Here is a 57,671-nt window from a genome sequence, read left to right as displayed (position 1 = left end):
CCATCGATATGGGGAATAAATATCCGGGGTTCATTTCCACACTGGGTCAGACAAACTGGGCAACAATATATACGGTTATGCTGATTGGAGCAGGTATTGGATTGTTTGTTTATGAAGAAAAGCCTCTTTTCAGATATATTATTCTGGTCTTGAATTGTGTGGTTATAGCCGGAGCATGGATGGCGGGAAGTGATACCTTTTTACCGGCAATGTTCTTCGAACTTTTTATTATGTTTGGAATTTGCTTGAAGAAAAGAGACCTGATGAAGAGGTTTTCCGAGTTTCTCCTGGCATTTGGTATAGCTACAGAGTTTGTATACGTTTTTGTATTTGTTCTATTTCATGATAGATTTGTATTTGTTGATGAACAGGATGCAGTCAACACACTTTTGAAAATGCATATAGGCCTGATTATTATTGTAGGTTCATTGATAATTTTAGGCATTATGCAGTTAACTAAGAATAAAGAGTGGAATAAGAAACTTCTTGAGATAGCCTTTCGAGTACTGGTTTGCCTAATGCTTATTGCTTTGGCAGTAACTGTAGTCCTTATGGTAGTAGTAACAACTACACCTGAAAAAGCAGGCGCTTTTGCAAACATTCGAATGCTTAACTTTGATGATGACTGGGGAACTCACAGAGGCCTGAACTGGAAGTGCTCCATAGCCGGATTCATTAGGATGTCGCCTATTCGTAAAGTGATCGGAATGGGACAGGGATATTTTAATCCTCTTATGCAGTCCTTTCCTGATTTACAGGCGCGGTTAGAGGCGATGTATGAGGGCTTTGCACTGATGGTTGCTCACAACGAGTACCTTAACATGCTTATAGAGAACGGCATCCTCGGCTGTCTTACATACATCGGAGTGCTGGTTTCATCCTTTGCACTTCTTTGGAAAAGAGCGGATAAGCATAGACTTTCACTTATGGCATTGCTTTCACTTTCGGGCTATATTGCTTGCAGTTTCTTCTTTTTCCAGCATGTGTATGCGACATCTTTTATGTACATTTTCATTGCGATAGCGCTGTCAGAGATAAGAGGAGAGAAAGCATAAGCAGTCACGTTGACAATAATCGTTTCAAAAGGCATACTAGATAGTGGCTTTTTGGCAAAATGAGAATGGTTTTATTTTTCATAAAAAGTACTAATGACCGGTAGGAGTAGAAAGGTCGACAATAAGATATGTATAAAAAAATGGACAGAAACGATCCGTGCTGGTGCGGAAGCGGCAAGAAGTACAAGGCTTGCCATGAGAGCTTTGATGACAAGATAATCGCTCTCGAGAGAGCGGGAAAGATTGTTCCGAAACGCTCACTTTTGAAGACAGAGGCTGACATAGAGGGCATTAAGGCAAGTGCGAAGATAAATATGGCCTGCCTTGATGAGGTCGCTGATAAGATTAAGGCCGGTATGTCGACTCAGGATATTGATGATATCGTAGCTGATGTTACAAGGAAAATGGGCGGCATTGCAGCTCCTCTTAATTACGAGGGATTTCCCAAGAGCGTGTGCACTTCGATTAACGATATGGTGTGCCACGGAATTCCTTCTCCTGACGATATTTTACAGGATGGAGATATAATTAATGTAGACTGCTCAACGATTCTGAATGGCTACTTCTCAGATTCTTCACGAATGTTCTGTATTGGAGATGTGGATCCGGAGTGGAAGAAGTTGGTAGATGTAACCAAGGAAGCGGTTGAGATCGGTGTTAAGAATGTTATTCCATGGACTCCGCTCGGAGATATGGGAAATGCAGTTCATCAGCACGCTTTGAAGAACGGATATACAGTGGTTCGCGAGATTGGTGGTCACGGCTGCGGCAACGAATTCCATGAGGAACCGTTCGTTAGCTTTGTAAGTAAACCCGGCACAGAAATGATCATGGTTCCGGGCATGGTATTCACGATTGAGCCTATGATAAATATGGGAGGCGATAAGATCTTTGTGGATGCAGATAATGACTGGACTGTTTACACAGAGGACGGCTCACCTTCAGCACAGTGGGAAGTCGAGATTGTGGTGACAGAGACAGGCTGCGACATACTTTGCTGGTGACCCCTCATCCGGCGCTTCGCGCCACCTTCCCCCAAAGGGGGAAGGCAATAAAACAAGGAGATTTTGGTAAATGCAGAACAAAGGAAAATATTACATTACAACAGCGATTGCTTACACATCAGGTAAACCGCACATCGGTAACAGCTACGAGATAGTACTTGCCGATGCTATAGCAAGATATAAGAGGAAGGATGGCTATGACGTTCACTTCCAGACAGGCTCGGATGAGCACGGCCAGAAGATTGAGACCAGAGCTATCGAGGCAGGCTGCAGCAGCCCCAAGGAATTTGTTGACGGTGTTGCTGGTACAATCAAGAGCCTCTGGGATATGATGGACACTTCCTATGACCGTTTCATCAGAACAACCGATGAAGATCACGTGGAGCAGGTTCAGAAGATTTTCAAGAAATTCTATGACCAGGGAGATATCTACAAGGGATCCTACAAGGGAATGTACTGTACAGAGTGTGAGGCTTTTTACACTGAGTCTCAGCTTGTGGACGGCAAGTGCCCTGAGTGCGGATCAGATGTTCATCCCGCTGAAGAGGAAGCATACTTCTTCAAGATGAGTAAGTATGCGCAGCAGCTCATTGACCATATCAACAGCCATCCTGAGTTTATTCAGCCGGTTTCACGTAAGAATGAGATGATGAACAACTTCCTTCTTCCGGGACTTCAGGACCTGTGCGTTTCAAGAACCTCCTTCAAGTGGGGTATTCCTGTAAGCTTTGATGAGAAGCACGTTGTATATGTATGGCTTGATGCGCTCACAAACTATATCACCGGTATCGGCTATGATGTTGACGGCAGCAGTGAGCAGTATAAAAAATGGTGGCCTGCGGACCTCCATCTTATAGGAAAGGATATCATCAGATTCCATACTATTTACTGGCCGATTTTCCTTCTTGCACTTGGTGAGCCCCTTCCGAAGCAGGTATTCGGACATCCCTGGCTCCTTCAGGGCGGCGAGAAAATGAGTAAATCCAAGGGTAACGTTATCTATGCTGATGACCTTGTAAGCCTTTTCGGAGTTGATCCTGTTAAGTACTTTGTTCTTCACGAGATGCCCTATGATAATGATGGTGTTATCACTTGGGAGCTCATGGTTGAGCGTTACAACTCAGATCTTGCAAATACACTCGGTAACCTTGTAAACCGTACAATCGCTATGTCCAACAAGTACTTCGACGGCGTTGTGGCAGATAAGGGTGTAGAGGGAGGCATTGATGCTGACCTTAAAGCAGTTGTTACAGGTGCCTATGATAAGGTTGAGAAAAAGATGGATGAGCTTCGCGTAGCTGATGCTCTTACAGAGATTTTCACAGTTTTCAAGCGCTGCAATAAATATATAGATGAGACTGAGCCGTGGGCACTTGCAAAGGATGAGGCTCAGGCAGACAGACTTTCAACCGTTCTCTATAACCTTGTTGAAGGTATTACAATCGGAACAAGCCTTCTTGAGCCCTTCATGCCAAGAACAGCTGAGAAGATTTTCGGAATGCTTAACACTAAGAGCCGTGATTTTGATACACTTGATACCTTTGGAATGTATGAGAGCGGCACCAAGGTAACGGATGCTCCCGAGCAGACCTTTGCCAGAAAGGACCTTAATGAAGTCCTTGCAGAAGCAGCAAAGATAACAGAGAAGCAGAAAGCTGACTTCATTGAAAGCCAGAAAAAGGCTAAGGAAAACCTTACTAAAGCAGGAATGCTCAAGGAAGCTAACGCCATTGTTATAGGTGGTGCTGAAGAGAGCTCTGAGGAAGCGGCAGCAGACGGCGGAATCGATATTCCCGCAAAGGATGAGATCACTTTTGATGACTTTATGAAGCTTCAGTTCCAGGTTGGTGAGATCATCGCCTGCGAGGCTGTTCCGAAGTCCAAGAAGCTCCTTTGCTCACAGGTTAAGATCGGAAGCCAGACCAAGCAGATCGTATCAGGTATCAGCAAGTACTATTCTCCTGAGGAGATGGTTGGTAAGAAGGTAATGGTTCTTGTAAACCTTAAGCCTGCTAAGCTTGCGGGAGTACTGTCCGAGGGAATGCTCCTTTGTGCAGAGGATGCGGAGGGTAACCTTGCACTCATGACTCCCGAGAAGGCAATGCCTTCAGGCGCAGAGATATGCTGATATCCTTTATTAAATGAAGTTAATATGATAATTATGGAAGGCCTGTTTCAAAATAGAGACAGGCTTTCATTTTTTTATAAAAAATTATCAATTTAACGAATTTTTAAGAATACGGATTTACGATATTGTGGTAAAATATCCCTAGAAGGTATATTCTGTATGCATATAAGGGGGTTTTTATGGCACGCAAAGAGGAACTTACTTACAAATCTAGAGACCGCGAGACTACAATTCATGCTATTAGATGGATTCCTGATGAGAAACCCATAGCGATATTACAGATCATCCATGGTATGCAGGAATACATTGATCGTTACGACGAATTCGCTAATTACATGGCAAATAACGGAGTCATGGTTATCGGTAATGATCACCTTGGACATGGAGATTCCGTTTCAACTAAAGTGCCCTACGGATATTTTTGTAAAAACGATCCTGCGACGGTTATCCTTCGTGATGCGCACAGACTTAAGAAGATGACACAGGAAGAGTATCCGGGACTTCCGGTAATCCTTCTGGGACACAGTTTTGGTTCCTTTGTGGCAAGAGAGTATCTTACCAGATACGGCACAGGTATCCAGGGTGCGATTATTCAGGGCACAGGCTGGCAGTCACCCGGAACAATTAAATCAGGAAAATCGTTATGTGCGATCCTCGGCGCTTTCTTTGGAGAGAAGCACCGCTCGAACTTCCTTAACAACATGGCATTTAAGGCTTACAACAGCAGAATTTCAAGCCCCAAGACTAAGTTTGACTGGCTTTCACATAATGAGGAGAGCGTTAAGAAGTACGAAAATGATCCCAAGGACAATTTCGTATTCACAGTGAACGGATTTGAGACACTGTTCGAGGTTCTCTCAAGAGTTCAGGATCTTGGCAAGATGGATGATATTCCGAAGAAGCTGCCGATCCTTCTCACAGCAGGTAAGGAAGATCCGGTTGGAGAGTACGGCAAGAGTGTTGAACACCTCTACGGAATCTGGAAGGATCAGATAGGGCTTCAGAATCTCGAAATCAAGCTTTATGACGGAATGAGACATGAGCTGCAACAGGAGATCGGAAGAGAAAAGGTATTTTCAGATCAGCTCGAATGGATTAAGAAAACAATAAAATAATATACAATTTTCGCCCAGGCATGTTATAGTAGTGCTTGGGCGTTTTTGTATTTTAAAGGAGTAGTTTTATGGGAAAGATATTTGATTTAGACAGTCCTGTTATGAGAGTCTTGAATGTAGTAGCGGATCTCATGATTTTGAATTTTGCGGTTTTGCTGTTTGTGCTTGTCCCCTTTACGGGCGGCGCAGCCCTTACGGCTATGCATTATGTCCTTCTGAAAATAGTAAGAAATGAAGAGACTTATGTACTTAAAGGGTTTTGGAAATCCTTCAAACTGAATTTCAAACAGGCAGCAATTATTTGGATAATTATCGTTGTGATTTCAGCGATTATTGGTATGGATTTTTGGTGGATATATAATAATGCAGGTGCCATTCCTCCGGTTTATGCATATATAATGTTTGGAATCACCGTTATTCTGTATATGGTTTCACTGTATATATTCCCACTGCTTGCAAGATTCGATAACCCTATCAGGGGAACACTGAAAAATGCAGTAATGTTTGCAATCCTGGGACTTCCCAGAACAGTTGCAATGGCAATTATTTCACTTATTCCGCTGTTACTTTTGTACTTCTTTGAACTTAGAATTATACCGATTCTGATGATGTTCGGATTTACAGGACCGGGGTTCCTTATGGCGGTTCTTTACAATGGATTGTTTCTTAAATTTGAGCCCAAGGTTGAGGCTCCGAAGGATGATGAGATGCATCTTGACGATGAGGACGACGAGGAGCTTCAGGCAGCAATCAAGAGATTGCAGGAGGCAAGGGACAAGAAGTGATCCCTCATCCGTCGCTACGCGACACCTTCCCCCAAAGGGGGAAGGCGTTTTTAGTATATGGCCTTCCCCTTGGGGGGAAGGTGGTCCGAAGGACCGGATGAGAGGCAAGTTGCACATAAGATTTTACTTTCTTTGTGCAAATAGTCATAACCAATTTATAAAAAAATTATAAATAAGCATTTTTTACAACGATTAAGGAAATCTTTGTATAATAGTTGCATAGCCAAAGCAAAACGCTTTGGCTATACTTGTTTTTGTTAGGAGCGAGACGCTCTTTTTATTTGCACAGAGGAGGAAAAGGAAAATGGCAAGTTTAACACTTGAAAATGTATGCAAAGTTTATCCTAACGGGTTCGAAGCTGTTAAGAATTTCAATCTTGATATCCAGGACAAGGAATTCATCATCTTCGTTGGGCCTTCAGGATGTGGTAAGTCAACAACTCTTCGTATGATCGCAGGTCTTGAAGATATTTCTTCAGGTACACTTAAGATCGGTGATCGCGTAGTTAACGATGTAGAGCCTAAGGACAGAGATATCGCAATGGTATTCCAGAACTACGCTCTTTATCCTCATATGACAGTATATGATAACATGGCATTCGGCCTTAAGCTTCGTAAGGTTCCGAAGGCTGAGATCGACAAGATGGTTAAGGATGCAGCTAAGATCCTTGATCTTACAAACCTTCTTGATCGTAAGCCGAAGGCTCTTTCCGGTGGTCAGAGACAGCGTGTTGCTATGGGTCGTGCTATCGTTCGTAATCCTAAGGTATTCCTTATGGATGAGCCTCTTTCAAACCTTGATGCTAAGCTCCGTGTTCAGATGAGAACTGAGATCGCTAAGCTTCACCAGAGACTTGGTACCACAATCATCTACGTTACACACGATCAGACCGAGGCTATGACACTTGGTACCAGAATCGTTGTTATGAAGGACGGTGTTGTTCAGCAGGTTGATACACCTCAGAACCTCTATGACAAGCCTACAAACCTTTTCGTTGCAGGATTCATGGGTTCACCTCAGATGAACTTCCTTGATGCAGAGGTTGAGGTTTCAGGCGACAAGGCTAGCCTTAAGATCGCTGGTCAGTCAATCGAGCTTCCTCCGGCTAAGGCTAAGAAGGTTATCGATGGCGGCTACGCTGGAAAGACAGTTACATTCGGTATCCGTCCTGAGGATGTTGATGATTCCGAGATGGTTGTTAGCACATCTAAGGCTGTATTTGAGTCTACAATCAACGTATACGAGCTTCTTGGTGCAGAAGTTTATCTGTACTTTGATCTTGCAGGCTTCCCTGTAACAGCACGAGTTGATTCTCGCACAACAGCTCGTCCCGGCGACAAGGTTAAGTTCGCATTCGACGTTGAGAAGATTCACGTATTCGACAAAGAGACAGAGAAGGTTATCACAAACTAATCTGTTTATTGAAGAAAAATGTAAGCGCGGCTCGAAAGAGCCGCGTTATTTTTATATTGAAGGAGGGTTAGTATGAAAGACTTTAGAAAACTTGATGAACTGATAAGGTCATTTGTTGATAGGGGAACAAATCCCGGATGTGCAGTTGCAATCATGCAGGGTGATGAACTGCTCTATCATGGGGAAGCCGGATATGCGGATATCGAATCGAAAAGGGAAGTGAATGTCCACAGTATGTTCAGCCAGGCATCAACTACAAAACTGTTCACCTATGCTATTTTGGGAATGATATTCGAAGAAGGTAAATTCCTTTTCAGTGATCCGCTTTATTATTATTTGCCGGAATGGAAGAACACAAAAAAATATGTAGTACGTCCAAATGGCGATATTGATACTGAACCGCTGGATAAACCAATCACTATCAGAGATGCGGTAGCAATGATGTGCGGACTACCCTACTGTATGATGCCGGATGTTAATCCCTCAACACCTACACTGGCAGCGATGAGTAAAAAGATGGAGGAACTTCTGAAAAAGGGACCAACAACCATAGCAGAAGAAGTGCGCGCCATGGCTGATGTACCTGTTATGTTTGAGCCCGGATCTCATTGGCTTTATGGATTCGGCTCTGAGATCACCGGTGTTCTTGTTGAGACATTCGAAGAAAAGCCTCTGCGAGAAGTGTTTAAGGAAAGACTGATAGAGCCTTTGGGATTTAAAGATGCAGATACCTTTGTACGTCCGTCAAATAAAGACAGGGTTGTAGTAAATTATGCGAAGAAGGGACCGGGAGACTTTGAAAAGACAGGAGACTTTTTATCCCTGGATCCTGATAGTGTTCCGGCAGGTGCCCGTCCGAATCTGTTTATAAGTGCTGCCGACTTTGCAGTATTTATGCAGATGCTTGCAAATGGAGGCACATACAAAGGAAGAAAGTATCTTGGCAGTGGTACAGTTGCCATGCTCCATGAAAACCAGCTGGGACCTCAGCAGCTGGCAGATTTTGAGAATGATTACCTTGCAGGATACGGCTATGGACTTGGGTTCCGTACTCTTCTTACCCAGAAGTATGGACATAATGGACATGTGGGCAACTTTGGATGGACTGGCGGCTCAGGAATATGGGTTGAAGCTGATCCTGTTGAAAAATTCTCTGTAGCATATATGCACAATATGAGACCCAATGAGGAATTGTATCATCATCATAGAGTAAGAGCTGTAGTAAATGGAATAATGCTATAAAAAGTGAATAAAATATGTTAAATAATATAAAAAGGCGCCCAAAAAGGCGCCTTTTTTGTGACATTTTTGTACAAAAATTTGGTGTAAAAAGTTTTACTATAAGAAATGTACAAAAAAAACGAACAATAGTGCATATCATCCGTTCACTATTTATTGTATAAATAAATACAACGAAATGGCAAAAAATGGAACATCATTTGTTCATTTTGCCGATTCAAAACCGTAACAAAAAAATTTTAGTAGGAGGATGTAACAAAATGAAAAAAAAGAGATTGGTAGCCTTACTATCTGCTCTGACGATGGTCCTTAGCCTTACCGCTTGTGGCGGAAGCAGCGCAGGAACAGCCGGCGGCAGCGAAGCATCAAGTTCTGATCAGGCCAGCGGGGACAGTGCCGGATCAGGCGAATATGTCAAGCTCGTAGTTTGGGGAAATGGTAATGCTGACACAGAGGATTGCAATGAAGTTGCTGAAGCAATCAGCAAGATCACACGTGAAAAGATCGGTTGTGAGATTGATCTTGTTCGTGGACAGGATGCAGAACAGATTAACCTTGCTCTGACCTCCGGTGAAGCTATTGATCTTATGTGCTACAACAACATAAGTGGTCAGTTTAACACTGTAGTTAATAATAATTGGGCATATCCCCTTGATGATCTTTTAGAGAAATATGGACAGGGAGCAAAGGGAGTAATTAACGAATATGACCTTGAAGCCTGCAAAAAGGATGGTGTGCTCTATGCACTTCCGAACCAGAAAGATACATCACGTGCAGCCGGATTTGCTATGCGCAAGGACATCTGTGACGAACTTGGTATCACAGTTCCTGAGTACGGCACTTATGATGATATGCACGAAATCCTTGTAAAGGTTCACGAAGCTCATCCTGAGATGGATGCTCTTGTTCCCACATGGGCACAGGGTGGTATGCAGACAACTATTCCCGCTGATCCGCTTGGAGATTCTCTTGGTATCCTTGAGGATTGCCGCGAAGACAGCACAACAGTTGTTGACGAAGCAGAGACAAAGAGCTTCCAGGATTTCTGCAAGATGATGTGGCAGTGGAATCAGGAAGGTTTGGTCATGCCTGATGCTACAACAACTACAGAGAACGCTCTTCTTTCAAACAATGGATTTGCAATGTATGAGAACTGGAAGCCCGGCAAGGAACTTGAGGTTTACAAGGGCAACGGCAAAGAAGTTTACTTCATGAAGATTCATGGACCTATCAAGCATACAGCAATTCCTAATGGTAACTCATGGATGATTCCTTACAGCTCAAAGCATCCTGAAGAAGCTATGAAGCTTTGGAACCTTATGTATACAGATCCTGAAATTTCCAACCTGTTCATCAACGGTATCGAAGGTAAGCACTGGGTATACACTGATGACACCAAGAAGATGATCACATCTCCTGAAGGTGTTGATCCGAACGCTTCCGGTTATTCTTCAATGGATTGGGCATGGCCTAATCAGCAGATTACACCAGTTTGGGAAGGCGCTGAGGATCCCGATCTTTGGACAAAGCTTAACGAGTTTAACAACAGTGGCGAGCCTAGCCCTGCTATGGGATTCATTTGGGACAGCTCACCTGTTATGAACCAGGTAACAGCTTGCAACAACGTTGTATCTTCTTACAGGACCGCTCTTCTTTGGGGCGCTATCGATCCTGAAGAAAACCTTCCTAAGTATATTGACGAACTTAAGGCAGCCGGCATCGATGAGATCATCGCCGAGAAGCAGAAACAGCTTGATGCATTTCTTGCAAGCAAATAATTCTGCCAATAATAATTAACACAAAAAATGCAGGTGTCAAATATCATTTTGGCACCTGCATGATAATATTACTTGAAGGAGGATGGGGTTAGGTTGAAAAAGACAAAGAAAACATTAAAACGCTTCTGGCCGATGTATTTAATGTTCATACCCGGGGTAGTATATCTTTTTATAAATTCATATATTCCGATGTTTGGAATACAGATAGCCTTCAGGCAGTATAATGCTGCGCAAGGTGTATATGGAAGTCCCTGGTGCGGATTTAAAAATTTCGAATTCCTCACCAGAACCAAAGACGCATGGATAATGATCAGAAACACAGTACTTTATAATGTCGTATTTATTGTACTTGGAACTATTCTGGCTGTAGCAACAGCGATCATTCTTAATGAGATCCGCAACAAAACAGCGAAGCAGGCATATCAGACGATTATTCTGATTCCTTTCCTGATTTCAATGGTCATAGTAAGTTATCTTGCTTACGCTTTCCTGAGCACCAGTGATGGCTTCATCAACAACTCACTAGTCAAACTGCTTGGAAAAGAGCCCATTGACTGGTATAACACTGCAAAATATTGGCCCGTTATTCTGGTTCTTATCAATATCTGGAAGGGCCTTGGATACAATATGATCCTCTATTATGCTACCATCTGCGGTATTGACGGCACACTTTATGAAGCTGCTGTTGTGGATGGAGCTAATCGTTGGCAGAAAATTGTTCATGTTACATTGCCCGGTTTGAAATCTACAATTATCATACTGACACTTATGGCTCTTGGCGGAATTTTCCGTTCTGATTTCGGTCTTTTCTATCAGGTTCCGCTCAACTCCGGTCCGCTTATCAATGTAACGCAGACAATTGATACCTACGTATACCGCGGACTTATCCAGAATAACAATGTAGGAATGTCCTCAGCAGCAGGCCTTTATCAGTCCGTTGTTGGATTTGTTCTGGTAGTAACGGCTAACGCTATAGTCAGAAGAATAGACAACGAAAGTTCGCTGTTTTAATAGGAGGATTTTAGAAACATGGTACAAAAAGACAGAGTATTTCAGACCTTGGCAAATGCGCTGATGATCATTCTGGCTATCTGTGCACTTGCTCCTTTCTTTCTTATGCTCATGTCATCACTCACAGATGAACAAACTTTGTTAGCAAACGGATATAGTTTTTTTCCGGAAAAATTTAGTACATATGCTTATAAATATCTGTTTGTTCAATCCGGATCTGTGGCACGTGGTTATGTGATTTCAATATCAGTTACAGTTGTAGGAACTCTATCCAACCTGTTTGTTACTTTGCTATATGCTTATCCGCTTTCAAGAAAAGAGCTTCCCGGAAGACAAATTTTTGCATTCTATCTATTCTTTACAATGCTCTTCTCAGGAGGACTGGTTCCTGCATATTTGATGTGGACACAGACATTCCATATTCGAAATACAGTTATTGCGCTGCTTGTTCCGGGCTTACTTATGAGCCCTTTTAACGTCATTATGATGCGTACATACTTCACCACCAATATTCCTGATGAAGTTATTGATGCAGCAAGAGTTGACGGAGCAGGTGAATTTGGAATCCTTTTCAAGGTGGTATTCCCTATGGCGTTGCCGATAACCGCTACAATCGGGCTCCTGGTTGGACTTGCATACTGGAATGACTGGATGAATGGTCTGTATTATATCAATGATGACAAACTCTACAGTATTCAGGTACTGCTTATGAAGATTCAGCGTAATCTGGATCAGCTCAGGCAGCAGGCTCAGAACGGTAGTGGAAATGTTAACATGGCTGATCTGCCTTCAACTTCTGTAAGAATGGCATTGACGGTTATGGGTATCCTTCCCATTATGATCATATATCCTTTCCTGCAGAGATACTTCGTAAAAGGTATCACAATCGGAGCAGTAAAAGGGTAAGCTGTAAAATACCTGCTATTTGCGGTATTGTTGGGGAGTTTGACCTGTTGTTTTCTTGAACTGCCTGTAAAAATATGAGGTATTGGGGATTCCAACCTGTTCTGCGATATCCGAAATGCTCATAGTCGTGTTTTTTAGTAGGTATTTGGCTTGATCCATTCGTTTTGAATTGATATAAGCTGTAAGCGTTGTTTCAAATTCCTTATGAAAACAAAATGACAGATAATCGGGATTTAGGTGTATGGCATCAGCAATCTTGACACGGTTTAAATCTGCGTCCGACAGATGGTCGCGGATATATCTTCGTACTGTGTGGACAAAACTGCTGTCGTTGATTTTGATGCCGTTACCTGCTTCGCTTTCAGGATTTACCTGTTTCGGGCGCAAAAATGCCATGGCGCGGGATAATTCCTGGTTCAGGTTCTGTTTTCCAATGGGTTTAAGCAGATAATTGAAGCAGTGATAATGCATGGCTTCCTGGGCATAGTCAAAACGCTGATGTCCGGATAATATTATTGTTGTTGGCTGAAGCCCTTCAACATTAAGTTGTTCAAGTAGTTCAAGACCGGTTTCCTTGGGCATCTCGATATCCAGCAGCATCAGATCAACCTGTTCTTTTTTTAGGATAGTCATCCCTTGCTGCGCACTATAGGCTGTGAAGATATGGTCAAATCCAAGTTCTTCTTTATTTATCATACCTACAAGACCTTGAACAATATAGTATTCGTCATCTATTATCAGAAGATTCATGTAAACTCTCCTTTTCCGAGTATTTCTTGTAAGGGAAGCGTATTGTAACACATAATCCCATGCCTTCCGCGTTTGCAAAGCTAAGCATTGCCTCTGATCCAAGAATGAGCCTAAGTCGCATAGCGGTATTATAGAGCCCTATACCGGTTCCCTTCTCCGTAACTTCAGGATGTTCCAGTATATGGTTGTACTTTTCAAGTTTTTCTTCTGACAGACCGCTTCCGGAATCAGTATGCTCAAGGTACACAAAGGTTTCGTTATTTTCAATCCTTTTTGTCGCCTTGACTCGGATAAGAAAAGGCTCGCCCATAATAAGTCCCGTCTTAATGGAATTCTCGGTAAGAGTGAGGAGAATCATCGGGAACACCTCTGCATTCAGTAGATCAAGGTCAATTTCCTTTTCATATTGCAACGTCTCGGGAAATCTGTACTGAGTCAGCAGTATGTAATTTTCGAGATATTCAAGTTCCTCAGACAGCGGAACAATATTCCTGTCAGAAAGCGTATACCGCAGATGAGAGGATAGTGTGGAGATTATCTGATTTGTCACTTCAAGATTTGACTGATCCTGTGCTGACATAAACACAGTGTTCAGACAGTTGATCAGGAAATGAGGAGCAACCTGGTTTTTCAGAGATTTCAATTCAAACTCGCGAGCCTGGAGCTGTTCTTCATAGACACTGATCCTTAGATTACCTATCTCGGATAGTAGTTTATTAAAGGCATCTGTAATCTGGACTGTCTCTTCATAGTTATTTGAAGGAGTGATTCTGGTGTCCAGATTTCCGGATCGGATGTTCCTGGTTACTGCCATAAGAGATTTGGTCGGGATCTCAATGATCATCCGTCCCATGCGGCTATAGGATATAAAAAAGCAAACAGCCCATAAGATAATAAGTGCCAAAAGATAATAAAGAGATCGGAAAGCCTGTAAAAACTGCTTTTGAGGAAGCAGCACGGTAAAGCAGTAATCTGAAAAGCTTTGTCTAAAGGAGATAATGATCCTTTTTCCGATGCCCGGGATACTTACAGTAACAGGACCGGAGAGAGATTTCTCAACAGGGAGATTTGGTTCTTTCCCGGAATCATTCGCATTGCCATTTTCTGCAAAGGTATTACCGGAAAACAGCACTTGTCCGGAGCTGTCTGTAATCAGTAGGATGGCATCATTTCCGAAAAACTCTTCAAATCCTGGAAGGTTGTTTAGATCAATCCATGCGCCACCGTATATTCCGCCTACTCTAAATGTCCTGATAAGGCAGTTCTGATCTTCAATAAAATACCAGTTTTGAGGAAGATCAGCGCCGGATCCGTCGTCTTTCAGGTGCGCTTGTAAAAGTGATCTGATAAAAGAAGGGAACGGATAGCCCGAACTGGTACCTGTATTGGCAGTATTATAGACCGGAAGAAATACATCTTTATCGGGATAATACAGGTAAAAGCCCCTGATTACGGAGTGTGGTGTAATCTGAGTAGATAATCGGTTCTGGATACGTGCCATGCAGCCAACTTCCTCATTGCTATCCATGGTAGTACGAAGCCTTATAATATCCGGATCAGATGAGCAGTTGTCGATGAGGAACATGATATTCTGACTGAGCTCAACATCGAGTCTGTTGTCGTAAAAACGAAGAGAATCTTGAACAGAACGATATGAGAATTCACGCAGGTTAAAAAAGATAACCATCGTAACTGCCGCGAGAAGAGTGGTAAAGATGAGCATGGACATTAAAAACAATATACCGAACCGATGCAGCAGAGAATGCTTTCGTTTTGGCCCCGGCAAAATATTATGAAAATAGTGACAAATCTCCTCCATATTGTACATATCCACACCTTCTTTTATTGTTAAAATAATACTGGTTATCTAAAAAATTATCAAGATAATTATATATTCTGCACAATGCTTCATGATAAGGAGAAGTTTCTGGGATGAAAAGAACAATGAGGTGGGCAGCTTTTTTTCTGATTATACTAATTACGGTCACTCTCATAGCATGTGGCAGGAGCAAGACCGGGGTAGAAGAAGTTACAGCTTCTGAATCTGCCGAAACAACTGAAAGTAACATGTCTCCCGCATACAGCAAGGCAATAGAAGATCGCAGAGCTGAGTATGAGAAGACAGGAGAGTATCAAAAGGTCACTTATGCTATATATACCTGGACCGGTAGCCCCATTGGTATAGAGAGAATACAGGAAGCAATGAATAAAATCCTGCGTAAGAAGCTATGTCTGGAGATAGAGCTTTTGGCGATGGATTTTTCTTCATACGGTCAGGATGTTCATCTGAAACTGACAAACAATGACGAACAAATTGACTGGTTCGGCGGAAATGTCATCGGGTATACACTCTGCGTAAATAATGGATTTTGCTATGACCTTAATAAGGACGATTTACTTAAAAATTATGGACCGGGAATAGAGGAGCTTATCCCTGAAAAATACCAGGAAGCATGCAAATATGCCGGTCATCTGTATGGCATTCCTCCGGTAAAGGACTACGCCATTACTACAGCAGCTATTGTGATAGGAAAGGAATATCTTGATGCAATCGGCTATGAATATGAGGAGGACGAAAACCAGGAAGTTCACTCAACCTGGGATGAAATAGAAAAAATATATGTAAAGCTTCAAAGCAAATTTCCGGATAAGTGGGTATTTGCAGTATCAGGTAATCAGTTTGCGCAAGGCTCCATCGTTGATAACCTTGGTAATGACTGGTTCGGTGTACTTTTGGATCCAACGAAGGACAGGACGGTCACAAACCTGATGGAGAGCAATGAGTGGATGGATATGGTCGAGCGCATGCACAGATGGAATCAGATGGGATTTATATCCCCGGACGCTTTGAGCGATAAGAGCTCCAGCTCCGCAAGGATTAAGTCCGGAGACTATATGTCGATGCTTGCTCCGTCAAAACCCGGTTACAAGTCCCAGATATCCGGCGAATGCGGAAGGGAAATGATTGTGTTTCGCTTAGGACAAAGCATAATCAAATCTACAGGTATCACATCCGTAATTTCATGTCTTAATCAGTCTTCTCCTGACCCTGTTGCTGCAGTGCAGCTTATGAATGAGCTGTACACCGATCCGGAGCTATCTACATTACTTGTATGGGGCGAAGAGGGTGTGGATTATGTTACAAAACCTGATGGGAGCATTGATTTTCCTGATGGCGTGAACATACAAAATGCAGAGTGGTATCACACTATGAACTGGGAGATGCCCAACCAGTATATATGCCCTTACTGGACCGGTGACTCACAGGATTTGGGTTCAAGGATAATGGAATTCAATGCGAACGCGGAGACATCCATCGCCTTGGGCTTTACCTTTGACAATAGTCAATATACCGCAGAATATGCGGCATTACAAAACATATATGATGAGTATTCAAATCAGCTTCTGTACGGCTTTCTGGATCCTGTTTCAGGAACGGCGGAATTTAACGAAAAACTGAAACAAGCAGGTTTAGACGAATATATTGCGGAGAAGCAGAGACAGTTTGATTTGTGGCTGGCTGAAAATGACAAAAATTATTGAAATGTCATCACGGAATTAATGATTGAGAATAGAAAGGAAAAGAAAATGGCTAAAAAGGCAAAAGTTTCTATTAATCCGAATTTTAGGATAGGAAATATATCAAAACGTATTTATGGTGCATTCATGGAACCCATCGGATCGATCGTTTACGGAAATATGTACAACCCGAAGCATCCGACTGCAGATGAGCAGGGATTTCGAAAAGACTGGATTGAGGCTTTGAAAAAAACAGATGTGCCTGCGGTTCGTCTTCCCGGAGGCAATTTTGTATCCGGCTGGGACTGGAAGGATTCCATTGGTCCTAAGGAAAACAGGAAGGAGCACCTGGATCTGGCCTGGCATCAATATTATCCGAATGATGTCGGACATGACGAGTATCTCCAGTGGGCTGAAAAGGTTGGAATGGAGCCTATGTATACAATAAACCTGGGTACAGGCGGCATAAATGATGCCATCTACAATGTTGAATATACCAACCATGAGGGCGGTACTTACTGGTCAGATCTTCGTAAGAAAAACGGACATGCAAAACCCTATGGAGTTAAAGTCTGGTATCTGGGAAATGAAATGGACGGTCCATGGCAGGTTGCTTCCTGGGAAAAGGATCCCAGAGGTTACGGACTTCTTGTAAATGAAACCTCAAAGGCAATGAAGTGGGTTGATGGAAGTATAGAAACAGCAGTCTGTGTTTCAAGTTCTCCGGATCTTTCACACTATCCTGATTGGGATTTGAAAGTCCTCAAGGAATGTTATAACGCAGTTGACTATATTTCAATGCACCATTATCAGTCGGCAGAAATTGGCAATTATGCGCAGTTCATGGCTGCATCACGTTACTATGAAGACTATATACGTACAGAGATAGCTTTGTGCGATTACGTTCAAGCTTTGATGCACTCTCCTAAAGTAATGAAGCTGTCATTGGATGAGTATGGTGTAATGCCTATGGAGAAAAAAGAGCTTCATTTTGGCAGAGAACCGTACATAGAACCGGGTACACATTATCTCTTTGATCCGGAGCGCGAATATGTTCGCCATGATCCGGATAATATGCCTTCCAGGTCATTCCCGCCTATGGATCCGATGCTTATGGCACTTGGGAATGCAGCTGTTATCCTTGAGATGCTTCGCCATGCAGATCGTGTAAAGATAGGCTGTATGACATCAGGTCTCGGTGTGGCAGCAGGCTGTGACCATGATCATGTATTCACGATTCCGGCATATTATCCATATGCAGATCTTATGAAATATGGTCATGGAATATCTCTGCAGACTTCTGTTGAGTGTGAGACATATGATTTAGAAAGTTTTGCCCTCGATGATACGCATAAGTACCACGAACAGAATCAGGTGGACTTTATTGACAGCGCGGCAGCGTATGATTCTGAGACTGGTGAACTGACTGTTTTTGTTATAAATCGTGACTGGGAGGACAGTGCAGACTTTACACTGGATATAACAGGACTTACAGGAATGCGCTTTGAAGGGCACACAGAGATGTTCACTGAAAACAGAACACCGGATGAAGAAGCAGATAAAAATATTGTACCCAAAGAGGCTACAGACACTGTCGGCAATGAGATGACAGTAAAAGCAGAACTTAAGCCGTTGTCCTGGAATGTATTTCGTTTTGTGAAGGAATAAAGAGTAAAAATAGTGAATGACAATTTAGTATTGCCGTTCACTATTTTTTTGAGTGCTTAAGAGACATAAAACCACTTGAACTCCGCTATTTTGAAAAGTAAAATGATTGTAGATTAGATTTTTGCACGGTAAAATGTGCAAAACTGTACTACAAAAAAAGTGGTGGAGGCATAAATGATTACTGCGCAGATTATACAAAACAGTATTGATGAACTTTCTGCTATTACGAGGGTTCAGCTCAGTGTTATGGATTTGAAGGGAAAGGTTGTGGCTGCAACTGCAGAAGCTCCGAAGTTTGAGGGATCATTCATTTCGGACTTTGCCGCATCACAGGTTGATTCTCAGGTTATTGGCGGAATGCATCTTTTGAAGATTATGGATGAGGGTGATCTTTCATATATCCTACTTGCCAAGGGGCAGGGCGAAGATGCATATATGGTCGGAAAAATCTGTGTAAGTCAGCTGCAGAATCTGATAGTTGCTTATAAGGAAAGATATGACAGGAACAATTTTTTCCAGAATCTGCTTCTTGATAATCTGCTTCTTATCGATATCTATAACCGCGCAAAGAAACTTAGAATTGATGTCAATGTGCCAAGAGTAATAATCATTGTTGAGACAAAGGCAGGACGTGACAGCGGTGCGGCTGAGCTGCTCGGAAGCATGTACACCAGCGGAAGCGGCGACTATGTGACAGCTGTGGACGAGACCAGTGTTATTCTGATAAAGGCTCTTAAGTCAGGTGAAACCTATGAGGAAATAGCCGGTGTTGCCACAACAATTGTAGATATGATGAACACAGAGGCAATGCTTGATGTTCGTGTATCCTACGGCACAATAGTCGGCGAGATCAAGGATCTGAGTAAATCCTATAAGGAAGCGAAGATGGCACTCGATGTCGGCAAGATTTTCTACGCAGAAAAGCGAGTAATTGCGTACAACATGCTCGGCATCGGAAGACTGATTTATCAGCTTCCCGTAAACCTGTGCAAGGTTTTCATAGATGAGATATTCGGAGACCGCGAGATTCCCGAGAATCTTGATGAGGAAACTCTTAACACAATCAACAAGTTCTTTGAGAATAACCTGAATGTATCTGAGACCTCCAGACAGCTGTTTGTGCACAGAAATACGCTTGTTTACAGAATTGAGAAGCTGGAGAAGGCTACAGGACTTGATATCAGAACCTTTGATGAGGCGCTTACCTTCAAGATTGCGCTGATGGTGCTGAACTATATGAAGTATGTGGATTCCGGAAGATTTTGATTGACACAAGAATAAAGCACATGGTGAAAAGCTATGTGCTTTTAGTTTGTTAGGCTGCTAAATTGAGGCATAAAGGAGTTGTAATTAGAATGGCTAAACGTCCGGAATTAAGTGTAAGAACGGAACAGGAAAAACTTGATGAGAAATATATGAGAGCTGCACTGAAGCAGGCCCGCAGGGCTATTGAACTCGGCGAGGTGCCGATAGGCTGTGTCATAGTATATGAGGGAAAGATTATCGGACGAGGGTATAATCGTAGAAATACCAATAAATCCGTGCTTTGCCATGCTGAGATTACCGCAGTGAAAAAGGCATGTAAGAAGATGGGCGACTGGAGGCTTGAGGAGTGCACCATGTATGTGACACTTGAGCCCTGCCAGATGTGCGCCGGTGCTATCGTTCAGTCAAGAATTCCCCGCGTAGTGATGGGAGCTTCAAGTCCCAAGGCCGGAAGCGCAGGAACGGTTATTAATATTCTTGAGAATCCGGAGTTTAACCATCAGGTGGATATTACCAAGGGAGTTCTTGAAAAGGACTGCAGTGATATTTTAAAGGAATTTTTCACGGAGCTGAGGAAGCGGAATAAGGCTGAGAAAGAAGCCAGAAAGCTGGCCGAGGCGGAAGGAGAAAATTTTGCTGGATAATTGTAGAATCTGTCCCAGAGGCTGCGGCGTTAACAGAATATCCGGAGAGCTTGGTTACTGCGGACAGGGAGCTGTTTTGACAGCAGCCAGAGCTTATCTTCATGCATGGGAGGAACCCTGCATATCAGGAGAACACGGTTCGGGAACCGTGTTCTTTTCGGGTTGCAATATGCGATGTGTCTTTTGTCAGAATCATGAAATTGCATCAGGTGAGGTAAGTAAAGAGATTTCTGCGGAAAGACTTGTGGAAATCTTTCTTAGGCTGCAGGAAGAGAAGGCTTCTAACATCAATCTTGTTACGCCTACTCACTTTGTACCTCTGATCATACCTGCTCTTGAGGCTGCAAAGCGGCAGGGGCTTCACATTCCGGTTGTCTATAACACAAGTGCTTATGAAAATGTCGATACACTTAAGGCATTGGAGGGGCTTGTTGATATTTATCTGCCTGATTGCAAGTATTATTCCGAGAAGCTGTCGATGAGATACAGTAATGCCCCCGGATATTTTGGAATTGCCATGGATGCTATAGAGGAGATGCTGAGGCAGGTCCACGAGCCGCTGTTTATGTGGGAGAAAAAGGCTGCCGAAGATGATAGACAGTTAACAGACATGTTTGGCGCTATTGAATATAACAGAATAATTGAAGAATTATCTGATGATGATTACAGCGGTCCGCTTATGAAAAGTGGTGTTATTGTGCGCCATCTGATGCTTCCCGGGCAGCTGTCTGATTCTAAGAAAGTTATCAAAGAGCTTCTTTCTCGTTTTGGTGACAAGGTATATTTGAGCATAATGAATCAATTTACCCCCTATGGGGATTTATCTGCTTATCCGGAACTACTCACAGGCGTTAATGCTTCAGAATATGAAGAACTCATAGATTACGCTATCAATCTTGGCATCGAGAATGGCTTCTTCCAGGGAGAGGGCACAGATTCCGAGAGTTTCATTCCCGCCTTTGATTTCGAGGGACTATAAAAAGTAAACATCTTCCTGATGGCTTCCATCACTTTTTCAGACACATGTAACAAACATTTGCACAAATTATTAGTGAAGTATGAACGATTTGTGTACAAAAAGTAAAAAAAGTGCTTAATGAGGTAAAAGATTTACATTCAATCTATACAAAGCATTGTTTATATTTATTTTAGAAATGAAACATCTGTATAGATAAATAAAGGCAACAAAATGAGAAGTATGAAAAAAGTATTAAAAACAACATCGATCCTGACAATGCTCATCGTCATGATGACAGTATCGGCAGGATGCGGCAAGAAGACTGAGAGCTGGGCATATACACATGAGCCCACGGAAGAAGCTATTGCGCTCTATGACAATGGCAAGGCAGTCTTCAAGGGTGAGAAGTATACATATACCAAGGATGATGAGTATATCACCCTTACGGATAAAGATAAAAATGAAACAAAGCTTCGCTATGAAATGAATGGCGATACAATGACTCTCTATGAGAAGTCAACATATAAGCTTAGCAGTGAAGAAGAGCACGACGGACTGGTAGGAACCTGGACACAGGACAACGGCTGGTCATATGTCTTCACGAAAGATGGGGAATTCAGTGAAGAGGGCATTTTCTTTGGACACTACACTGTAGATGAGAAGGATTCATGCATAAAGCTTATGTACAGTGATCCGATAGAGGATGCATATCTTTACTACACACTGAATGATGATGAGCTTATAATCGACTATCCCTGGCCGATGACGAAGACTCAGCAAAATTGAGTATAACCCCTCATCCGTCAGCTTCGCTGACACCTTCTCCCCTAGGAGAAGGCAATAATGTAGATCTAAAGCACCAAGTGCTTAAGATATAACGTATTAATGGCAGAAATGCCCAAAAAGAAAAGGAGAGGTATGTTATGAAAATGAAGCGTATTGCATCATTGCTGCTTACGGGTGTTATGACTTTATCACTCGTTGGATGCGGTGGGGGAAATTCAGCACCGGCAGCAGACAACACAGCTAAAGAGGAAGCTCCGGCTGCAACAGAAGCTGAAAGCACCGAAGAGACCACTGAAGCTGCTGACACAGCAGAGGAGGCTACAGAGGCTGAGAGCACAGAAGAGGCTACAGAAGAAGTAGCAGCTGATGATGGTGAGGCTATTGATCTTTCAATGTGGTGTATTGCAACAGAGAGTGATTCAAACCGTCATTCTTATGAAGCTGCAATTGCCGACATGGCAGAGAAATATCCCAATGTAAACTTCACATGGGAAGCATTTGAGAACCAGTCCTACAAGACAAAGATCAAGGCTGCAGTTGCTGCAGATGAGATGCCTGATATCTTCTTCACATGGTCATGTGCATTCCTTGGTGATTTCGTAGATGCAGGCAAGGTTTACTGCCTTGATGATGCTTATGAGAACTACAAGAGTGAGCTTCCTGAAGTTATGATGGGTAACTCCACATACGACGGAAAGCACTACGGTGTACCGCTTACAATGAACATCGTTGGTCTCTTCGCAAACATGGACCTTCTTAAGGAAGCTGGATATGATGAGATTCCCGGAACTTATGATGAGTTCATCGCTTGCTGCGACGCCCTTAAGGACAAAGGAATCATTCCTTTCGGATGTGCAGGAAAAGAGACATGGTGCGTAACAGAGTATCTTGAGTCTGTAATCGAGAAGAGCGCAGGCGCTGATACACTTAACGAGATCTTCGCTGGCAAGGCAACATGGAACAACCAGGACGTTGCTGATGCTGTTGATACATTCCAGGGTCTTGTAAACAACGGTTACTTCGATCCTTCAGGAATCGGCCTTACAAACGACGAAGTTAAGAACAACTTCATGGCTGGCAAGTATGCATTCTACATGAACGGAACATGGAACTGTGCTGACTTCGCTGCTAACGAAGAGTTCAAGGATAAGGTTAAGGTTAGTGAGTTCCCTGTAATCAATGCTGACAAGGCTAAGCTTGGACAGCTCATCGGTGGACCTTCTGATACACTTGCTGTAGCAGCATCTTCACCTAACGCTGAGAAGGCTGCTGAGTATGCATTTGAGCTTGGTAAGCTTATCTGCCACTATGGTTACCTTGATGGCTGCGGACTTCCTGCATGGACACCTTATGGCGACACAAGTTCTGTAAACGAGCTTACACAGACAGTTGCAGGCATCGTTGCTAACGCTGATACAATGGTACTCTTCGGCGACACAGCTATGAGCGCTGATTCTGCTAACACATATCTTTCATATGTAGATCAGGTTTATGGTTGCCTTCTTGATGGTAAGCAGTTCATCGAAGGGCTTGCTAAGGACATCCAGTAATAACAAATAATAAGTCGGATTAGACTTTACTTTGTCCTTCCTGACTTCTGAATAAAATTGGAAGCAGGAAGGACTTTTTAATGCAAAGGCATTTTGCCTTACTAAGGTTATGCCAGTAGAGCCGGATACAGAAGAAATTCGGCTGGGAAGGTTTGTGTATGAATAAACAAGGTTTAAAAAAAGGATTAGCAATTTTCGTATTTCTGCTTCCGGGACTGCTCCTTTTTGTAAGCATACTTATTGCACCGATCGCTGTATCTGTGTACAGAAGTTTGTATGACTGGAACGGTTTTTCCGCAGGCACATTCATCGGTTTTGACAACTATGTCGAGTTGTTCACAAACGGGTCGATCAAGTTTGTGACATCACTGAAAAATTCGTTGATACTGGCATTTTTCTCAGTTTTTGTGCAGTTACCTTTTGCGCTTTTACTGGCACTCCTTCTTGGTAGAAGAGAGAGCCTTAAGGAGAGAGTATACTTATCAATATTCTTCATGCCGGTTCTTATTTCAACAGTAGTTATCGGTCAGCTCTGGCTGAAAATATATAATCCCGATTATGGTCTTTTGAACAGATTCCTTGAAGCAATAGGCAGAGGAGACTGGAAACACGTATGGGTAGGTGAAGTAAGTACTGCTCTTGGAAGTATCATCGTTCCTACGGTATGGCAGTACGTCGGCTATCACATGCTGCTCATGTATGCAGGAGTTAAGGGCGTTGACATGGACCTCAGAGAGGCAGCAATGCTCGATGGTGCAACAAAGTGGCAGGTAGACAGATACGTGGTTATTCCGATCATCAAGCCCATCATCAGAGTAAGCGTTATCTTCGCAGTAACAGGTTCACTGAAAACCTATGACCTTGTAAGAATCCTTACTGAAGGTGGTCCGTTCCAGTCCACAGAGGTACCCAGTACCCTTTTGGAAAACATGCTGTTCCTTCGAAACAGATATGGAATGGGAAGTACTATTTCTGTCATGCTGATAATACTGTGCTTTGCATTTGCTCTGCTGATAAGTGCAGCATTTAGGGAAAAGGAAGATTAATATGGAAAGCTATACACTTAAGGAAACAAATCCTGTATTTAAGGTTTTTACGGAAATAATATTAGTAATCTGGGCGATTATTAACCTATTTCCTATATATTTCATGTTCACATTTGCCCTGAAATCCAACGATGAAATCTTTGGTGCAAACGTGATAGGTCTCCCGCAAAAATGGCTGTGGTCAAACTTTACAACTGCCATGGGCACGGGAAACATGGGCCTTTATTTCTTCAACAGTTTACTTGTTACAACTATTGCCATTGCCATATCTATTATGGCTGCGATGATGGCTACTTATGCCATCACAAGAATCAGATGGAAGGGTAGTAAGCTGATGAACGCATTCTTCATGCTTGGACTCACAATACCGATCCAGGCATCAATCGTTCCGGTTTATGTAGTGCTTTCAAAGCTTCACTGGCTCAATAAGTATTCAACACTTATTATTCCGTATGCAGCTTTTTCGCTTTCAATGGCAATTCTGATCAGCACCGGATTCATGTCCGAGATACCTTTTGCACTTGATGAGGCAGCAAGAATCGACGGATGCGGACTTTTCGGAACATTTTTCAGAATAATCCTGCCGCTTATGAAGCCCGCGGTTTCAACGGTTGGCGTTTATTCATACCTTCAGTGCTGGAACGAGTTCATGTTTGCTAACGTATTCATCTCAGACTCAGTGCACAGAACTCTGCCAGTAGGTATCAAGGCCCTGTCAGGACAGCATACAACGGAGTGGGGACCCATTGGTGCTGCGCTTGTTATCGCGACCTTCCCGACACTTATAGCTTATCTGTTCCTTAGTAAAAAGATTCAGGCAAGCTTCATCGCAGGTGCGGTCAAGGGTTGATGGCCTTTTGACAATACTTTCTGAATTATTAAGAATTTATTAAGATTATTAACAATTTGGGATAATATTGTTGTATTTTTAGTAAAATCATGCTATTGTAAAGACGCTTTTTGTTTGATATATCGAGGGGGAACGATAAATCAGGGGAGCGCAAGAAGTGTCTTACAGTTTTGTTTGGGGAGTCTTTAACAATTTAATTATTTAAAAATCAAGGGATGTGATGCATTACATCCCTTGTTGCGTGTATGTAGGGGATCGAGGACAGTGGAGAATCTGATGAAAAGAGTTTGCTTGGGGGCAACAAAACTCCTGATGGTTATAACCATAATGCTGATAATTGTTTACGGCAGAGGAATAACAGCAAAGGCAGTGAATGTCACCTATGAAAAAGAAAAGGTGATAAATCTTGTTAATAAAAAAATGACAGGATATATAAATGCCATCAATGTAAATATGGATGAGGTGGACACACATGTTGCAAATGTAAAGACAAGTAATAAAAACCTGAAGGCAAAGTGTGTAAGCCACAGATATAAATACTCAGTTAATACTAACTATGAGGCTATACAGATATATGCCACCAGAAAAGGAACCTATTATGTGACATTTGACATAGTAGATGGTAAGCTGTCATAAGAATAACTTCGAATCAGCTCATTGTTACGCTGAACTCCGGTAAGTCGTCCAATCTTATCATAATCATAGTGGTATAGCCCGGATACATGCTCAAGATTTCTCCTGTGCCTTTCCACATCGCTTCTTCTGCCTGAATCGTCATAAGAATAGACATAGCTGTCAATTATTCCCTCATCATCACGGGCGATCATTTCTTTTAGATATCCGCCCGGCAAATATGACAACTGCAGCTCTACGCTATTTGGCAGTACCTTCCTTGAAAGCCTTCCATTCTCATCATAATCATAAAGAGTCTTATTTGCTCCATCAACGATTGCAGAAAGCCTTGTCATATTATCATAAAGATAGTCAACTCTTTTTCCATCCGGATAAGTTATCGATGTTCTCTCACCGGAGGATCCATAAGTGTAACCAACAGTACGATTCTTAGGGTCCGTTATCTTCTCAATCTGCCCAAGGCTATCTCTTTCTACATTTGTTGTACCAGTCCAATCAACAATCCTGCTTATAAGTCCAAGAGCATCATAAGTAAACTCTACGCTTTTCCCATCTGCGTAAAGTACCTTTTTAAGACTTCCATCCATCTCATAGCCATATTCTGTATCATAGCCATAATCCCTCCATTGGGAAGAACAATACTATCCCTCTTCCACATGGTATTATATGTGTAAACGGTCTTTCTTCCTGCTGGGTCAGTAAAAGCTGCCTCCTTCCCCATGTCATTATATTCCCAGCTGGCGCATGTTCCATCAGGATCTTCTATCCTGGTTTGGAAATAGGCGAAGCTTTGAAGAAGAGGGAAATACCACAAGCTATACTTATGATGCTCTGGATAGACTTATTTCATCAGAGACTACTTTTGCCGGGAATGGCGTACATGAAATAACAGCGTATAACTATGACAGACGTGGAAACATGACAGAGATGTTTGTGGATGGAGCCATATCAAAGCGGTTCAAGTTCGATTCCACAAACAAAATGATTTGGGGGTACGATAGAGACAAGGGAGAAGCAGACTATAAATACAATGGTATTGGAAAGAGGGTTGCGGTAAAGACGCCCGAAGAAGACATAGAATATATTTTGGATATAACTAAATTCTATAATGACATGCTGGGCAGAGAGGTGAATGGCCAAAAAGAGAGCTATGTCTATGATTCTGGAATTATCAGCATGGATAGAGACGGAGAGGATTATTTCTATCTCCTTGATGAACTGGGAAGTACAATGCGTCTTACAGGAACAGATGGGGATACAGTATCCGCCTATGCTTATGATGAGTTTGGCAGAACCTTTGATCCGTTTACCGGTAAGAATAAAAAAGCGAAGGAACATCCGTATAACAAGGAAGGGAATATACTACAACCACTTGCATTTACAGGATATCAGACCGATGACATAACGGGAAATTATTATGCCCAGGCAAGATACTACAATGCTGGAAGTGGTCGTTTCATCTCAAGAGATAAGGATGCTTTTATGTTCATTGAGGATCCGGAATCTCTGAATCTTTATGAGTATTGTCAGAATAGTCCAATTGAGTTTTTTGATCCGACTGGAAATGATCCCGTAGATAGAGACATTGGAAATGATGCTCATACTAAATTAGAAACATATGCTGAACTATTAAATGTAGAAGGAATAATACCGGGTGTAGTTAGAACTAATCATAGGATAGATGGAGGAGCTTTTCATACTAATGGAGAATATGGGAAGGCAGATATAGTAATTTTTCATGATGGTATAGCAGAAGTATATGAAATAAAACCAGCATCATATTTGAAGACAACAGAAATAGAAACTGATCCAAGATATTATAAGAATGGTGAATTGCCGGCGGAAGGCGCAAATAAAACCAGACATCAACTTGGATTAGATCAAATGCAAGGCCATGTTGATGCATATAATAATAATGGTAAAAGTGAATTTGGGGCGACTCAAGCAGTTCCAGGAGGATACAAGCCGTATTTTAATGTAACACTTCCAGCATCAGATGGAGGAAAATATAGATATTTTACTCGCGCGGATTCTCCGGGAATGATTTATTATGAGTATAAAGGGCCGGAGGATGAATTAAGAAGGAGAAGGAGGGATATCCCTGCTAGCAGGGATAATGATAAGGATAATTCACAAGGAAAGGGAGGAAATAATAGTAATATCACTGAGTTTAAACCGGAACAAAAGAAAAGTCCTGATATTGCAGCTATAGTAATTGACGTTTTTATAGTAGTGGTGTTGATTGCAATTGTAGTATTAGCGATTATAGGAATAATATCAGCTGCAGCAGGGGCGGCAATGGCATCATTTGCTGCGTTGTGCTTATTTGTTGTTAAATGGTTTAATGGATTGTTTAATTCAAATGCATGTGATGGTCCGGCATGATAGGAGGTGAATGAAAATGAAAATCAGAAGAAAAGAGATAATTAAAGAAATAATATGTGAAGAGGCTAGTAAAAGAGAGTTCCAAGTAGAGTGGGGAACAAAATCTGGTAGGATATGGGATGTAGCTACGTTTAGAAGGAATGGAGTTGGACAAAAGTTTGTACTAGTCGAGATTGTAGACAAACCTGGTATGATAAGGCTTGATGGGTTTTATCCAAAGAATCTTTTGTTTAAATATGAATCTGAAGAAGTGGAATCATATAGGGCAGCAATTTCAGAAGTAGAAGTATTTCTTGAAAACGAGGGGTATAGAGCGCTTGATGAAGTAAGAAGACAGCATGCCATCGAAAAAGAAGATCGCGATTATGTTTTTGAGAATATGAAAGAATTGTCTAGCCAGTTTTGTGATGATAATGGTATCAATGATGTGGATATAAATCAGGCTTTAGGATATATTGCAGAAGCTTTTTTAGGAATGAGAGGAAAAGAGTGGGAAGATATCAAGCAGGATTTTTATAAAGTGGTGGCCTTTTATATGCATAACCTTTTGAAAGTTCCCTCCTTGGAAGTGTATAGAAAGCAGATAGCTGAAGGGATGGATGAGGAAATACAAAAAGTAAAAGGAAAATCATTAGACATAAGAAGGATAGATAATAAATATATAAACACTGCTCCTCTTAATGGTGCACTTGGCAAATATTATTCTGATAGAAGTGTGAAAGAAATAATTTCTGATTATGTCTATGAATTAAATAGACTTCTTACAATAGAAGAACTTCAAAAAAACAATATAAAAGTTGAACAATGGAAACGGGATGAGGCTTTGAATGATATGGCAAATCATTTTTGACACTTTGTCGAAAAAGACAGAGAAAAATAGAAGGAATTAATAAGGTAAGGGAAATGTATATTGATTACATGAACTATGCAAGGGTGCGGGAATTCCATTTGCTGATATTAGTGGCGTGGATTATACCATATTTTTCAATTCTTGATTTTCCGCAGCTGATAACACCATTCTTTGTAACATTGGGATTCATTATCTATGATTTGGTGAAATCTAAGGGATATTTTCCCTACAACAAGTATGTAATTACTATCATATGGACGAATCTGGTAGGCATAGCATTATCCACAGCAATTTATGTGTCCGGATATGTGAATGATCCATATGTAAGTGTTGGTCCTGAAATGGGTTTATTTTTTGCGGGAATAATGGATGCTATTTATCTGGTTCTTCTGGCTGTTTGTATAGCGGGAGGATTCATTATCTTATTTGTGAAAAATAAAATGGCATAAACATGGATATAAGCCGAATGGAGTTTGCATAAATGAAAAAACTGAATTTAACAGGCACAGACGTAGATGAAGCAGTCGATAGAATACTCACTTATAAAAAATCCTTCACTTGGCGTTATTTTTTTGCAGTGTTTTGTATAGTGTTAGTTTGGTTGGTTGTAATTATCTCTGCACTGATTCCGATATTGCCTAATGATTGGGGATATGATTACACGGATCCTTTTTCCGATGAGTATTTTACAAAAAGTGTAATCGTTATGTGTTTATTTATTTTGATTCCGATAACTATTCTTTTAGTGCGTATGACTAAACTGCATTTGTACCTATATAAAATACTGCTTGATGATTGTGAGCCGCGGAAGTTTATTGATGTGGTAGACAGACTGGTTAAGGAACGCTACTTTAGGAAGTGTTATGTAAATGCGGTTGGAACTTACTATATTGCTGCCAGTGCGTACGAAAAGGATTATGAGAAGGCAATGGAGCATATAGAACTAATGCGAAGCAAAAGCAAGCTTAAGATGTTCCGGAAAATATGTATGTTTTATCAGGGATGCGTACTTGCAGACACAGGCAGAGTGGAAAAAGCTCAAAAATGTCTCGATAAACTAAAAGAAATGGTAGGAACTAAAACCGGCAACAGTAGAATTGCCAAGGCTGACAGAGCCAGGATTATTGATCTTGAGGGCGTGATTGCATATGCGAAAAAGGATTATGAGCGCGCAGCTTCATTATATAATGAGGCAATGAAAACTTTTAATAACAATATATCAAGAATAGTGCTCACCTACGGTTGCGGGAATGCAGCATATAATCTTGGGAATTATACAGAAGCATTGAAATGTTATTCGGAAGCACTCGAGATCAAGCCTGATGCAAAGCTTGTATTCATGGATGACCTACGAGAGAAAATAGATGAAATATCAGGACTATAAAAAGTCTGTAAGAAAAAAGTTTTGGAATAATGGGGAAAAATATGTTTAAGGTATTTAAAAAGACATCTGCAATTGTCTTTGCAGTTTTAGTGATGACAATGTCAATTAATGTTTGTGCTGCTGAGGATAGTGCGGCAGACACAGCTTCGGTAGCTGAAGAAGTAGTAGATGCAGCTGCCGAGGAAGAATCTTCGGAGGAACAGATAGAAGATAATTCCGAGGAGACAGATGCAGAGACATTGGGCGATGAAGAATTATCAGAAGATGCCGAAGGCGAAGAGCAGGTAGAGGAAGAGCCGCCAATTCCCTATGCGACGAATATTAATGAAGCTAAGAATGGTGTAGTACAGGTAAATTATGTGTATGTGGACGATAATGAAAAGTCACATATCGTAATGGGTGGTACCGGCTTCCTGATCGGTTTTCCTGATGGAAATGAGTATGTCCTTACAAGTGCTCATATTCTTGAACTTACAGATGATGTGAAAAAGGCGGCTTTTAAATACTTTAAAGTTCCTAAGGACAGTTATGATAGTGCCAAAATGGATATACAGGTTGTTGTAGAAAATGATATTACAACACCTGCGACTCTTGTAAGCAAAAGTGATGAACTTGATGTGGCTGTATTGCAGCTGTCAAAGCCAATTCTGACAAGAACACCTCTTGCAATAATTACTTCTGAAGATGGAAATGCTATAGATCTGCCCTATGAAGTGGCGGATAAAGTTTATGCGCTTGGTTTTCCTGAAGAGATCATGTTCAGCACAAATGAGAAATGCTATTCCAATGACAGGGTGGTTATGTCTTCAGGAGATATCGTCAATCTTACCACTATTAATGATATACAGACTATTCAGCACAGCGCCGAAGTTGGGAATAACAACTGCGGTGGGCCACTTATAGATGAAAACGGAAATGCAATCGGAATAAATACGCTCGGACTTGATGGATCATATTATTGTGCCGTAGACTCAACAGTTTTGGTGAAACTTCTTGATGCGCAGGGGATACAGTACAGTAAATTAGAAAAACAGGAAGAGCTGCCTGTAGAAGAGGAAACTGAAGAAATTATTGAAACACCTGAAGTGGAAAAAGAGATAGTCGTAGAACAGGTGACTCCCAAATGGATGATTATCCTTGTAATCGTTCTTGGTTTACTTTTGATTACAGTGATTACGGTTATGATAATTCTGCTTGTCAGAAAGAGAAAAGAAAAAGCAAGCGGGGGAGATGATAATTCAGGAAACGATGAGGCCCAGATATTACTGAATCCGACAGCATCGCCATCTGTTTCCAAGCCTTCGTCCGCACCTGCACCCAAAAGTGACAGTGGAAAGATAGGCGATAATGATACCGGAGTTATGAGCATGAACGTTCCGGATATCAAGGGGACAACAGTTCTTGCATATAATAATGAATCTTCGGGACCCAGGTTGGTTTCAGGATCGCTCATTAGAAAAAAGGATTTGAAGAATATCCTTATAGATAAGGAAGAGTTTTCAGTGGGCAAGGATGCGCTTCATGTCAGCTATTGTATAAATGATAATGGGGCGATAAGCAGAACTCATGCAATTTTCAGATCAGATGCATCAGGCGTCTATGTTGAGGATTGCAATTCCACAAATGGAACCTTTGTGAACGGAAGAAGAATACCTGCAGGTCAGCCGGTCCTTCTTATGAATGGCGATATAGTAAGGCTTGCAAATGAAGAATTTTCATTTAAGAGTTAAATAATAGAAAACGAGGATGTATCAGTGTCAATTAGTGAAGCTGCATTAGATAGAGAAATAAGGATGGACTATAAGTATCAAAAGGCTACTTTCGATATGACAATAGATATATCCTCCAAAGTCACTTTTACAATTGGTAATAATCAGAGGAACGATATTTATGTCCCGGATAATAAGGCATCTTATTATGCGCTTACGGTAAGACGCCTTATTAAAGGATATGAAATAGATTCTTCCGAGAACAGGTATGGATATTATTTAAACGGAGTGTATGTATCTGACCGCGTTAAGCAGGTCAGCGATTTTTCATTTATAGCGATTGGCGGAGTTGTATTCTACTTGGAGGCCAATCAAATTGCAACTGCTTCAAAATCTGACATTATCACAAGTCTTCCTATAACTAATAAGCTGCGTTCCGGCAGCCGAATTGAATATCCGGCTTTTTATCTCACAGCTAGAGATGAATACCAGCTTCCTGATGAAAAGATTGAAGTGAAACCTCCGGAAGCTATGCCGACTAAACCAAAGAATAATCTGCTGATAACGATAACCCCAATGTTTCTGACACTCATGGTAATGATTTTGGTTAGAAGCCGCATGATGGGCGGAGGAGCAAGCTATGTTATTTATTTTGGAGCCACTATGGTTATCGGAGCGTTAACTTCTGTCTGGACATATTTTGACAATACAAAGGACTACAGAAAAAACGTAGCAGAGCGAGAAAAGGTATATAAAGAGTACATAGTAAAGAAGGAAGAAGAGATTCAAAAGTGTCGTGAAGATGAAAAGGCAGTTCTTCTCAAACGCAATCCGTCCCTCGAAGAAACGGTTAAGCGTATTCTTGTATTTGATCCCAAATTATTCGAAAAGAAAAACGGACAGGAAGATTATCTGGATGTAAGAATCGGAACTGGAATCACTAAGTCATTACGAGAGATACAGTTTGATGATAGGGATTATGTCAATGTTTACGACAAGCTCATGGATTATCCCAAGCTTCTTCATGATAAGTATGAGTTTATTGAAGATATGCCGGTGGTGCTGCATCTTTCAGAGGTTAATGCGGTAGGCTTCATCGGAAACAGAACGATGCTCTACCATATGCTTAAAAACCTCATTATAACCTTAGCAGGCCAGGAAGCATTTACAGATATAAGAATGGTTCTGATGCTGGAGGAGATGTATGTTCCGTATTTGGAATGGGTAAGATGGCTTCCGGGATTTAATAATGAAGTGACCGGGGCTCGCACAATCATGTTTGACGAAGAGAGCAATAAAAAGGGTCTCGAGTTTTTGTATGCCGAATTATCAACCAGAGAGACTTTGAAGGAAGAGGTTATTAAAAAGCTTCCGAATTATATTGTATTTGCGTTCAGATCTGAGAGGCTCTGCGAATTCCCTGTAAGTAACTACATTGAACGTGCAAAAGATCTTGGATTTACATTTATATTCTTTGAAGAGGCAAGAGAACTTCTTCACAAGGCCTGTGATACTGCTGTATATCTTTACGACGAAGAATACAAGGGACATATTCAGAATCTTAAGGACTCTCAGTCACTCCAGTATTTTTCTTACACACATCTGGATAAGGAACTTGCTGAAAAATGCGCAGTTAAACTGGCACCTGTATATATCAGGGAGACCAGTCTTGAGAGTAATCTGACTAAGAATATTTCTCTCTTTGAGTTGTTTGGAATAAGAAAAGTAACAGAATTGGACCTTGGCAGACGCTGGGCCGGTTCTAAGATTCATGAGAGCATGGCAGCGCCTCTTGGTGTAAAGAGCGGAGATGAAACTGTATATCTGGATATCCATGAAAAATATCATGGCCCGCACGGACTTGTGGCAGGAACTACAGGTTCGGGTAAATCCGAGATCATACAGTCATATGTTTTGTCCATGGCAACATTGTTCCATCCTTATGAAGTTGGCTTTATTATCATCGACTTTAAAGGTGGTGGTATGGCTAATCAGTTTAAAAATTTACCGCACCTTAACGGAACGATAACAAATATAGACGGTAAGCAGATTAATCGTTCGCTTATGTCTATTAAAGCTGAGTTAATAAAGAGGCAGGAACTGTTTGCAAAATATGAAGTAAACAGAATTGATGATTATATAAAGCTTTTCAAGAGTGGAATTGCAGATACGCCGCTGCCGCATCTGATTCTTATTGTAGATGAGTTTGCGGAGTTAAAAAGTGAGCAGCCTGATTTCATGAAAGAGCTTATAAGTGCAGCCCGTATCGGACGAAGCCTTGGAGTACACCTTATTTTGGCGACGCAGAAACCTGCGGGTGTCGTAAATGATCAGATTTGGAGTAACTCTAAGTTCAAGCTTTGTCTTAAAGTTCAGGATAAATCGGATAGTAATGAGGTACTGAAGTCTCCTCTTGCTGCTGAAATAAGAGAACCGGGAAGAGCATACCTTCAGGTTGGTAACAACGAGATATTCCAGCTTTTCCAGTCGGCATACAGTGGAGCAATTGCGGAAGAGAATGTTGGAGAAATAAAGCGAGAGTATTCGATTGCAGAAGTTGACCTTATGGGAGCAAGAAATGTCATCTTCAAGCAGAAAAATCCGAAGGGTGAGGGTACACAGACACAGCTGGAAGCAATTGTGGATTATGTAGAACAGTACTGCGAGGATAACAACATAGAAAAACTTCCCGAGATTTGTCTGCCGCCTCTTTCCGATCATATCGAATACCCGGAGACTATAGATGTAACCGGGACAGATGTAGTGGTTCCTATCGGTATTTATGATGATCCTTCAAGACAGCAGCAAAAAGAGCTGTCTGTTAACTTTACACAAAATCACACATTTATTTTGGGATCATCACTTAGTGGTAAGACATATCTTCTTCAGAATATGATTTACGGACTTACAGGGAATTATTCTCCGGAGGATGTAAATATTTATATCGTTGACTTTGCTTCGATGATACTTAAAACTTTTTCTTCTATTAATCATGTGGGTGGAGTAGTTACTATTGTAGAAGAAGACAAGATGAACCACTTTGTCGATATGATGGTAAAAAAAGTTGAAGAAAGAAGACAAATCCTGTCAGATGCAGGACTTAGTTCTTATGGAGCGTACAGAGAAGCTGGTGGAAAGGACCTTCCCCAGATCGTTATTTTCCTGGAGAACTATTCTGTATTCAGGACAACCTATGAGGATCTTGAGGATGACTTCCTGAGTATTTGCAGGGATGGTGTGGCAGCAGGTATATCCGTTGTAGTAACTAATCAGCAGCTTTCCGGAATGGGATATAGGCTACTTACTAATTTTTCAATAAAAATTGCGATGAACTGCAATGACAGTTCCGAGTACTCAGGACTTATCGACAGATGTAGGATGAAGCCCGACGAATATCCGGGAAGAGGTCTCATAGTTGTTGATAATGAGATTATGGAATTCCAGTCATATTTAGCTTTCTCAGGCGAGAAAGAAACTGACAGAATCTACAGTATCAGGGATTATATAGCGAAGATCAATAAGAAGTATGAAGGAATGAAGGCAGAGACGATTGTTTATATTCCGGATGTACTGAACGACGAGTATATGGAGGATCGTTTCGGTTCTTCCAATATGCAAGGCTATCAGCTTTTGTCAGGTCTTAATTATGCAACAACGCTGCCTGAATATAATGATTTGTCGAAGAATATTATTACTGGAATATTGGGAACAGAGGAGCTTGGAAGAGGCGATTACGTCAAGTATATTATCAGAAAACTTCAGGAGAGCAGCTCGTATGATCCTGTAGAATTGTATATCGCAGATGACAGGAGTAAAGAGCTTTCGCAGTTTAGCAGCTTATCATGTGTCGCGGAATATACAAGTGACAATATGGAAGTAATTGACTTTGTAGAAAAGGCCTATGAGACAGCAAAGGCAAATCATGAAAAAGCAGTCTCTGGAGAGGCACTGGATGATGTTCCGCTTATGGTTCTGATGATCAACAGCCCCAAGGCTCCTGATATTATTCATGATAATGAGGAGGTGTATAACAAATATAAGGTGCTTACCTCTGATTATACAGAGAGCAAAGTAGCTATAATCTTCTCAAATCTTGAAAATGAGACACTAACAGTTCTTTCTAATCCTATACTTAATGGTATCAGTGACAGCGGAAATGTACTGATGTTTGAGGAAATCGGAGATATCAATTTCATCAGCATTCCCCCGCTGATGGTTGCAAGGGTAAAGAAGTCACCCAGTAAGGGTGATGCGTTCTACCTGAAGGGATCAACAATAAAGAGAATTAAAACTGCTGAATAAAAGCAGAATCGGCAAGGAGGAAAAATGGGGACATCATTTCGGAATATACAGGTTTATAATCCCGGACATAAGAATCAATATGAGCTTGAGGAAGACTATTGCATAGAGCATTTGACTCCTGATTGGGATACGATTTTTGAGGATAATCTTGAAACTGAATTTGAAGATGTAAGAGAAGAAGCAGTGAGACTGTCAGAGAGGTTGGATACTCCGGTTATCAGCATAAGCTATTTTGATGACATGCTCTTTGCAATAGAGGTACTTGAAGGAGGAAAATCGACAGCATATCACTTTGTTGGAGATGAAGGGATGGATACAAAAAATGTTCAGGAACTTATCAAGGCTTTGCATCTTGAACCCGAGCTGGAGATTCCTTTTAGAAATGTCATTAAGAAGGCAGGATTTGCGCCTGACTCAATGCAGTTAATTGAAGATCTTGCAAGAATTCCAATCGGTGCGTTCAGCTTTAAGGATGAAGAAGATTACTATAGATTCAGAGATCGGGAAGAGATCCTTGATGAAATCTCAAGGCTGTAAGAAAATTGCTAATTTGCACCTTGTTAAAGTTTTGAAATCAATTCTGAATATACTATAATAGTGTAAGCACATTTTGGTTTTTTAGGGGTTTACATGAAGTTCGGCAATTGGGGATTAATTAAAAAGAATAGGAGCGGAGTATCTCTTTCACTGAGCCTTAAAAAGCTCATCTTTGAGGTGGTTTTGGTTGCAATTGCAGCATTTATTATTTCAATGACCATCATTACCGAGAGAGAGCGCCGCGACTATGGAGTCAGAGATTCTGATAACGTCTTAAAAACTCTTTCCAGTAATATTTCATCAGATATTGAAAAATACACATCGCTCTCGAGGCTCATAATGATAGAGAGCCGTGTGATCGATTTTTTGCGCGCGGAAGTATCAGCTGTGAGCATGGGAATGATAAATGATGCCAGATACGGTATAATGGACATTTTGAATTCCACAGAGGGTGTGGACAGCGTAATGGTCATCAGAGAAGATCTGATCATCGTTGCAACCAACAGATTCACCTATAATTACAACACGGATCTGATGAACAGCGAGGACTGGCGCAGGGAAATATATGAGGGCAACGGTAGAGCAGTGGTGTCTCTAAACAGCTATGGTATTGCCGAGAAGGCAGATGGAAGGCCCATGGTTTCCATAGGAAGAGCTATCAATGACATTGATACCCAGAAGCGCACGGGACTCCTTATGATGAACATCTCCACAAGCGTATTTGAAAATATGCTGACGAGGCTTGGTTACAACAATATTTGCATCATGGGAACCGACGGGACCTTTCTCGCCGGGAACCGCGAGTATGAGAACTACTTCGGAGATGAATTTCTTAGTGAAAAGATCAGACACAGAAACATCAGATTGGGCGGAAAGGATGTCCTTCTTTCAGGATGCAGAGTGAATGACCTTCCGATAGTGATTCTTAGGGTCTCGCCCTACGGCACAGCGGGAATACCCTTCAGAATGCTGTATATCCTGTTGTTCCTTCTGGTTGTTTTCACTCTCATGGCAGTCTTTGTCGCAATTTTCATAAGACAGAATATAACAGATCCGATATTTGAGCTGTCGGGTGCGATGGAGAGGAACAAGCGCTCCGGAGAGCTGAAAAAAATAGACGTTGAGGTTCCTTACAGTGAATTAAACATGCTTGAGGGAGATTATAACAGTATGATCGACCATGTTAACGAGCTGTTTGATGAGCTGGTGGAGAAGGAAAAGACTCTGCAAAAGGCGGAAATGCGTGTCTTACAGGAACAGATTAAGCCGCACTTTTTATATAACTCGATTGAGACCATAGGATTCATGGCGCTGGATGCCGGAGCTGACAAGGTGCATGATGCTCTGGAGACGCTCGGAAGCTTTTACAGGAATTTCCTTAGTAAGGGCGACAGAGAGATTCCGCTTTCCCGCGAGATCTGCATTGTTAAGGATTATCTATCGCTTCAGAAGCTCAGGTACGGCGATATTCTTGAAGACGAATATGACATTAATGAGGATACGCTGAATTTTGTGGTGCCAAAGCTTATACTGCAGCCGATGGTGGAGAACTGTATCTATCATGGCATACGACTTAAGGGTGAAAAGGGTACAATAAAAATATCTGCACATCTCGAAGACGGAGAACTCCATCTGATAGTTAGAGACACCGGAGTCGGCATGGATGCAGAGCTTATAGAGAAAATCGTGACCTCAAGGAGCAATACCTACGAACAAAACTCGAGTAGTTTTGGATTATGGGGTACAATAGAGAGGATAAGGTATTACGCAGGCAGAGAAGATGTAGTCAGGATAAGCAGTGAAATAGGGGAATTCACGGAGGTTGAGTTTATTATTCCTGATATGATGCATCCAGGGGCTTGAGTATAAATTGTAAAAGCCTTCCCCTCGGGGGGCGCTCAACGTCCGGGGGACGTTGGTTTAGCGTGGACCGAAGCGGAGCGAAGAAAGGTGTCAGCGAAGCTGACGGATGAGGGGATACGGGGAGGTATTATGTACAGAGTAATGATCATAGACGATGAGGAATCCGCGCGCAAACTGATGCGTGCAGCAATAGATTATAAAAGTCTCGACATGGAAGTTGTGGGCGAAGCAGCCAGCGGCATAGAGGCAATAAACACTATTGATGAGATAAAGCCTGACATCGCTTTTGTTGATATATCCATGCCGTTCATGGATGGAATAGAATTCACGGAGACCGCAACTAAGCGCTATCCTAACCTGATCATCATCATCATGACGGCCATAGATAAATTTGAGTATGCAAGAAAATGCGTAAGCCTTCCGGTTTTTGACTATATGCTTAAACCTATGGTGCGTGCGGAGGTTACAAAGGTTCTTGAGCGCGCAAAGGAGAAGCTTGATGCGATGGGAGGGGCCAGTACCTCGGACTTTGCGGATAGCGAGGAAGAACCTGCAATTACAGAGGCTAATTCCACCGAACTGATCAAGCAGTATGTTAAGGACCACATTACGGATTCCACCCTTAACCTTGCGTTTGTTGCGCAGAATTTTGGCTTTTCCTCAAGCTATCTTTCCCGCAAGTTCAAGCAGGATACCGGCAAGAACTTTGCGAAGTACTTAACAGATCTTCGAATGAAGAAGGCCATAAAGTATGCTGAGCAGGGGTACAAAATGTACCAGACGGCAGCAGAGGTCGGGATTCCGGATCCCAATTACTTTGGGAGATGTTTTAAGAAATATGTTGGAATGAGTTATTCTGATTATATAGTAGAAAAGGCACAATAATGTGCCTCGTGGTGGATAATGGTTGACAACTTATCATCATCTGCTTATTATTAACAAATGACGGTCTTGTAACGGGTGCACGCTCGTGCGGGATCGGGTCTTATGCAATGAGAGCCTGCGAACCGTGTCAGGTCGGGAACGAAGCAGCACTAAGCGGAATCTCTCATGTGTTGTAAGGTAGCCTGGTTTCGCCCTGCGTGTGTCCATTACAGGACCGTTAAGCCTTATTCCCACACCAGTACATATTTCTGAATTCTGTTGGTGTGCATCCCTTTATTATCTTGAACATTCTTATAAAAGAGGACAGTGACGGGAAGCCGCAGTTTAAGGCTACATCCGTGACAGAGTTCCTGGGATCTGTAAGGTATGTTTCAGCTTTTGCAATTCTCTTCTGGTTCACATATTTATAGAAGGAAACGTTTGTAAACTGCTTGAATCTTCTTGAGAAATAAAACTTGCTAAAGCCGCTTCTGTCGGCAACATCATCGAGAGTAAGGTCCTCAGAGCAGTGCTCCTGAAGATAGTCGCAGATCTCGATAAATTTCTCAAAGTATTCGTCGCCCTTGGCATACTCAGTCGAATCGTCGGTTCGTTTCTTACTAACGTAGTTTTTACCAATAAGAGACATGAATTCCAGAAGCTTACAATAGATATCAACCTCTGAAAAAGAGGCATTCTTTTCATAAATCTGGTTGATCTCCAAAAGGAGAGTCTTTGCCCTGTCGTGAATTTGAGGATAATCCTCGGGAGTTACGACAATATAAGGAGACATGATGTTGATAAGTGACTCAACGTCATGCATGAATCTGAGCTCATTGGTATCGGGCTGGAAAATAATGCGCTGACCAACCTCGGGAGCCTTGATGGAGTGGATGCATCCCGGGCAGATAATTGCGATATCGCCCTCTCTTAAGACAACGTCCTCGCCCGCACAGTTAAGGAAGTACAAATTGCGAGTGGGCATAATAAGCTCAATCGCAGCATGCCAGTGCGGCGGATAATCTTCATATTTATCATTGTCATATAATTTTATTGAAGTGCTCTGTTTAAAATTGACTGTTTCAACAAGTCCGTTTAATGTTTCAATCATATTCGTTTCCTCTAAGGTTCTCAAATATGCAATTAGCAATATCTGTAAATTATAGAGTTTATTTTATTACAAAAAGGTGCTCTTTTAACTATCAAAAATTGCTTTTAACCAATTAATTATTGCGGACAAAAACGCTAAGATTATGGCTTTTGCATAATTTTGCCATGTGAAAATAGGTGATAATTAATGATATGAGCAAAAAAGCGAAATTAATTAAGGCAATTTTTTGACACCAATTAACAACTATTGCAAAGAAATGAGCAAGGCGCCTGTGATAATCTTAATCCACTGGTAATAGAGAGGAGTTTATAATGAGCAAAGAAAGAGAGCCTTTAGTTACACATATTTTCACAGCAGATCCGTCAGCACATGTTTTCGACGGAAAAATCTATGTATATCCGTCACATGATATTCCGCATGATGGCGAGGATAACGATAACGGTGATGAGTATCAGATGCAGGATTACCACATCCTTTCCATGGATAAGCTCGGCGGAGATGTTACAGATCACGGCGTAGCACTCAGCATGCACGATGTACCCTGGGTTAGCGACCAGATGTGGGCACCGGATGCGGTTTATACAAACGGCAAATATTATCTTGTATTTCCTGCAAGAGATAAGGAAGGAAATTTCAGACTCGGTATCGCAGAGAGCGATAAGCCCGAAGGCCCTTTCAAGCCTGAGGACAATTGCATTGAGGGAAGTTTCAGTATAGATCCCTGCTCCTTCAAGGACGACGACGGAAAAGTATATGTTTACTTTGGCGGCCTCTGGGGCGGACAGCTTGAGAAATACAGAACAGGAAAATTCGATCCTAACGACACAGAGCCGGAGAAGAACGAGAATGCGGTTTTCCCGAAGATGGCACTTATGAGCGAGGATATGAAGTCCTTTGCAGAAGCACCCAGAGATATTCAGATTCTGGATGAAAACGGAAAGCCCCTTCTTGCAGGTGATGAGGATCGCAGATATTTCGAGGACCCCTGGACCTACAAGTACAACGGAAAGTACTATTTCTCATATTCAACCGGAACTACACACTATCTCTGTTATGCTGAGAGTGATAACCCGTACGGCCCCTTCACCTACAAGGGACGCATCATGGAGCCTGTAATCGGTTGGACAACCCATCATTCAATTCTTGAGATTGAGGGTGAGTGGTACCTGTTCTACCATGACTGTGAATTGTCAGGCGGAATCAACCACAGAAGATGTGTTAAGTATACAAAGCTTAACATCGCAGAGGATGGAACTATAGAGACAATCCATCCGTATGATCATAAGAACTGAGGGAGAACCCCTCATCCGGCTGCTACGCAGCAACCTGTCTTCGCTCCGCTTCGGTCCGCGCTCAACGTCCCCCGGACGTTGAGCGCCCCCCGGGCGTCATTTTATCAGTTTTCTACATTTGTCATATCAAGTCCGGACATCTGGTCAAGTAATTTCATCTTGGTGTCATACAAACGACGGGATAGATCCACATGTACCTCGTGAGGATTGAAGAGACGTCTTGTCTCCTCCCAGAGTGTATCCTGCTCCTTGAGGCAGTAGTCACGAATTTCCATTGTCTTAGGTGAAGTGTAAACACATTCGCCATTTTTGAATATAGGAACCATGATCTCTCTCAAGGTGAAGCTTCCTGCGGGAAGAAGAGTTTTCTTCCAAGGCTCTAAGGGATCGAAGAGCAGAAGCTGCTTGTCCTCGGTGAAGGTCTCGTTTTCAAGACAGATGAGGTCGGCCTTAACCTTACCGCTTGCCTTTTCATAAACTCTGTAGATCTTCTTGTTTCCGGGATTGGTGACCTTCTCGGAATTCTCGGAGAGCTTGATCTTGGGAATAAACTCACCGTCTTCGCCCATAACCGCTGCGAGCTTGTAAACACCGCCGAAGGACGGATTGTCCTTAGCTGTGATGAGGTGTGTGCCAACGCCCCAGGAAGTGATGGCAGCGCCCTGTGACTTAAGGGATGAGATAAGGTACTCATCAAGATCGTTGGAAGCAGATATGATTGCATCCGGGAAGCCGGCTTCATCGAGCATCTTGCGGGCCTCTTTTGACAGATAAGCAAGGTCACCGCTGTCAAGACGGATTCCGTAGAAGCTGAGGTCGATGCCCTCTTCCTTCATCTCCTTGAAGACACGGATTGCATTCGGAACACCTGACTTAAGGGTATCGTAGGTGTCGACGAGAAGTATACATGCTGAAGGATACAATTTTGCATAGGTCTTAAAAGCTGTGTACTCATCAGGGAAACTCATGATCCAGCTGTGAGCATGTGTGCCCTTTACAGGGATATCGAAGAGCTGTCCGCACAGAACATTGCTGGTGCCGACACATCCGCCGATAACTGCAGCTCTTGCACCGTAGGTTCCGGCGTCAGGACCCTGCGCACGGCGAAGACCAAACTCCATAATTCCGTCGCCTTCAGCTGCATAGCAGATTCTTGCTGCCTTGGTTGCGATAAGTGACTGATGGTTGATGATATTTAAAATCGCGGTTTCAATAAGCTGAGCTTCCATGATGGGTGCGATGACCTTAACAAGGGGCTCTCTGGGGAAAATGAGTGTTCCCTCGGGAATGGAATAAATGTCCCCGCTGAATTTGAAATCGCGAAGATAATCAAGGAAATCCTCATCGAAGATACCCACGCCTCTGAGGTAATCGATATCTTCCTCGTCAAAATGCAGCTCTTTAATATAGTTGATAAGCTGCTCAAGTCCGGCCATAATTGAGTAACCGCCGCCAAACGGATTATTTCTGAAAAATGCATCAAAAATAACGGTCTCGTTCTGGGACTTGTTCTTGAAGTAGCCCTGCATCATCGTAAGTTCATACAGGTCTGTCAGCAGTGTCAGATTTTGTCTGTCCATACAATTTTACCTTCTTAATATAAAGTTTTTTGGAAAAAAGTAACTCCACGGTAAAATAATAACACAATTTTCCACTTTAAGGTACCAAAGTAAACCAATTAAAGCCCTTGAATTTACGCGGTCTGAGATTGTTTTTTGATGGATAATATTATAAAATGGAAAAGATTTCAATCAGTTGTTTTATTGAGGATGGAAGAGTTATGGGAGATTACGATAACATCTATAACGCCGGTAACAAGATATTAAAAGAAGTTACCAAGGCGGTCGAAACAGGTAATTACGATAATCTAAGTGTTTCGCTGAAAGTTTCTATAGAGGATGCGGTCAGGGCAGCAAAAGCTAATCCCTCACAGAATTTCAGAGGCAAGGCTTCAACAGGCAGAACCGTTAATTATGCTAGCGGTGCCAAAAGAATACCCTTTTTCACAAGAAAAGTCAGTATGAATCACGGAATGGGCAAAGTGGTCGGAGGCATTGTAGGTGCTTCTATTTTCGGACTTGCGGCTCTCGGAGCACTGACAACAGGTGTGTGGGCTCAGGCCGTTACTTATCTTGCGATTACCGCATTATTCGGATTCCTTATTAAAGGTGGATCCGATGATAAAAAGCTGGCAAAAGCCTTCAATAAATACGGAAGAATCTTGGGGAATTCCGAATTTTTCGCAGTCGGTGATCTTGCGATGGCAGCAGGGGAGCGTTCGGATACGGTTCTGAAAAACATCAAGAAGATGATAAATAAGGACTTCCTTCCTACTGCAAGATTTGACAGGAATGAGACTACGGTAATGCTTTCCGAAAGAGCTTTCGCACAGTATATGAGAGCTGAGAAGGCAAGACAGGACAGAGAACTGGCGCAGGCACAGCAGATAAGTCAGGATCGCTTCAGTGCCGAGAGCACAGAGGGTGTAACAAACCAGGGCGTTAAGTCTATCATTGATGAGGGTAATGCTTATCTTGCAACTATCCGCAGAATTAATGATGAGATTCCCGGTGATGAGATGTCGGAGAAGCTCTATCAGCTTGAAAATATCATGAGGAAGATTTTCACCCAGGTGGAGAATGAGCCCGAATGTGCGGACGAACTCAAGAAGTTCATGAATTACTATCTGCCCACAACAACCAAGCTTTTGAATGCTTATGTAGATCTCGATAAGCAGCCTGAGGTTGGTGAGAACATCACCAGAACCAAGAAAGATATTGAGGATGCTATCGATGTAATAAACGATGCCTTTGAAAATCTTCTGGACAGCTTGTTCCAGGATATGGCATGGGATATTTCTTCAGATATATCGGTTATGAAAACCATGATGGCGCAGGACGGACTTACACCTGACGGACTTATGTCCGGACAGCCTATGCCTGAGCCTGTTCCGGTTCCGGTAAGAACTGCTCCGCAGCCGGCACCGCTTTCCTTTGAGGGATCTGCATATCAGGTAGCCCCCGAATTGCAGCAGGCCGCAGGTGCGCAGGCACAGGCCGCTGAGGATGAAAAGGTACAGCTTAAGTTTTAACCCGAAGAATAACAGTAATCATTTTTAGTCGTAAATGTTTGTTTTTTGAAACATTATGAAAAGAAAAATTTAGTTGGAGGAAGTAAAATGGGAGACGAGTTTAAAGAGTTTGAGAATTCAGCACCGACATTGTCATTTGACGCACCGGTAGCCGAGGCAGTTGCACCTGCGCCGGCAGCTACAGCACCGCAGACACCTGAGGCAGCTGCAGCAGAGGCACAGCTGACTGAGGAGGAGATGAAGCAGGTTGATGCTTTCGTTCAGCAGATTGATATTACCAACTCTCAGGGAATCATGAACTACGGTGCAGGCACACAGAAGAAGATGGCAGATTTTTCGGAAAAGGCCATTGATAACGTGCGCACAAAGGATATGGGACAGGTCGGCGACATGATCACAGGTCTTGTTACAGAGCTTAAGAACTTTGAGGTTGAAGAGGACGAGAAGGGACTTAAAGCACTTTTCAAAAAGAGTGCCAATAAGGTTACTGCATTAAAGGCAAGATATACAAGCGTTGAGAAAAACGTTGAGGCTATCAGCAATGAGCTTGAGAGACATCAGATGACTCTTATGAAGGATGTTGCCACACTCGACAACATGTACAAGCTCAACCTCAATTACTACAAAGAGCTTTCAATGTACATCATTGCAGGTAAGAAGAAGCTTGAGCAGGTTAGAGCAAACGAGCTTGTTGCAGCTCAGAAGAAGGCAGAGCAGTCAGGACTTCCTGAGGATGCACAGGCAGCTAAGGATATGGCAGCTCTCTGCGACAGATTCGAGAAGAAGATCTACGATCTTGAGCTTACACGTACAATCGCTATGCAGACAGGCCCTCAGATCCGTATGGTTCAGAGTGCTGACACAGCAATGGCTGAGAAGATCCAGTCCACAATCGTTAACACTATTCCGCTTTGGAAGAACCAGATGGTTATCGCAATCGGAATCGAGCACTCCGCACAGGCAGCTAAGGCTGAGCGCGAGGTTAACGACATGACCAACGCACTTCTTAAGAAGAACGCAGACATGCTGAAGGTTGCTACCGTTGAGGCTGCTAAGGAATCAGAGCGAGGCATAGTTGACATGGAGACACTTAAGCACACCAACGAGACACTTATCACAACTCTTGACGAAGTTATGAGAATACAGACTGAAGGTAAGGAAAAGCGTAAGAACGCAGAAGCAGAGCTTGCACAGATCGAAGGCCAGCTCCGCGAGAAGCTCCTTCAGGCAGCGAAGAACTAAAGCTTTCCCCGTGGGGGCGCTCAATGTCCGGGGGACGTTGGTTTAGCGCGGACCGAAGCGGAGCGAAGACAGGTGGCGCGAAGCGCCGGATGAGGAGCAAGGAAGGGCACAATATGGAACAGAAAATGAAAGACGCAGTACTTAGGGGATTCGAAGAGCAGTATGGCAAAAACGACAGCGTTAAAGCATACTTTGCTCCCGGCCGTGTTAATCTTATTGGTGAACACACAGATTACAACGGCGGACATGTATTTCCCTGCGCACTGACAATAGGAACCTACGGAGCTGCAGCGAAGAGAAACGACAGAAAAATGCGCTTCTTTTCAATGAATTTTGACAACGGAAAAATTATTGAGGCTTCACTTGATGATCTTGAAAAGTCGAGAACAGCAGGATGGACAGCATATCCGGTTGGCGTAGTATGGGCATTTGAGAAAAGAGGCCTTAAGCTCGATACGGGCTTTGACATGATAATCTACGGCAATATTCCGAACGGTTCAGGCCTTTCATCTTCTGCATCCCTTGAGGTTCTGACAGGATTCATCTTAAGAGACCTCTACGGATTTGATGTTACCAATCAGGATCTTGCACTTATCGGACAGTACTCCGAGAACAATTTCAACGGATGCAACTGTGGAATTATGGATCAGTTTGCATCTGCAATGGGAAAAGAGGAGAATGCAATTTTCCTCGATACTGCGGATCTGTCCTTTGAATATGCACCCATAAAGCTTGACGGTGCGAAGATCATCATCAGTAATACAAATAAAAAGCACAAGCTTACAGATTCTGCTTACAATGCCAGAAGAAGCGCTTGTGAAAAGGCTCTTTCCGAGCTTCAGACAGTTGTTGATATTAAGACACTGGGTGATCTTACTGAAGAGGAATTTGAGGCACATAAGGACGCCATCAAGGATGATGACAGACGCATCAAAGCTAAGCATGCTGTATATGAGAACCAGAGAACGATCGAAGCTGTTGCTGCTTTAAAGGCAGGAGATCTTACGAAGTTCGGAGAACTCATGAAGCAGTCTCATATTTCACTTAGAGATGACTACGATGTAACAGGCATAGAGCTTGATACTCTCGCCGAGGAAGCCTGGAAGATTCCGGGAGTTATCGGCTCCAGAATGACAGGCGGCGGCTTCGGAGGCTGCACTGTCTCAATAGTTAAGGACGAGGCAGTTGAGGAATTCAAGAAGAAGGTAGGAAAGGCTTATCGCGAAAAGATAGGTTATGACGCAACCTTCTACACAGTATCCATCGGCGGCGGCCCTGCAGTAATATGAAATAAATAAAGCCTTCCCCCTGGGGGGAAGGTGTCGGCGAAGCCGACGGATGAGGGGATCCTTCACCCGACTATTTCACTGACATCTTCCTTCGTTGGAGGAAGGCTATTTTTTGAATTATCACCAAGCTGCGAATTCAGAATACTGATTATATTACTCTTGCTTAATGAATTCAGGCTTTCGGCGATGGGAAGAAGCTTTTCTATCTTAGAATCAGCCTCGGTCTGCGTCAGAGACAGCTTGTTTTTATACAGATCACACAGGAGCTTATAAGTTGCGGTCACGTCGGTTTTGGTAGATACTGCAAATTCAAGGACGGAGACAGCTTCCTTATATAAAGAAGCGTCATACAACTCTTTTGCCCACTTCTGAAGGTTTGTGACCAGTGTAGTGTAGTTCTGATCGTAGGCTGTGAGCTCCGTAATGTTGGGAGCACCGTATTCAAGCTTGAGATCGGTGTTGGTAATTCCGGTCAGATTGACAATTCTCTGCTCGGCGAGGCGACGGATGCTTTTTTCACAAAAATCGATCTCATCGTTCCCGGTTACAGCGCCAAAGGGGAGCTTGTCCATAGGGATTGTGACATAGTCCAGATGCTCGAGACTTTTTCGTCTCGTGCTGTTGGCCCGAAGCTCTTTATCCCAGAAGTCTTCTTCCTTTTTGCGTATTTTCTCATTGTTCCTGTGTATCGCTATGTTGGTCATCAGGACGAAGAGAATAAAGGTTGTCAAAAAAGGTAATTTCATTTATAATTTCCTTTCAGAAAATTTAGGAGTATAATACTATGTTGAAGTTTTTTAATTCCGGCAAAAACAGAAAAGTCATTTCTGCAATAATCATTATCGTATTGATTCTTGCATTGGTTATTCCGCTCGCAAGCAGTCTTTCCTTCTGATTATATAACACCGGTATTTGCCAGGAAAGTGGCGAAATGGAGAGATTATGAAAAAATTTATGTTCCTTTGTCTGATGGCGCTTACGCTTGCACTTGTAATTCCGGCAGGTAGCGCTAACGCCGCTTCAGATACTATTCACCAGGGAGTTTTCATTGGTGATGTTGATGTTTCGGGCATGACAACTGAGCAGGCTACAGAGGCTGTAGGCCAGTACATCGAGCAGCTTCGTGCCAAGAATGTAACACTTAGAGGTAAAGGTGAGGGACAGAGCGTAGCAGTAACGATGGCCGATTTCGGTCTCGGCTGGGCGAATCCCGAAGTAGTTGATGAAGCTTTTGCTCTTTGCAGAAAGGGCAACATTATTCAGCGATACAAGGCGATTAAGGACCTTGAGCACAGTACACAGCGTTATAACATTGAGTATTCCTTTAATGACGATGCGATCTACCAGATTCTGGAAGTAAATTGCGCACCCTTTAATGCTTCCAAGGCTAATTACACTCTGAAGAAAACCGGTGATGGATTCACCATTTCAGAGGGACAGACAGGCTATATTCTTGACGAACAGGCTTCTCTTACCGCTATCAAGGATTATATCCAGGGAAGCTGGGATCACAATGATTGTGCAATTGATGTTGTGATTGAGGAGGATTTGCCTGAGGGTAGTTACGAGGAGCTCAGTCAGGTCAAGGATGTTCTCGGAACCTATACTACAAGCTATTCTTCATCAGGTGCTGCCAGAAGTGCCAACGTAGCAAACGGCTGTAGCCTTATCAACGGAACCACCGTATATCCCGGAGAGGAGTTCTCGGTTCTTGAGACTATAACTCCTTTTACAGAGGCTAATGGCTACTTCCCCGCAGGTTCTTACCTTAACGGAATAGTTGTTGAAAGTGTCGGCGGTGGTATCTGCCAGGTTTCAAGTACACTTTACAATGCTGTTTTGAAAGCAGAGCTTCAGGTTACCGAGCGCCACAACCACTCAATGATCATCAATTATGTTAAACCGTCTATGGATGCTGCGATCGCAGAGACCGGCGGTAAGAACTTTAAGTTTGTAAATAGCACAGAGCACCCTATTTATATAGAGGGTGTAACCACAACAGATAAGCACATTACCTTCACTATCTACGGTGTGGAGACAAGACCTTCCACACATAAGGTTGAATATCAGAGTGAAGTTTTAGAGGAAACACCGGTAGGTGCTGACCAGATAGTTGCAGATGGCGGATCACCCATAGGTACAGTAAGTACCCAGTCTGCACACATCGGTTACAAGGCACAGCTCTGGAAGATTACTTATGAAAACGGCTCCGAGACAAATCGTGAGGTAATCAACACCAGTACTTATAAGATGGTTCCCAGAATTATCACAGTAGGAACCGCAACATCAGATCCTATTGCTGCAGCGCAGATAGCAACAGCAATTGCCACCGGCGACATCAACCAGATAAAGGCAGTGGCAGGCGCAATCGCCGCTGTTCAGCAGGTTGCCGCACAGGGCGGTGATGTGGAGGCCGCACAGGCAGCAGCTGCGGCTCAGGCTGCATCGGCAGAAGCACAGCTTGCAGCTCAGCAGGCGGCACAGAATCCTGAAGCAGCTCCGGCGACGGAAGCAGCACCCGCGGAACAAGCATCACCGGCGGAACAAGCAGCACCGGCAGAGCAGACAGCTCCCGCAGAACAGGCAGCTCCTACGGAGACACCTGCACCGGCAGCAGATGATACACCTGCACCTATAGATCCCGTGCAGGAGGAAGTACCACCGCCGGCTGACTGATAGATGCGGTGAATCGGAACCCGAGATATCGCCGATATTGGCAGAGTATTCACGGAGAAAATGAATAAATGAGAATCGGAAAAGTAACTGAGAGCGTTTTAAATCGCTCGGTACTTAAACTTATTAAAAGTGATTCCAATAAGAAAAGCGCAGCTGGAAGGTCAGACTGCGCTTATTCTTTAGATGAAAAAGGAAGCACAATTATGACAGCTGTGTCCACATTTACAGCTATTTCGGAGGCTGCGGCTTATTATGCTGTCCACAACGCGGCAAACAACATATTCTGCGACGGCGGAAAACCTCTGATGGCAGTACTTAACGTAATGCTTCCTGTGGATACAGAGGAAGCAGAGCTTAAGGCTATTATGAGAAGCGCCATCGCTGCCACGAATGAGCTTGGAATTGCCGTAGAAGGCGGACATACTGAGGTGACGGATGCAGTTTCAAGGCCTATGATAACTGCGGTTGTTAGCGGGGAGAAGATTGGACAGTTTTCCGAAAAGAAATCCTACGCCGGACTCGATATTGTCATGACCAAGTGGGCTGCTGTAGAAGGAACAGCTATCCTTGCCAGTGAATGCTCAGAGAAGCTGTCTGAACGCCTTCCTGATTACATGATTCGCGAGGCACAGGATTTTAAGAAGTTTGTTTCTGTCAGAAGGGATGCCGAGATAGCGCTGGCAAACTCCGGTGTCACATTTAAACATGATATATCATCAGGAGGAGTCTTCGCTGCTCTCTGGGATGTCGCCGCCAGAGCACATTGTGGCCTGGAAGTAGATTTGAAGAAGATTCCAATCCGCCAGGAAAGTATTGAGATTACAAATCATCTTGGCCTCAATCCCTACCAGATGATCTCAGGCGGTTCGCTCCTGATTCTCACTGATGACGGTGAGGGTCTTGTCAGAGCCTATGAAGAAACCGGCATAAACGCGGCAATTATTGGTGTTACAACTGATAGTAATGATAAGAAGATCATCAACGACGATGAAGTCCGCTACCTCGATAAACCCCAGCCGGATGAGATCCTTAAGCTTGCAGGTATAACAAGTGCTGATTTTATGGTACAATAATGAGAATATGTGCAGGGCAAAGCATGTCATTTTGCCCGTCTATTTAAATGTTTGGAGGAGAATACCATGGTAAACAGAGATGAATTACTTCGCGCAATTGATAAGAACAGCCGTATAGGCGTTGAGGAACTGGCGGTGATTCTGGCCGCGCCGGAGATCGAAGTCGCGAATGAACTCAGAGCTCTTGAGGATGAGGGAATCATCTGTGGTTATCATACAATGATTGACTGGTCCAAAACCAACATAGAGAAGGTAATGGCTCTCATCGAGGTTAAGGTTACACCTCAGAGAGGCATTGGCTTTGATTCCATCGCTGAGAGAATCTATAAATATCCGGAAGTTACAAGTGTATATCTGATGTCAGGCGGCTTTGACCTCATGGTAATGCTTGAGGGCAAGAGCCTTAAAGAAGTGGCAACCTTTGTTACAAACAAATTGTCACCGCTTGATACTGTCCTTAGCTGCTCTACGCACTTCATACTTCAGAAGTACAAAGAGCACGGAACAATTTTGACAAAAAAATATGAAGATACAAGGGAGATAGTCACACCATGAGGAATCCGCTTTCTGAGAAAATCGTTGAAATCAAGCCCTCGGGAATCCGCAAATTCTTTGATGTTGTGAAGTCTATTGACGGCGCAATATCACTTGGTGTGGGTGAACCCGATTTTGATACACCCTGGCATATCAGGGATGAGGGCATTTATTCATTGGAAAAAGGACGCACTTTCTACACGTCCAATTCCGGTTTGAGAGAACTTAAGGTAGAAGTCTGCAATTACTTAAAACGCAGACAGAACATACAATATGAGCCCGACGACCAGGTGCTTGTCACCGTCGGAGGTTCCGAAGCGATTGACCTTGCGCTCAGGGCAATGGTTGATCCGGGGGATGAGGTCTTAATACCACAACCCAGCTACGTTTCCTATGAGCCCTGCGCAATCCTTGCGGGAGCAAAGCCGGTTATCATCGAGCTTAAGGAAGAAAATGAATTCAGACTTACAGCTGAAGAGATACTAGAGCATGTAACGGACAAGACCAAGATACTTGTTCTGCCTTTCCCCAACAACCCGACAGGGGCAATTATGGAAAAGAAGGACCTCGAGGCCATTGCAAAGGTTATAGAGGAGAAAGACCTCTTTGTAATATCCGATGAGATTTACTCAGAATTGACCTATACAGATAAACATGTGTCAATTGTAGAGATTCCCGGAATGTACGAGAGAACCGTGCTTATCAACGGTTTTTCAAAGTCCTATGCGATGACCGGATGGAGACTGGGATACGCTTGCGGACCGAAGGACATCATAGCTCAGATGACCAAAATCCACCAGTTCGCGATCATGTGCGCACCCACGACCAGTCAGTATGCCGCTGTGGAGGCACTGAAAAACGGCGACGAAGACGTTGCCATGATGCGTGAGCAGTATAACCAGAGGAGAAGATATCTTGTAAAGGAGCTCAGAGACCTTGGACTTCCGTGTTTTGAGCCCTTCGGAGCTTTTTACATATTCCCGTGCATCAAGGAATTCGGAATGAGCAGCGATGAGTTTGCAACTAAGCTTCTCCAGGAGGAAAAACTGGCGGTGGTACCGGGTAATGCATTCGGAAACTGCGGCGAGGGCTTCATCAGAATATCCTACGCATATTCACTTGATGACCTTAAAAAGGCAATGGAGAGATTAAAGCGGTTCATAGATAACCACAGATAATCAAGAGGCAGTTATGGAAGATAACAGGGAAAACGTGGACGACGTAAAGCTTGATCCTGAGAAAAGCCCGATAGCCAGGGCGGATTTCCTAAGAGAAAAAATCAAGCAGCGCCCCATAAACAAGAAAAAGCTTCTTAGAAGAACTCTTATAACTATGACATTGGCGGTGGTATTTGGCGCGGTGGCGTGCCTGACCTTCGTTTTTCTGGCGCCCGTTATAAACAACAGGCTATATCCGGAGGAGACCCCCACACCCGTGGCACTTACAGAGGAGACGGTTGCAGATGAGATGCAGCCTGAGGATATGTATGCTGATGACAATGCCATTGCGGCCGAGGCTGCCAGCGTTGCCATAGACATGGCATCATCCGAGCTTTCCAAGATGAAGAGCGAGATGACTTCGCACCAGGCAGACCAGACCGACTACATGGATATGTACGCTTCTCTGAAAAGCGTTGCTACAAGTGCTGAGAAGAGCCTTGTGACAGTGACGTCAAAAACCTCGGACACCAACTGGATCAACGATCCCTACGAGAGTGAAGGACAGACCTGCGGTGTGATAGTGGCGGACAACGGGGCTGAGTACCTGATCCTGGTTCAGACTTCGGCAATCAGCGATGCTGAATCGATTCAGGTTACTTTCTGCGATGAAACCGTGGGCAGCGCATATTTGAAGCAGAGCGATGCGGTTACGGGGCTTGGTATTGTTGCGGTAAAATACAAGGATATTTCGGAAAACACCAGGGCTGCAATAGGCGTAGCGCCTCTTGGAAGCTCCAAGACTGGCGGAGTGATCGGAACCCCTGTAATTGCAGTGGGAAGACCCATGGGCACCAGAGGATCCATGTGCTACGGCTTTGTCACATCTGCTAACTCGGATCTTGATCTTGCTGATTCAAATTACAAGCTCCTTACTACGGACATGAACGGAAGCACCAACGCAAGCGGTGCCATCATTAATCTTTCCGGCTCCGTTGTGGGATTCATCGACATGAAGTACAACACGCAGGCTATGCCTAACGTCCTTTCGGCTGTGGGAATTACAGAGCTTCGGGCACTTATCGAGGATCTGTCCAACGGAAAAGGGAGAACCTTTGTGGGCATCCATGGACAGACTGTCCCTAAGGACATTCAGGAGGGAGAGAACATACCTGCAGGTGCCTATGTAATACGCACGGAAATGGACTCACCGGCGATGCTTTCAGGAGTTCAGAGCGGAGATATAATAACCGCAGTGAACGGAGAGGAAGTGGCAGGATTTGACACCTTCGTATCAAGAATCAGAGATGTCAAGCCCGGAACCCAGGTGACACTTACATTAATGAGACAGGCAGCCGAGGGCTACGCCGAACTCACAATTGATATATCATCGGACAACTCAACCGATAATGCAGAGTAAAATTTTAGCCTTCCCCCAGAGGGGGAAGGTGGCGCGAAGCGCCGGATGAGGGGAATAGAAACAACAGGAGACATAAATGAAATTCATCAAAGATTTAAACAACGGCGACAGGGTTGCCGACATCTACTTTTGCAAACATATGCAGGCAGCAACAACAAAAAACGGAAAGACCTACTATTCCGTTACCTTGCAGGATAAGACAGGAACTGTCGACGCAAAGGTCTGGGAGCCCAACAGCGAGGGAATTGACGACTTCGATTCCCTGGATTATATAGACGTTTTCGGTGAGGTGACAACCTTCAACAACGCGCTTCAGATCAACATCAAGAGAGCGCGCCTTTGTCATGAGGGCGAGTACGATGAGTCGCTCTATCTGCCGGTATCTTCGAAGAACAACGACGAGATGTACAAGGACCTTCTGGCCATCATTAATACTGTTGGCAACCAGTATCTGAAGGCGCTTCTTGAGGCCCTTTTCATTAAGGATGAGGAATTTGTGAAGGCATTTCGCAAGTCTTCTGCGGCAAAATCGGTTCACCACGGCTTTGTGGGCGGACTTTTGGAGCACACCCTGAGCGTTACCAGAATGTGTGACTATTTTTCCAAGGCATATCCTGCCATAAACAGAGATCTTCTTATAACAGCCGCAATCTGCCATGATATAGGAAAAACGAGAGAACTCTCACTTTTCCCTGAGAATGATTACACAAACGAAGGTCAGTTCCTCGGCCACATCGTCATGGGCAGTGAGATGGTTGCAGAGAAGATTAAAGACATTAATGATTTTCCTGTGCTCTTAAAGCAGGAGCTTCAGCACTGCATTTTATCGCACCACGGGAAATATGAGTACGGCTCACCCAAAATGCCCGCTATTATTGAGGCCATGGCGCTTCATCTTGCGGACAACACGGATGCCAAACTCGAGACATTTACAGAGATACTTAATAACACGAATGAAGTGGGTTGGCTCGGGTACAACAAGCTTCTCGAGAGCAACCTGTTTGACACCAGGGTTGAATCATAATGAATGAAAAAGTTTTACACGTATTAGAATACGACAAAATAATTGAAGAATTGAGTAACCATGCGACCTCTGAGCCCGGAAAAAGGGCCTGCAGGGAGCTGTTACCATCCTCTGATCTTCGTGAGATTCAGAGGAATCTGAAGAAAACCGACGCCGGTATCTCCAGAATTTTCAAGAAGGGATCCGTTTCCTTCGGAAGCAACAAAGACATAAGCGGGTATCTGAAGGCTCTGAAAATAGGGAGCAGCCTTGATGCACCGCAGCTCCTTAATATTGCGAGCTTTTTGGATAATGTAAACAGAGTTAAGAGCTACGGAAGATCAGATAAGGAAGAGGATAACAGAGATGTCCTTTCTGATCTTTTTGACGGACTTGAACCGCTGACTCCGGTTGCAGGTGAGATCAGACGCTGTATTATTTCAGAGGATGAGATATCTTCGGATGCAAGCCCTGCACTTCGCCATATAAGGCGCGACATCCAGATCACAGGCGACAGAATTCACGACCAGCTTGGAAAAATGGTTAACGGATCTTTAAGATCCTACCTGCAGGAGGCTGTTGTCACCATGAGAGGCGACCGCTACTGCATCCCGATCAAGGCCGAGTACAAAAGCCAGGTAAACGGTATCGTCCATGACCAGTCCTCTACAGGTTCCACACTTTTCATAGAACCTGCGGTTATCGTTGAGCTTAACAACAAGCTTCGCGAGCTGGCTGCAATGGAGAAGGCTGAAATTGAGGTTATACTTGCAAGACTTTCCGCTGAAGTAGGCGGTTATCTTACTGCGCTTTCCGATAACGCGGCTATCATGACGGAGCTTGACTTTGTGTTTGCGAAGGCTTCACTTGCTCTTTCTCAGAATGCCATCACTCCGATTTTCAATGAGAGACACTATTTCAATATCATAAAGGGGCGGCATCCGCTTCTTGATAAGAAAAAAGCCGTGCCGATAGATGTCTATGCGGGCAAGGATTTTGACATGATCATAATCACCGGTCCCAATACCGGAGGTAAGACGGTTACGCTGAAAACCGTGGGTCTTCTAACATTAATGGGACAGGCCGGACTAGCTATTCCGGCGGCCGACAGATCGGAGCTTTCCGTATTTAATGAGATTTATGCCGACATCGGTGATGAGCAGAGTATAGAGCAGAGCTTGTCCACTTTTTCCTCGCACATGACGAACACAGTGCGCATTCTTGAGAATGCCGATGAAAACTCGCTGTGCCTCTTCGATGAGCTCGGAGCGGGAACCGACCCCACTGAGGGTGCGGCCCTTGCCATATCTATTCTGGATCACCTTCATAAGCGCGGCATCAGAACCATGGCAACGACTCACTACAGTGAGCTCAAGGTTTATGCGCTCACGACTGAGGGCATACAGAATGCCAGCTGCGAGTTTGATGTGGAGTCGCTGAGACCGACCTACAGACTTTTGATCGGAGTTCCGGGAAAAAGTAATGCCTTTGCAATATCGAAAAGACTCGGGCTTTCCGATGAAATCATAGAGGCAGCAGGTGCACAGATTAGTCAGGATAACCGCAAATTCGAGGATCTATTGACTGACCTTGAAAACAGCAGAGTTACAATTGAGAACGAGCGCATCGAGATCGAGCGCTATAAGAAGGAAGTTGAACAGCTTAAGGAAGAGCTCCAGGGCAAGCAGACTAAGCTCGATGAATCAAGGGACAAGATATTAAGACAGGCCCATGAGGAAGCCAGGGAGATTCTGCAGGAAGCCAAGGACGCAGCTGATGAGACC

Annotated in this window: 46 protein-coding genes and 1 other RNA gene (2 of these 47 running past the window's edge); 41 read left to right on the top strand and 6 right to left on the bottom strand. The window is 43.2% G+C overall.

The genetic code is table 11. The annotated features are described in order from the left end of the window. The 10 genes from BLR42_RS04805 to BLR42_RS04760 form a co-directional block, all read left to right on the top strand. Window positions 1-1,055: the 3' portion of an O-antigen ligase family protein gene (locus BLR42_RS04805; RefSeq protein ID WP_091867075.1), read on the top strand. It extends 499 nt beyond the left edge of the window; only the last 1,055 of its 1,554 coding nucleotides appear in the window; its start codon lies off the left edge, out of view; it ends in the stop codon at window positions 1,053-1,055. A gap of 128 nt (window positions 1,056-1,183) precedes the next feature. Then, window positions 1,184-2,059 carry a methionyl aminopeptidase gene (locus BLR42_RS04800; RefSeq protein WP_091867073.1) on the top strand — a complete coding sequence of 292 codons (876 nt, stop codon included), beginning with the start codon at window positions 1,184-1,186 and terminating at the stop codon, window positions 2,057-2,059. Between the two features lie 70 nt (window positions 2,060-2,129). After that, window positions 2,130-4,187 (top strand): methionine--tRNA ligase, encoded by a 2,058-nt coding sequence (gene metG / locus BLR42_RS04795; protein ID WP_091867071.1) that lies wholly within the window; start codon window positions 2,130-2,132, stop codon window positions 4,185-4,187. 179 nt (window positions 4,188-4,366) lie between these two features. Then, window positions 4,367-5,302 (top strand): alpha/beta fold hydrolase, encoded by a 936-nt coding sequence (locus BLR42_RS04790; protein ID WP_022760944.1) that lies wholly within the window; start codon window positions 4,367-4,369, stop codon window positions 5,300-5,302. 68 nt (window positions 5,303-5,370) lie between these two features. Beyond that, entirely contained in the window at window positions 5,371-6,087 is a 717-nt protein-coding gene (locus BLR42_RS04785) for a YesL family protein (RefSeq protein WP_091867069.1), read from the top strand. A 304-nt stretch (window positions 6,088-6,391) separates the two neighbouring features. Beyond that, window positions 6,392-7,501 carry an ABC transporter ATP-binding protein gene (locus BLR42_RS04780; RefSeq protein ID WP_022760946.1) on the top strand — a complete coding sequence of 370 codons (1,110 nt, stop codon included), beginning with the start codon at window positions 6,392-6,394 and terminating at the stop codon, window positions 7,499-7,501. A 72-nt stretch (window positions 7,502-7,573) separates the two neighbouring features. Beyond that, window positions 7,574-8,743, top strand: coding sequence for a serine hydrolase domain-containing protein (locus BLR42_RS04775; RefSeq protein ID WP_091867067.1), 1,170 nt, complete (start codon window positions 7,574-7,576; stop codon window positions 8,741-8,743). A gap of 257 nt (window positions 8,744-9,000) precedes the next feature. Beyond that, complete coding sequence (locus tag BLR42_RS04770; RefSeq protein WP_170832632.1) at window positions 9,001-10,518, top strand: ABC transporter substrate-binding protein; 1,518 nt, start codon at window positions 9,001-9,003, stop codon at window positions 10,516-10,518. Between the two features lie 93 nt (window positions 10,519-10,611). Next, window positions 10,612-11,529 carry an ABC transporter permease gene (locus BLR42_RS04765; protein ID WP_026498716.1) on the top strand — a complete coding sequence of 306 codons (918 nt, stop codon included), beginning with the start codon at window positions 10,612-10,614 and terminating at the stop codon, window positions 11,527-11,529. Between the two features lie 18 nt (window positions 11,530-11,547). Further along, window positions 11,548-12,435, top strand: a complete 888-nt coding sequence (locus BLR42_RS04760; RefSeq protein ID WP_022760949.1) for a carbohydrate ABC transporter permease — start codon at window positions 11,548-11,550, stop codon at window positions 12,433-12,435. A 15-nt stretch (window positions 12,436-12,450) separates the two neighbouring features. Here BLR42_RS04760 and BLR42_RS04755 read toward each other — a convergent pair whose 3' ends face one another. Both BLR42_RS04755 and BLR42_RS04750 read right to left on the bottom strand, forming a co-directional pair. After that, entirely contained in the window at window positions 12,451-13,185 is a 735-nt protein-coding gene (locus BLR42_RS04755) for a response regulator transcription factor (protein ID WP_026498715.1), read from the bottom strand. Continuing rightward, window positions 13,163-15,013: a sensor histidine kinase gene (locus BLR42_RS04750; RefSeq protein WP_091867063.1), complete on the bottom strand. Its 1,851-nt coding sequence runs from the start codon at window positions 15,011-15,013 to the stop codon at window positions 13,163-13,165. The genes BLR42_RS04755 and BLR42_RS04750 overlap by 23 nt, the downstream gene beginning before the upstream one ends. 104 nt (window positions 15,014-15,117) lie before the next feature. On the opposite strand from BLR42_RS04750, the gene BLR42_RS04745 reads away from it, so the two are divergent. The 10 genes from BLR42_RS04745 to BLR42_RS04700 all read left to right on the top strand — a co-directional run bounded on the left by BLR42_RS04745 (window position 15,118) and on the right by BLR42_RS04700 (window position 26,108). After that, a complete protein-coding gene (locus BLR42_RS04745) occupies window positions 15,118-16,728 on the top strand; it encodes an ABC transporter substrate-binding protein (protein ID WP_091867061.1) in 1,611 nt (536 codons plus the stop codon). A gap of 45 nt (window positions 16,729-16,773) precedes the next feature. Beyond that, window positions 16,774-18,372 (top strand): alpha-L-arabinofuranosidase C-terminal domain-containing protein, encoded by a 1,599-nt coding sequence (locus BLR42_RS04740; protein ID WP_091867059.1) that lies wholly within the window; start codon window positions 16,774-16,776, stop codon window positions 18,370-18,372. A 174-nt stretch (window positions 18,373-18,546) separates the two neighbouring features. Beyond that, entirely contained in the window at window positions 18,547-19,638 is a 1,092-nt protein-coding gene (locus BLR42_RS04735; protein WP_091867057.1) for a PucR family transcriptional regulator, read from the top strand. Window positions 19,639-19,727: 89 nt separating this feature from the next. Further along, window positions 19,728-20,282 carry a tRNA adenosine(34) deaminase TadA gene (gene tadA / locus BLR42_RS04730; protein ID WP_091867055.1) on the top strand — a complete coding sequence of 185 codons (555 nt, stop codon included), beginning with the start codon at window positions 19,728-19,730 and terminating at the stop codon, window positions 20,280-20,282. Beyond that, window positions 20,272-21,261 carry a radical SAM protein gene (locus BLR42_RS04725; RefSeq protein WP_242879197.1) on the top strand — a complete coding sequence of 330 codons (990 nt, stop codon included), beginning with the start codon at window positions 20,272-20,274 and terminating at the stop codon, window positions 21,259-21,261. Before tadA ends, BLR42_RS04725 begins: the two co-directional genes overlap by 11 nt. Before the next feature lie 219 nt (window positions 21,262-21,480). Further along, complete coding sequence (locus BLR42_RS04720) at window positions 21,481-22,026, top strand: hypothetical protein (RefSeq protein WP_026498709.1); 546 nt, start codon at window positions 21,481-21,483, stop codon at window positions 22,024-22,026. A gap of 137 nt (window positions 22,027-22,163) precedes the next feature. Further along, a complete protein-coding gene (locus tag BLR42_RS04715; RefSeq protein WP_091867053.1) occupies window positions 22,164-23,576 on the top strand; it encodes an ABC transporter substrate-binding protein in 1,413 nt (470 codons plus the stop codon). A gap of 158 nt (window positions 23,577-23,734) precedes the next feature. Further along, entirely contained in the window at window positions 23,735-24,622 is an 888-nt protein-coding gene (locus BLR42_RS04710) for a carbohydrate ABC transporter permease (RefSeq protein ID WP_022760959.1), read from the top strand. Between the two features lies 1 nt (window position 24,623). Next, window positions 24,624-25,472 (top strand): carbohydrate ABC transporter permease, encoded by an 849-nt coding sequence (locus BLR42_RS04705; RefSeq protein ID WP_026498707.1) that lies wholly within the window; start codon window positions 24,624-24,626, stop codon window positions 25,470-25,472. A 276-nt stretch (window positions 25,473-25,748) separates the two neighbouring features. Then, entirely contained in the window at window positions 25,749-26,108 is a 360-nt protein-coding gene (locus tag BLR42_RS04700) for a hypothetical protein (RefSeq protein ID WP_091867051.1), read from the top strand. Here the strand turns inward: BLR42_RS04700 and BLR42_RS04695 are convergent. Beyond that, window positions 26,069-26,692 (bottom strand): RHS repeat protein, encoded by a 624-nt coding sequence (locus BLR42_RS04695; RefSeq protein WP_091867049.1) that lies wholly within the window; start codon window positions 26,690-26,692, stop codon window positions 26,069-26,071. The two genes, BLR42_RS04700 and BLR42_RS04695, sit on opposite strands and share 40 nt — an antisense overlap. Window positions 26,693-26,849: 157 nt before the next feature. Here BLR42_RS04695 and BLR42_RS04690 point away from each other — a divergent pair, with 157 nt between their 5' ends. From BLR42_RS04690 to ffs, 10 genes are all read left to right on the top strand, one after another. Beyond that, complete coding sequence (locus tag BLR42_RS04690) at window positions 26,850-28,490, top strand: RHS repeat domain-containing protein (protein WP_091867047.1); 1,641 nt, start codon at window positions 26,850-26,852, stop codon at window positions 28,488-28,490. 16 nt (window positions 28,491-28,506) lie between these two features. Next, window positions 28,507-29,340: a lipase chaperone gene (locus BLR42_RS04685; protein ID WP_026498704.1), complete on the top strand. Its 834-nt coding sequence runs from the start codon at window positions 28,507-28,509 to the stop codon at window positions 29,338-29,340. 53 nt (window positions 29,341-29,393) lie between these two features. Beyond that, window positions 29,394-29,789 (top strand): hypothetical protein, encoded by a 396-nt coding sequence (locus tag BLR42_RS04680; protein ID WP_139165105.1) that lies wholly within the window; start codon window positions 29,394-29,396, stop codon window positions 29,787-29,789. 32 nt (window positions 29,790-29,821) lie between these two features. Then, complete coding sequence (locus BLR42_RS04675) at window positions 29,822-30,724, top strand: tetratricopeptide repeat protein (protein WP_091867043.1); 903 nt, start codon at window positions 29,822-29,824, stop codon at window positions 30,722-30,724. A 41-nt stretch (window positions 30,725-30,765) separates the two neighbouring features. Further along, window positions 30,766-32,454, top strand: coding sequence for an FHA domain-containing protein (locus BLR42_RS04670; RefSeq protein ID WP_091867040.1), 1,689 nt, complete (start codon window positions 30,766-30,768; stop codon window positions 32,452-32,454). A gap of 24 nt (window positions 32,455-32,478) precedes the next feature. Further along, on the top strand, window positions 32,479-36,735 hold the full coding sequence (essC, locus tag BLR42_RS04665) for a type VII secretion protein EssC (RefSeq protein WP_139165104.1): 4,257 nt from the start codon (window positions 32,479-32,481) through the stop codon (window positions 36,733-36,735). 24 nt (window positions 36,736-36,759) lie between these two features. After that, window positions 36,760-37,272: a hypothetical protein gene (locus BLR42_RS04660; protein WP_091867036.1), complete on the top strand. Its 513-nt coding sequence runs from the start codon at window positions 36,760-36,762 to the stop codon at window positions 37,270-37,272. Between the two features lie 93 nt (window positions 37,273-37,365). Further along, window positions 37,366-39,135: a sensor histidine kinase gene (locus BLR42_RS04655; protein ID WP_091867034.1), complete on the top strand. Its 1,770-nt coding sequence runs from the start codon at window positions 37,366-37,368 to the stop codon at window positions 39,133-39,135. A gap of 129 nt (window positions 39,136-39,264) precedes the next feature. Next, window positions 39,265-40,020, top strand: a complete 756-nt coding sequence (locus BLR42_RS04650) for a response regulator transcription factor (protein ID WP_091821781.1) — start codon at window positions 39,265-39,267, stop codon at window positions 40,018-40,020. A 91-nt stretch (window positions 40,021-40,111) separates the two neighbouring features. Further along, window positions 40,112-40,211: signal recognition particle sRNA small type (ffs, locus tag BLR42_RS04645), an RNA gene on the top strand. A gap of 26 nt (window positions 40,212-40,237) precedes the next feature. On the opposite strand, the gene BLR42_RS04640 is transcribed toward ffs, so the two are convergent. After that, on the bottom strand, window positions 40,238-41,110 hold the full coding sequence (locus BLR42_RS04640) for a helix-turn-helix domain-containing protein (RefSeq protein ID WP_091867032.1): 873 nt from the start codon (window positions 41,108-41,110) through the stop codon (window positions 40,238-40,240). Window positions 41,111-41,421: 311 nt separating this feature from the next. On the opposite strand from BLR42_RS04640, the gene BLR42_RS04635 reads away from it, so the two are divergent. Then, complete coding sequence (locus tag BLR42_RS04635; protein ID WP_091867030.1) at window positions 41,422-42,402, top strand: glycoside hydrolase family 43 protein; 981 nt, start codon at window positions 41,422-41,424, stop codon at window positions 42,400-42,402. Window positions 42,403-42,506: 104 nt separating this feature from the next. Here the strand turns inward: BLR42_RS04635 and BLR42_RS04630 are convergent, their stop codons facing one another. Further along, window positions 42,507-43,982 (bottom strand): nicotinate phosphoribosyltransferase, encoded by a 1,476-nt coding sequence (locus tag BLR42_RS04630; RefSeq protein ID WP_091867028.1) that lies wholly within the window; start codon window positions 43,980-43,982, stop codon window positions 42,507-42,509. Window positions 43,983-44,137: 155 nt separating this feature from the next. Between BLR42_RS04630 and BLR42_RS04625 the strand changes: the two genes are divergently transcribed. The 3 genes from BLR42_RS04625 to BLR42_RS04615 all read left to right on the top strand — a co-directional run bounded on the left by BLR42_RS04625 (window position 44,138) and on the right by BLR42_RS04615 (window position 48,024). Next, on the top strand, window positions 44,138-45,493 hold the full coding sequence (locus BLR42_RS04625) for a 5-bromo-4-chloroindolyl phosphate hydrolysis family protein (protein ID WP_091867026.1): 1,356 nt from the start codon (window positions 44,138-44,140) through the stop codon (window positions 45,491-45,493). Window positions 45,494-45,580: 87 nt separating this feature from the next. Then, window positions 45,581-46,735: a toxic anion resistance protein gene (locus BLR42_RS04620; protein ID WP_022760971.1), complete on the top strand. Its 1,155-nt coding sequence runs from the start codon at window positions 45,581-45,583 to the stop codon at window positions 46,733-46,735. Between the two features lie 113 nt (window positions 46,736-46,848). Continuing rightward, complete coding sequence (locus BLR42_RS04615) at window positions 46,849-48,024, top strand: galactokinase (protein ID WP_242879195.1); 1,176 nt, start codon at window positions 46,849-46,851, stop codon at window positions 48,022-48,024. Window positions 48,025-48,086: 62 nt separating this feature from the next. On the opposite strand, the gene BLR42_RS04610 is transcribed toward BLR42_RS04615, so the two are convergent. Then, window positions 48,087-48,770 (bottom strand): hypothetical protein, encoded by a 684-nt coding sequence (locus tag BLR42_RS04610; protein ID WP_091867024.1) that lies wholly within the window; start codon window positions 48,768-48,770, stop codon window positions 48,087-48,089. Window positions 48,771-48,966: 196 nt separating this feature from the next. Between BLR42_RS04610 and BLR42_RS04605 the strand changes: the two genes are divergently transcribed. From BLR42_RS04605 to BLR42_RS04575, 7 genes are all read left to right on the top strand, one after another. Then, window positions 48,967-50,700: a VanW family protein gene (locus BLR42_RS04605; RefSeq protein ID WP_091867022.1), complete on the top strand. Its 1,734-nt coding sequence runs from the start codon at window positions 48,967-48,969 to the stop codon at window positions 50,698-50,700. A gap of 68 nt (window positions 50,701-50,768) precedes the next feature. Then, window positions 50,769-51,773, top strand: a complete 1,005-nt coding sequence (locus BLR42_RS04600; RefSeq protein WP_091867020.1) for an AIR synthase-related protein — start codon at window positions 50,769-50,771, stop codon at window positions 51,771-51,773. A 66-nt stretch (window positions 51,774-51,839) separates the two neighbouring features. Beyond that, window positions 51,840-52,328, top strand: a complete 489-nt coding sequence (locus BLR42_RS04595) for an Lrp/AsnC family transcriptional regulator (protein WP_022760977.1) — start codon at window positions 51,840-51,842, stop codon at window positions 52,326-52,328. Then, window positions 52,325-53,485, top strand: coding sequence for an aminotransferase class I/II-fold pyridoxal phosphate-dependent enzyme (locus tag BLR42_RS04590; protein WP_091867018.1), 1,161 nt, complete (start codon window positions 52,325-52,327; stop codon window positions 53,483-53,485). The genes BLR42_RS04595 and BLR42_RS04590 overlap by 4 nt, the downstream gene beginning before the upstream one ends. Before the next feature lie 13 nt (window positions 53,486-53,498). Beyond that, complete coding sequence (locus BLR42_RS04585) at window positions 53,499-54,884, top strand: S1C family serine protease (RefSeq protein ID WP_091867016.1); 1,386 nt, start codon at window positions 53,499-53,501, stop codon at window positions 54,882-54,884. 76 nt (window positions 54,885-54,960) lie between these two features. Next, window positions 54,961-55,908 (top strand): 3'-5' exoribonuclease YhaM family protein, encoded by a 948-nt coding sequence (locus BLR42_RS04580; RefSeq protein WP_022760980.1) that lies wholly within the window; start codon window positions 54,961-54,963, stop codon window positions 55,906-55,908. Next, window positions 55,908-57,671: the 5' portion of an endonuclease MutS2 gene (locus BLR42_RS04575; protein WP_091867014.1), read on the top strand. The gene runs 618 nt beyond the window's last position; only the first 1,764 of its 2,382 coding nucleotides appear in the window; the start codon lies at window positions 55,908-55,910; the stop codon falls past the right edge of the window. The genes BLR42_RS04580 and BLR42_RS04575 overlap by 1 nt, the downstream gene beginning before the upstream one ends.

The sequence above is a fragment of the Butyrivibrio sp. INlla16 genome, from assembly GCF_900104155.1.
GTDB lineage: Bacteria > Bacillota > Clostridia > Lachnospirales > Lachnospiraceae > Butyrivibrio.
This window is presented reverse-complemented; position numbering and strand designations above follow the sequence as displayed.

Excerpts from the sequence above, each read along its gene's own strand:
- BLR42_RS04800 (WP_091867073.1), top strand. The coding sequence starts at position 1,184 with ATGTATAAAAAAATGGACAGAAACGATCCGTGCTGGTGCGGAAGCGGC.
- metG (WP_091867071.1), top strand. The coding sequence starts at position 2,130 with ATGCAGAACAAAGGAAAATATTACATTACAACAGCGATTGCTTACACA.
- BLR42_RS04790 (WP_022760944.1), top strand. The coding sequence starts at position 4,367 with ATGGCACGCAAAGAGGAACTTACTTACAAATCTAGAGACCGCGAGACT.
- BLR42_RS04785 (WP_091867069.1), top strand. The coding sequence starts at position 5,371 with ATGGGAAAGATATTTGATTTAGACAGTCCTGTTATGAGAGTCTTGAAT.
- BLR42_RS04780 (WP_022760946.1), top strand. The coding sequence starts at position 6,392 with ATGGCAAGTTTAACACTTGAAAATGTATGCAAAGTTTATCCTAACGGG.
- BLR42_RS04775 (WP_091867067.1), top strand. The coding sequence starts at position 7,574 with ATGAAAGACTTTAGAAAACTTGATGAACTGATAAGGTCATTTGTTGAT.
- BLR42_RS04770 (WP_170832632.1), top strand. The coding sequence starts at position 9,001 with ATGAAAAAAAAGAGATTGGTAGCCTTACTATCTGCTCTGACGATGGTC.
- BLR42_RS04760 (WP_022760949.1), top strand. The coding sequence starts at position 11,548 with ATGGTACAAAAAGACAGAGTATTTCAGACCTTGGCAAATGCGCTGATG.
- BLR42_RS04755 (WP_026498715.1), bottom strand. The coding sequence starts at position 13,185 with ATGAATCTTCTGATAATAGATGACGAATACTATATTGTTCAAGGTCTT.
- BLR42_RS04750 (WP_091867063.1), bottom strand. The coding sequence starts at position 15,013 with ATGTACAATATGGAGGAGATTTGTCACTATTTTCATAATATTTTGCCG.
- BLR42_RS04745 (WP_091867061.1), top strand. The coding sequence starts at position 15,118 with ATGAAAAGAACAATGAGGTGGGCAGCTTTTTTTCTGATTATACTAATT.
- BLR42_RS04740 (WP_091867059.1), top strand. The coding sequence starts at position 16,774 with ATGGCTAAAAAGGCAAAAGTTTCTATTAATCCGAATTTTAGGATAGGA.
- BLR42_RS04735 (WP_091867057.1), top strand. The coding sequence starts at position 18,547 with ATGATTACTGCGCAGATTATACAAAACAGTATTGATGAACTTTCTGCT.
- tadA (WP_091867055.1), top strand. The coding sequence starts at position 19,728 with ATGGCTAAACGTCCGGAATTAAGTGTAAGAACGGAACAGGAAAAACTT.
- BLR42_RS04720 (WP_026498709.1), top strand. The coding sequence starts at position 21,481 with ATGAAAAAAGTATTAAAAACAACATCGATCCTGACAATGCTCATCGTC.
- BLR42_RS04715 (WP_091867053.1), top strand. The coding sequence starts at position 22,164 with ATGAAAATGAAGCGTATTGCATCATTGCTGCTTACGGGTGTTATGACT.
- BLR42_RS04710 (WP_022760959.1), top strand. The coding sequence starts at position 23,735 with ATGAATAAACAAGGTTTAAAAAAAGGATTAGCAATTTTCGTATTTCTG.
- BLR42_RS04705 (WP_026498707.1), top strand. The coding sequence starts at position 24,624 with ATGGAAAGCTATACACTTAAGGAAACAAATCCTGTATTTAAGGTTTTT.
- BLR42_RS04700 (WP_091867051.1), top strand. The coding sequence starts at position 25,749 with ATGAAAAGAGTTTGCTTGGGGGCAACAAAACTCCTGATGGTTATAACC.
- BLR42_RS04695 (WP_091867049.1), bottom strand. The coding sequence starts at position 26,692 with ATGGATGGAAGTCTTAAAAAGGTACTTTACGCAGATGGGAAAAGCGTA.
- BLR42_RS04690 (WP_091867047.1), top strand. The coding sequence starts at position 26,850 with ATGTTCCATCAGGATCTTCTATCCTGGTTTGGAAATAGGCGAAGCTTT.
- BLR42_RS04685 (WP_026498704.1), top strand. The coding sequence starts at position 28,507 with ATGAAAATCAGAAGAAAAGAGATAATTAAAGAAATAATATGTGAAGAG.
- BLR42_RS04680 (WP_139165105.1), top strand. The coding sequence starts at position 29,394 with ATGTATATTGATTACATGAACTATGCAAGGGTGCGGGAATTCCATTTG.
- BLR42_RS04675 (WP_091867043.1), top strand. The coding sequence starts at position 29,822 with ATGAAAAAACTGAATTTAACAGGCACAGACGTAGATGAAGCAGTCGAT.
- BLR42_RS04670 (WP_091867040.1), top strand. The coding sequence starts at position 30,766 with ATGTTTAAGGTATTTAAAAAGACATCTGCAATTGTCTTTGCAGTTTTA.
- BLR42_RS04660 (WP_091867036.1), top strand. The coding sequence starts at position 36,760 with ATGGGGACATCATTTCGGAATATACAGGTTTATAATCCCGGACATAAG.
- BLR42_RS04655 (WP_091867034.1), top strand. The coding sequence starts at position 37,366 with ATGAAGTTCGGCAATTGGGGATTAATTAAAAAGAATAGGAGCGGAGTA.
- BLR42_RS04650 (WP_091821781.1), top strand. The coding sequence starts at position 39,265 with ATGTACAGAGTAATGATCATAGACGATGAGGAATCCGCGCGCAAACTG.
- BLR42_RS04640 (WP_091867032.1), bottom strand. The coding sequence starts at position 41,110 with ATGATTGAAACATTAAACGGACTTGTTGAAACAGTCAATTTTAAACAG.
- BLR42_RS04635 (WP_091867030.1), top strand. The coding sequence starts at position 41,422 with ATGAGCAAAGAAAGAGAGCCTTTAGTTACACATATTTTCACAGCAGAT.
- BLR42_RS04630 (WP_091867028.1), bottom strand. The coding sequence starts at position 43,982 with ATGGACAGACAAAATCTGACACTGCTGACAGACCTGTATGAACTTACG.
- BLR42_RS04625 (WP_091867026.1), top strand. The coding sequence starts at position 44,138 with ATGGAAAAGATTTCAATCAGTTGTTTTATTGAGGATGGAAGAGTTATG.
- BLR42_RS04620 (WP_022760971.1), top strand. The coding sequence starts at position 45,581 with ATGGGAGACGAGTTTAAAGAGTTTGAGAATTCAGCACCGACATTGTCA.
- BLR42_RS04615 (WP_242879195.1), top strand. The coding sequence starts at position 46,849 with ATGGAACAGAAAATGAAAGACGCAGTACTTAGGGGATTCGAAGAGCAG.
- BLR42_RS04610 (WP_091867024.1), bottom strand. The coding sequence starts at position 48,770 with ATGAAATTACCTTTTTTGACAACCTTTATTCTCTTCGTCCTGATGACC.
- BLR42_RS04605 (WP_091867022.1), top strand. The coding sequence starts at position 48,967 with ATGAAAAAATTTATGTTCCTTTGTCTGATGGCGCTTACGCTTGCACTT.
- BLR42_RS04600 (WP_091867020.1), top strand. The coding sequence starts at position 50,769 with ATGAGAATCGGAAAAGTAACTGAGAGCGTTTTAAATCGCTCGGTACTT.
- BLR42_RS04595 (WP_022760977.1), top strand. The coding sequence starts at position 51,840 with ATGGTAAACAGAGATGAATTACTTCGCGCAATTGATAAGAACAGCCGT.
- BLR42_RS04590 (WP_091867018.1), top strand. The coding sequence starts at position 52,325 with ATGAGGAATCCGCTTTCTGAGAAAATCGTTGAAATCAAGCCCTCGGGA.
- BLR42_RS04585 (WP_091867016.1), top strand. The coding sequence starts at position 53,499 with ATGGAAGATAACAGGGAAAACGTGGACGACGTAAAGCTTGATCCTGAG.
- BLR42_RS04580 (WP_022760980.1), top strand. The coding sequence starts at position 54,961 with ATGAAATTCATCAAAGATTTAAACAACGGCGACAGGGTTGCCGACATC.